This is a genomic window from Amycolatopsis sp. A133 (assembly GCF_031082405.1).
Classification (GTDB): Bacteria; Actinomycetota; Actinomycetes; order Mycobacteriales; family Pseudonocardiaceae; genus Amycolatopsis.
Genome location: NZ_JAVHJU010000076.1, coordinates 283,371 through 337,550 on the forward strand (window position 1 = coordinate 283,371; position 54,180 = coordinate 337,550).

Sequence of the window (54,180 nt, forward strand, 5' to 3'; positions counted from 1 at the left end):
GAGCTGTACTTCGACCTGCTGGACAACCGGATGTTCACCCTGCGCAACCTCGACCGGCTGGCCGAGGCGGAGCAGGCCCTGCACGCCGCCCGGCGCGCGGCCGCGCGCCTTCCGCGGCCGCCCGGGCTGCAGGTGTCCGCGGCCGTCCACGGTTACTGGACCGGTGCTTGGGACGACGCGCTGGCGCAGCTGGACAGCCTGGGCGAAGACGGCCTCGCCACCACGGTCCACGGGCTGCGGGAGCCGCGCAGCGCGGCCCTGCTCCGGCACGGCATCGCCGGGGTCATCCACGGCCGCCGCGGAGACGCCGAGCGCGCGGCCGCGCACGTCCACGCCGTCGAGGACCGCGTCCCGGTCACCGACGTGGAGCACGCGGGCGGCGACTTCCTGCTGGTCGCCCGTTCCCTGCGGGCCGAGCAGCAAGGGGATCCGCAGCGCGCGATCGACGTACTGGCGCCGCTGACGAAGCCGGCTCACGCGCCGATGATGCTGCGCCACCAGTGGCTGCCCCGCCTGGTCCGCCTGGCGCGGGAGCACGACCGGGCCGACGTCGCGGCCGAGGCGCTGGCGGTGTGCCGGGAAGAGGCGGCCAAGGAGGTCGTCCCGGCCCGGGCGGCCGCCGCGGCACGGTGGTGCGAAGCGCTGGTGACGGGCGACCCGGAACCGCTGCTGCGGACGATCACCCGCTACGGCGAGGTGGGCCGCACGGTGGAACGGGCGACGGCGCTGGGCGACGCGGCTGTCCTGCTGGTGGCCGCGGGCCGTGCGGAGGACGCGCGGAAAGCGGCGGCCGAAGCCGTCCGCGGACTGACCGCACTCGGCGCAGCGTGGGACGTGCGGCGGATCAGGACGCGCCTGCGGAATTCCGGCATCACGGCCGAGCCGGCCACCGGCAAGTCGCCCTCGCGCTGACCCCGGGAGTCCGAAAAGGACCGTCGGAAGAATAATTCGACGGTCTACAGTGGACCCGGGAGGGCTAGATCACGCCCGCCCGCATGGCGTAGGCCACCGCGTGCGGCCGGTTGCGCAGGTTCAGGCGGTTGGTCAGGCCGTAGACGGTGTTCTTCACCGTGCGCTCCGAGTAGCACAGTTTGTCCGCGATCTCCGCGGTGTCGCAGCCTTCGGCCATCAGCCGCAGCACGTCCACCTCGCGGGCGGTCAGCCCGGCGGCGCCGACGCCGGGAGCGGGCGGGACCGCGTGCTCGAGCTGCCGCACCGTGTCGAGCAGCCGGCCGAGCAGGTCGGCCGGCAGGAGGCCGCGGCCGGGCACCACCGACAGCACCGCCTCGACGAGGTGCTCCCCCGACGTCCGGGCCCGGGGAAGCACGGCCACCACCCGGCATTCGACGGCGGTCAGGATGTCGTTCTCGCGCACTTCGCCGGCCAGCAGCACCTTCGGCACGCGGGTCTGGGCGCCGTCGCCCCGCAGCTCCGCGACGACCTGCGGGGTCATCCGCTCGGCGTGGACCACCAGGACGTCCCGCTCGGTCAGTTCGCCCGGCTCGACGACGACCAGTTCGGGGCGGGTCCGCAGGAAGCTCGTGAGCCCCGCGTGCATGATCGGGTCGGCTGTCCGCACCGCGACGCGTACCGGTTCCACTGTGCGTCCTCCCTGCCTCGGGTGTCCCCGGGGACAAGCATCCGCGCACCGGCTTCACGATCTCTCAACGCCGGCTCGGGCAACCCCGGGAAATCACCGCGGGCTACGGCCGCAGCAGCAGGCGGAGCAGGTTGCCGTCGTACTCCCGCATCCGCTGCAGCCCCTCGGCGACGCGGGCCAGCGGCAGGATGGCGCTGATCGACGCGGACACGTCGAGGCGGCCGCGGTCCACCAGCTCGACCACGTCCTCCAGGTGCTTGACCCGGTAACCGGTGTGCGCCACGACGGTCTGGTTGTTGCGGGTCAAGGCGAACTCCGGGCCGGCCTCGTCCACGTCGAGCGACGTGCCCACGACGACCAGCCGCCCCCGGTCGCCGAGCACGGCGCGGGCCTGGGCGAAGGAACGGGCCCGGCCGACGAAGTCGAAGGCCACGTCGAGGCCACGGCCCTTGGTGACGCCCCGGATGTAGGACTCCAGCCGCGTGTTGGCCGGGTCGAGCGCGATGTCCGCGCCCCGCCCGAGCGCCAGTTCGCGGGCCGCCGGCCGGGTGTCGAGCGCGATGATCGGCGACGCACCGCACACGCGGGCGAGCTGCACCAGGTGCGTCCCGAGCCCGCCGAGGCCCCAGACACCGACGGCTTCGGCCGGACGCAGCCGGGCGGTGTCGATCGCCCCGTACGGGGTGGACACCGCGCCGGAAAGCACCGTGGCCTGCTCCAGCGGGATGGAGTCGGGCACGGGAACCAGCGACGTCTCGGACGTGACGGCGTACTCCGCCCACGCCCCGTCGTGGTGGATCGCCATCATCCGCAGGTCGGTGCAGCCGTCGGAACCGGCCCCGACCCGGCAGGCGGCACACTCGCCGCACTGGCGGCCCGCGGCCATGACAACGCGGTCGCCCGGGGCCCAGCGCTGCACGCGCGCTCCGACGGCCGCGACCACACCGGCCGCTTCGTGCCCGGGTGTGTAGACCGGCAACCGGGGCTCGATCTCACCGTCGATGCGGCGCACGTCGGACTTGCAGATGCCGCAGGCCGCGACCTTGACCACCACTTCGTCGACGTCCGCCGCCGGGGTCGGCACCTCGTCGAGCCGCAGCGTGCCGGCCGCCCGGTCGAACCGGATCGCCCGCATCGTCGCGGGTAGCCGGCCCGCCGTCGTCGCCATGCCGCGGCTCACCCGTGCGAGCGGGAGCGCCCCGCCGGAGCCCGGCGCCGGTCAGGAAGTCGCATCTCCACCGCTCCCCAGTCGCGCTCGTCGGACGGGCCGCGCCCACCCTGCCGCACGGGCGCACCCCGATTCCGGAGCCAGCGTACGAGCCTCCCGCGCCGGGCGGTAGCGGCCGCGCGGCCCGGGCTGTCGCTTCAGCTAACGAGGCTGCCCGAAAGTACCGGGCCGGGCGTCGTACTCGGCGAACGGGACCGCCTCGGCCAGCGCGAAGTCCCGGTAGGCCCGGAACCGCGCGACATCGGCGTGCACGAGCGGTTGCCGGTCGAGCACCCGCCCGTCCTCCGGGGCGTGCAGCAGCTTGATCACGACTTCGTCGTCGAGGAGGACGAAGTCGTGCTCGGGCAACCCGCCGGCCGGGACCGCCGAGGCGTCGAGGACGCGGATGTCCTCCCCGGCTTCGGCGAACCGGCGGTAGTAGGCGAAGGCGAACCGCAGGTAGTCCGACACCGGCGGGACGACCACCTGGACCCGCTGCAGCACGCGGCCGCCCGAGAGCTGCTGCCGCTGCCGGACCAGCCGGGGGTCGTCGGCCGGGATCTCGCAGGCGCCGATCTCCCGGAACCGCGCGAACGCGGCGCGCTCGGCCCGGATCCGGTAGGTCTGGTGCACCTGGAGGCGGAAACTGGTGCGCTTGAACGACATCAGGTCCAGGTACTCGGTGGACGACGACACGTCGGTGCCGGCCTCGTGGGTTCCGTGCTGCATCGGTTTCCTCCGGGGTGGGTCGAAGGCGGGCGCCGGCTCCCGCCTTCCTTTCCCCGATCGTGGCAGCGCCGCACCCGCGCGCAGAAGGGCCGGACGGGCCAAGCGGGCCGAGCATCGGGCAAACCTCGGTACCGTCCACAAGGGACCAGTGGCTCGGTCGGCCAAGGGTGCGGCCCGGAAGTCGGCTCCCGGGCCGCGGTGATCACCCGGCGTCGAGAGCGTCTTCGGCGTCCAAGGCGGTGAGGAACGCCTGCGCCGCAGCGGCTTCTTCGGCGTCGAGGCGGACGAACGCCTCCAGCGCGCGCCTCGCGTGCTGCCGGGCCTCGGGGTAGCGGCCGTCCCGCCGGTGCAGTTCCGCCACGCCGAAGCTGGCCAGGGCTTCGTGGTAGCGGTTGCCCAGCCGCGCGCAGAGTTCCAGGGCCGCTTCGTAGTCGCGCAGCGCGGCCGCCGGGTCGCCCAGGTCGCGGTGCGCGTGCCCGACGTTGATCAGCAGGTTGACTTCCAACAGCTCGTTCTTCGCCGCGCGCGCCGCCGTCAGTCCCGCCGTGCCGCACTCCAGGGCTTCCGCCGGGCGCCCCGCCTCGACGTACAGCTCGCACAGCGCGTCGAGCGCACCCGCGTCCTCGTAGTGCCCGCCCACTTCGTCGGCCAGCTGCACGGCTTCGCGCGCGTAGGTGATCCCCCGCTCGTAGTGCTTCATCTCCCGCAACGTCGAAGCCAAGTTGACCAGGAAGCGGATCCGGAAGTGGTGGTCACCCGTTTCCCGGGTCACTTCCAGGGCGTGCTCCAGGTGCCGCACGGCGACGTCGTTGCGGCCCAGCCGGGAATTCGCGATGCCGATCTGGTTCAGCACCTGCAGCTGCGGCGCGAGGTCGTCCTGCTGCTGCGCGGAGTGGTAGGCGACGTCGAGGATGTCCACCCACTCGGTGAGCAGGCCGGCCGAGTAGTAGTAGTTGTACATGTACCAGGGCATCTGCCAGGCGACCGCGTGGTCGCCCAGCTCCGCCGCGCACCTCGTCAGCGCCCGGATGTTCGCCGCTTCGACGTGGCACCAGGCGAAGGCGTCGTCGCTGGTGGCGAAGTCCGGGACCTCGTACGGTGTCGGGGGCAGGCCGGTCTCGAACAGCGAGTCGACCGGCATGATGCGGCGGTAGGCCGCCCGCAGGGCGTAGAGGTACCAGTGGATCAGGCGGCGCAGCGCCGCGGTGCGGTCCTCGGGGCTCTCTTGCTGCTCGGCCAGTTCCGCGGCGTAGACGCTCACGAGGTCGTGGAAGCCGAAGCGGTCACCGGCGCGTTCCAGCAGGTTCTGCTCGTGCAGCCGGTCGAGCAGCCCGCTCGCGGCGGCGGCCCGGCTGTCGATCAGGGCGGCGGTGGCCCGGGCACCGATGGTCTGGCTGGGCAGGGTCCCCAGGTACCGGAACGCGCGGGCGACTTCGGGGTCGAGTGAGTGGTAGGACCACGAGAACACCGCCCGCACCGACGACATCTCGTCGTCACCGGCCTCGAGGGTGTCGAGCCGGTCCTGCTCGGCGGTCAGGTTGGCGACCAGATCGCGCAGGCTCGTCCCGGCATTCGCGGAAATCTTCTCCGCGGCGATCCGCAACGCCAGCGGCAGATAACCGCACAACCGCGCCAGCTGCGCCGCCGCGCCGGGCTCGCCGTCGATGCGCGCCCGCCCCACCGACGCGCGCAGCAGGTCCAGGGCTTCGTCTTCGGTCAGCACCCCGAGGTTGAGGCGGTGGGCGCCGTCCCGGACGACCAGGCCGCTGAGCCGGTTGCGGCTGGTGATCAGGACCAGGCTGTTCGAGGGGCCGGGCAGCAGTTCCCGCACCTGTTCGGTGGATTCGGCGTTGTCGAGCAGGATCAGCATGCGCTTGTCCGACAGCAGGGTGCGGTAGATCGCCACCTGCGCGTCGTGGTCCTCGCGCTGGCCGCCCGCCCCGAGCGACCACAGCAGCTGGCTGAGCGCCTCGGTCGCCGAGAGCGGTGGCCGGATCGGGTCGAACCCGCGCAGGTTCAGGTACAGCTGCCCGTCCGGGTATTCGCCGGCGATCCGGCGCGCGAACCGCACCGCCAGGGCCGTCTTGCCGACGCCCCCGACGCCGTCCACCGCCGAGATGACCAGCGCCCCGGAGCCCTGCCCGACCGTCGCTCGCCACCGGTTCAGCTGCGCGAGCTCGTCGGCCCGGCCGACGAAGTCGAGGATTTCGTGCGGCAGCTGCGCCGGCATCGACGCGACCGCCGGCGCGGCCGGCGCCGCGGTGGGAGCGTCGAGCCCCGGGTCCGCACGCAACACCCGCGCCTGCAATTCGGTCAGCTCCGGCCCCGGATCCAGGCCCAGCTCCGCCACGAACAACCGCCGCGTCGCCTCGAACTCCGCCAACGCGTCCGCCCGCCGCCCACCGCGATAAAGCGCCAGCATCAACAGCGCCCGCAACCGCTCACGGAACGGCTCCGCCTGCACCGCCTCGCCCAGCTCGCCGATGGCTTCGCGGTGGCGGCCCAGTTCCAGCAGCAGCTCCGCCCGCTCTTCCACGAGCTGGAACCGCAGCTCCGTCAACCGCACCCGCTCGGCTTCCGCCAGCGGTCCGGGCACGCCGGACAGCGGGACCCCGCGCCACAGCCGCAGGCACTCTTCCAGCGCCTCGGCCGCCGCCGCGGCATTTCCGGCCGCGGCCAGTTCCCGGGCCCGCCGCGCGTGCGAGTCGGCCGCCACCGCGTCGACGGCGTCCGGTGCGAGCGCGAGCCGGTAGCCCGGCCCCGTCCGCGTCAGCACGTCGCCGGCCGCGACCAGCACCCGGCGCAGCCCGTGGATGTAGGTGTGCACGCTGCCCTCGACCGACGCCGGGGGCGTCTCGCCCCACACGCCGTCGATCAGCTCGGCGCGCGAGACCGTCTCACCGGCCCGCAACGCCAGGATCGCCAGCACCGCCCGCTGCCGCGGCGGCCCGACGACGACTTCCCCGTCCGCCACGCGAACCCGCAGCTCACCCAGCAGATCGACCCGCACCGCGCTTTCAGGGCCGGTCACGCCGCTTCAACCTCCACCCGATCCCCAGACGGGGATTCCCGGACCACCACCTTAACAAGGCGGTGCACGGCCCGGTCCGGCCGACGCTTCCGGCGCGGCGGCGGGGGAAGCGCCGAGCTCGCCGGTCACCCGGACGGACGAAGGGGGCGGCGCTCAGGCTCCCGACGTGGTCCAGACCGGTTCGTCGGCTGCGGACGGCCGCAGCGCGTCCAGCGCCCGCCCGAGCAGGACCGTGTCCAGGGGCGGCGGCGGCCCCTCGGCGTCGCGCAGGTGCCGGAGCAGGCCGGGCTCGGGCGCGAGGTGGTGGTGGCGGAGGTAGTAGGTGACCGTGTCGGTCCACACCCAGTGGCCGTCGGTGCGGAAGTTCATCGGCACGACCGAGCCCTGCTCCGGGTCGACGACGTCGGCCATCGTGCCGGTGGTGACGAGGAGTTCCGTGCCCGCATCGAGGTAGCCGACGAGCGACGCGCGCTCGCCGGCGTCGGTGATCTTGACGTGGTCCGGCGAAAACCGCGGCCCCGCTTGGGGATCGACCTCGTCGAAGACCCGGGCGACGCCGACCTCCACGTCCTCGTGGGGCGACCACAGCAGCTTCCCGCCCTGCTGCGCGGCCCGCTGGTACCGGGGCCGGACGCCGTGCATCGACACGACCTCGACCTGCGGGTCCCGCTCCCCCGCCGCGGTCAGCGTTTCCTGGAAGCGCCCGGCCAGCTCGGCGGGTTCGGCGGCGGCGTCGTCGGCGTCGTCGACCTCCGCCACGTAGACCACCCGGGGCTCCGGGTGGGGCACGTCCCCGGCGGGCCGGCGCACCGCGCTCCAGAACCCCCGGATCCCGGGCACCGCCGTCACCTCGGCGAGCAGGTCCTGCTCCGCGAGCGCGGCGATCAGCATCGCGCTGTCGGCGCCGTCATCGCCGTCATTGCCGTCCGCCGTCCCCCAGTCCGGCGAAAACCGCCACAGCAGCGGCGGATTCTCGGCGATGAGCTCCATCGCGTCCAGGACGGCCGGATCGGCACCTTCGGATTCCAGCAGCTCGGCCAGCGCGTCGAGGTCGTCTTCGTCCAGGGGCAGCACCGTGCGCCGCGCGGCGAAGGCCAGCAGCTGGGCCACCTCGGCACACCGGTCGGCGGCGAGCGCGCCGCGAGCACGGGTGAGCGTGTCGTCCGGCAGCCAGCCGGCCACCCGGAGCAGGATCTCGTGCAGCTGCGGGGTAAAGGGGTGGCTCATCCATCGCTCCCTGGGGTTCGCCGGCCTACCGGCCCATTTTCACCACGCGCACCCGCTCCCGCCCCGGCCGGGGACGATGACTGCCCGAAGACGCAGGCTTCGCTGGCTTAACTTCCCCAAGCCCGCTCACCAGGTGTGCGCGTCACCTCCGCCTGCTCACGATCGCCGGCGCAGCACCCAGAAGCCGCCCCCACGGGCGACCAGGTCGTAGCCGGCGCCGGGGTGAGGCTGCGCCGCTCACCGGAATCCCCGCCACGGTGATCATCACCGAAGCCGACGCGCTCTGCCCGCCGCGACGGCAACACCAGCTCGCCGGCCGACTCGATGCGAAGACCGTCCCTCAGCCCGGTCGGTCCTCGAACCGGTTGCATCGGTTTGTCATCGGTTTGTCCTCGGTTTGCCGGGGTAGTCGAAGATCCAGCTGCCCGACTCCGATGCGAAGGAAGTGCCCGATGCCCGCGTTGACCCGCGTACTCGGAGCGGCGACCGCCGCCTACAGCGCGACCATCATCGCCGCCCCGAAGGTCTTGGCGAAGCCGTGCGGCCTGACCACTCCGGCCGGGGAGGTCACCCGGGACGTCCGGACGTTGATCGGCGGCATCGGCGCCCGCGACGCCGCTATCGGCCTGGCCATGATGTTCGCCCCGCCCGGCCGGCCCCTGCACGTGGCCCTCGCCGCGCGGGTGGCCTCGGACACCGCGGACGCCCTCGTCTTCGGCACCGGCCTGCCCGACCGCTCGGCCCGGAAGAAGGTCGCGGTGTTCGCCGCGGCGTGGGCAGCGCTCTGTGCCGCCTCCGCCCTTCTTCCCTGACCCGTGTCTCGCCGCGCGCCTGAGTCACTGCAGGCGCGTCGCCCGCGAAGCCGTGCGGGCGCGGAGCCCACGAATCCCCGCGCCCGCACGGCGAACCCGCACCGACCCCGCACCGACGTCGCCGCGGCCCAGGAGGTACTCCCTTGCTCACCGCCGCTCGCCGCACCCCGGCCCCGCGTCCCGCGGTCACCGGCCGGAGCTCCGCCCAGCCACCGGTGGTGCGCACGGTCCCCGTCGCCCGCGCACTATTGGGCCGGATCCTGATCGGAGCGTCATGCGCAGTCGCCTGAAACCCCGGCGTGCCCGGGCCGCGACCGGGCGGGTCGTGCTGATCGTCGGCGCCACCAGCGGGATCGGGTTGGCCACGGCGGTCGCGTTCGCGGGCCGGGCCGACAAGCTCGTCCTCGTCTCACGCAGCGCCGAAGCGCTCGATGCCGCCGAAACGGCCTGCCGACGTGCGGGAGCCGCCGAAGTGGACACCCTGGCCGCAGACATCGCCGCCCCCGAGGCGGCCGCCCGGCTCGTCGCGCGGACCGTGGCGCGGCACGGCCGGATCGACGTCGTCGTGCACACCGCGGCGGTGATGGGCTACGGCAGTGTGGAGGCGATGCCGGCCGAGGTGTTCACCGCGGTCGTCGACACCGCCGTCCACGGCACCGTCCACCTGGCCCGCGCGGTTCTCCCGGTCATGCGCAGCCGGCACGCGGGCACGTTCATCGGCGTCAACTCGCTGCTGGGGTCGATCACCGTTCCGCAGATGGGCGCCTACGCGGTGTCGAAGTGGGGCCAGCGAGCCGTGCTGCGCACCCTGCAGCAGGAAACGCGGGACGAGCCCGGGGTGTCGGTCTGCATCGTCAGCCCCGGCAGCATCAACACCCCCATCTACTACCAGGCGGCCAACTACACCGGACACGCCGTCCGGCCCCCGAGGCCGGTCCTCGCCCCGGAACGGGTGGCCGCCGCGATCACGCGGCTCGCCGACCGGCCCCGCCGGCACGTGTCGGTGCCGGTCGGCCCGGGCAACCCGCTGGTCATCACCGGATTCCGGCTCCTGCCCCGGCTCTACGACCGGCTGGTCGGTCCCCTGCTGCAGCTGGCCGTGCTCACCCCCGGACGGTGGCGGCGCACCCCCGGAACCGTGCACCACCCGGCGCCCGTTCGAGAACGCATCCACGGCCGCTGGCCGGCCCCTCCCGAGGAACAGGTGCTGACAATGCCGACCGACCCCGCCACCGACACCCCGGCGGCGCGCTCATGACCGCGCCCGGACCGGAACCCGACGACGTACCCGGCCTGGAGCCCGGCGGTTCGGTCACCCCCGGCGACACCTCGCCCGACGCCGGTCAGACCTCCGGCCTGTCGCACCCCCAGCCGATGCCGTCGAGGAAGGGACCCGTGCTCGCGCTCGTCGTCATCGGGATCATGGTGGCCGGGATGGCCGCGTTCTTCCTGCTGCGGGCCTTCGACTTCCTGGACTGACCCCGGATCGAGCCGATTCAGCCCGCCTGACCGGGTCACCGCCAGGGCAGGACCTTCCCGTCCCGGACCAGTTCGCCGTACTGGGCCGGATCGACGGGGCGGAACACGAGGTCCAGCAGTGCCTGCGCCGCCCAGGCGGGGCTCGGCGCGGCGCGCACGTCCCACCACAGCGCCGACGTCGGGGTGTTCATCATCCCGGGACAGACGGCGGCGAGCAGGATCCCGCGGGCCAGGTCGTCGTCACGGCGGGGACCGGCGAGGGCGCGCACGGCCGCGACCTGGGCGATCTTGGACGGGATGTTGACGAAGCCCGGCCAGTCGCCGCCACGGGCGCTGCCGTCCTTCACCGCGTCGCGCCAGGCCGCGACCTGCTTGTCCACCTCGGCCAAGGACGACAGCCCGTCGAACCGGTCGTGCAGGGCGGGGGCCAGGTGGTTCAACGTGCCGAAGGAGCTGGCCACGACGAGGAACCGGCCGTTGTCGCGCAGCAGCGGGGCGAAAGCCCGCAGCAGGCGGGTGGTGCCGAAGTTGTTGACCTCGGCGTAGTCCTCGACGATCGCCCGGGGGTCGTCGTCCGGCCCGACGCGCATGACGGCGTTGCCGAACACGATGTCGACGCCGCCGTGCCGCTCCGCCACCCGCGCCGCGAGACGGCCGGCACCGTCGGGTTCGGCGACGTCGAGAACCTCACCGCGGACCCGGGCACCCCCGGCGGGCAGAGCTTCGACGGCCCGGGCGACGCGGCCCGCGTCGCGACCGGTGAGGTAAACGGTGTCCTCGGCAGACATTCTCCGGGCGAGCCCTTCGACCAGGGCGAGGCCCAGGCCGTGGGTGGCGCCGGTGACGAGGGCGGCTTTGCCGGTCATGCGATTCCTTTCGCGGACAGGGTTCCGATCGGTTCACGACTGCACGCTAGAGCCACCTCCGCCATGCGAACAGCGAAAGAAACTCATCCCTGGTATGCGTTGGAGTCATGGCCTTCTCCGATGCGTCGCTCACCGCGCTCAGGGTGTTCCGCGAAGTGGCCGAGCGCGGCACGCTCACCGCGGCGGCCACAGCGCTCGGCTACACCCAGTCCGCGGTCTCGCGGCAGATCGCGTCCCTGGAACGCGCGGCGGGCACGTTGTTGCTCGAACGGCGCCACGACGGGGTCCGGCTCACCCCGGCCGGGCAGATCGTGGTGCGCCGCGCCGCCGGCGTCCTCGACCAGCTCGACGCCACCGCCCGCGAACTCGCCGGGCTGCCCGGCGAAGCGGGCACCGTCCGGCTGGGCTGGTTTCCCACCGCCGGAGCCGACCTGCTCCCCCGCGCCCTGGCCGCCCTGCGGCGCACCCACCCGGCCATCACCGTGCTCAGCCGCGAAGGCCGCACTCCGGCCCTGATCCGCGCTCTGCGCGCCGGGACGGTCGACCTCGCGCTGCTGGCCTCGGCCCCGCCGTTCCGGCCGCCCGACACCGAAACCCCCGCGCTGACGCTGCACACCCTCGCCGAGCGCAGCCTGCACGTCGCCGTGCCTGCGAACCACCCGCTCGCCCGCCGTGAGTACATCGACGTGGCCGACCTGCGCGGGCAGCGCTGGATCGCCGACTCGGGCGACGACCGGGCCATGGGCGTGTGGCCCGGGCTCGACGAGCGGCCCGAGATCGCCCACACCGCCCGCGACTGGCTGGCCAAGCTGCACCTCGTGGCGGCCGGCTGCGGCATCACGACGGTGCCCGGCGCACTCGAACCCGTCGTCCCGCCCGGGGTGCGGGTGCTGGCGGTCCGCGGCGGCCCGGGCGAGCAACGCCGCATCCTGCTCGCCCACCTCCCGCGGCCCCTTCCGGAACCGGCCGCCCGCGTCGCCGCGGCGCTGCGCACCGCCGCCCTCGAACCGGGCACCCGGCCGTAGGGTCGGGTCAGCCTCTCGCTCTACGGCGGCTGCTCACCACGCCAGCCGGAAGACGGGCCAGCCGATCTCGGTCCGCCAGGTCGCCGGATCCGGGTCGTCGCGCGGGCCGGCGAGGTACGCCTCGTGGACCGGACCGTCCACGGTGAGGGCGTGGTCGACCACCCAGGCACCGAGCCTGCCGTAGGTGACGTCGATGTCGTCATGGGATCCGGAATGGACGACGACGGCGAGCTCGGCGGCCGGCAGCTCCACGGGCCGCACCCGTCCCCCGGGCGGGCGGGTCGGCGACCGGCCGGTAGACCAGGACGGCACCCCGGCCGCCGGTGAACAGCTCGTTGGCGTAGCGGCCCCCCGGCGGCCCCAGCGGCGGCAGACCGGCGACCGCGGCGTCGAGTTCGGCCATCGCCTCGCCGTACCGGGCCAGCACGTCGTCGTGGTCGACCACACCCTCGACCGCGGCGACCGTCTTCGCGGCCACCGCGCGGAGCTCGACGTCCAAGCCGTCGTCGCCGGGACGCAGCACCCGCCGCAGCGAAACCACCGCGGCCCGGGTCCGGTCCAGTTCCTCTTCCAGCCGCCGCAGGTGCCCCCCGGCCAGGTCCGCGCGCTCCGCCGCGTCCTCGGTCGCGAGGATCTTGGCCACGTCGTTCAGTGGCACGCCCAGCTCCCGCAACCGGTGGATGACCTGGGCGGCCGGTATCTGGTCGGCGGTGTAGTACCGGTAGCCGCTGGCGGGGTCGACCGACGCGGGTTCCAGCAGCCCGGACTCGTGGTAGCGGCGCAGGGTCCGCACGCTCAGGTGCGTCAGCTGCGCGAACTCGCCGATCGTCAATCCACGGAACACCCCTCCACTGTGCACCGCCTTGACCCTCTCCCCGGGAGAGGGCCCACGGTGGTCAGCATGAGTGAAGCGATCGACACCCGCGAGCTGCCCGCGGTGATCACCGGCTACCTGTCCGCCCACCAGGCCCGCGACCTGGACCGGGAGCTGGCGTACTACACCGAGGACGCCGTCGTCACCGACGAGGGCAAGACCCACCGCGGCAAGAAGGAGATCCGCGGCTGGCTCACCCGGGCCGCGAGCGAGTACACGTACACGACGACGCTCGTCGCGGCCCACCGAGTCGACGACGAGCACTACGTGGCGGTCCACCACCTCGAGGGCGACTTCCCCGGCGGGGTCGTCGACCTGCGGTTCCGGTTCACCCTGGCCGGGGATCGCATCACCGGGCTGGTGATCGAACCCTGATGCACGGCAACACGGTCGACGTTCGAAGCAGGCCGCACCGACGTCGGCTCCTCCCCTAGCGAAACCGGCGGGGGTTGAACGGCGCCAGCATCGGGTGCGGGGTGCCCGTGGTGATCTCGTACGTCAGCAGCTCGCCCGCGATCAGCGCGAGCGTGGCGCCGCTGTGGGTGAAGGCGAGGTACAGACCGCCGATCTCGTCCGTCCGGCCGAGGACGGGCTCGCCGTCGCCGGGGACCGGCTTCGGGCCGATCCCGTGATGGGCGGCCGTCAGGGGCGGATGGCCCGCCAGCAGCCGGGACGCCTCCCCCAGCAGCTCGGCCACGATTTCGGCGGGGACGTCGAAGCCGTCGCCGGTGGGCCGGATGCTCGCGGTGGTCCAGTCCGCGTCGACGGCGAGGCCGCCGTGCGGCGTCGGACGGAGGGAGACCCGTGGCGTGTTGAGGACGGCGCGCAGCGGCGTGTCCACCGGCGTGGTCGTCACCAGCAGGGAGACGGGCGTCGCGTCCGGGACCGGGACACCGAGCCGGGACGCCATCGCGGGTACGGCGGGTCCGGTCGCCAGCACGACCGATCGGGCCGGGTGCAGCTCGCCCGCGGCGGTGCGGACGCCGGCCACCGCGCCGTCCGCGGTCACCACCTCGGCGGGACCCGCGTTGGTCAGGATGTGCCCGCCGTGCCCGGCGAAGTCCTCGATCAGGAACACGGCGAGGCTGGGCAGGTCCACCCACCCCTCGCCGGGGTTCCAGACGGCGCCGGTCGGCGGGATCGCGCCCGGATCGACGCCGGGGACGGTCGCGGCGACCCGGCCGGGGTCGAGGAGGTGGCTTTCGTAGCCGTGGGCGAGTTCGTGCTCGTGCTGCTGCCGCAGTTCAGGTGCGCGGTCACCGGGGAGCCAGGCGAGGCCCCCGTCGAACCGCAACCAGTCCACGCTCGGCTGCCGGGCCGCGAGCGTGCGGTAGCGATCGATCCCGGCGATCCGCAGCCGGTGGTAATCCTCGCTGCGCGGGCCCGCGGAGTTCAGCCACGACAGCGAACGCCCGGAAGCGTTGCTCGTCAGCTCCCCCTCGGTGATCAACGTGACCGGGGCCCCGGCCCGGGCGAGGTGGCGGGCGGTGGAGATGCCGACGATGCCGCCGCCGACGACGACAACGGGAGCCTGGGTACTGCGCATCGGAAGAATGAGACCTTTCGGGAGGGTCGCGGTTTTCAGCGGCCGCGGTCGCGACCCTCCGCTCGAGTTCGCCCCTGACCGCCGCCGCCTTCCGGGCCCCGAGGGGATCACCGCCGGGACACGACCCGGCCGGCCGCGACCAGGAGCCTGCGAAGCTCGCGCCGGTCCTGTTCGCCGAGCTCGGCCAGGACGCGGTCCTCGGCCTCGGCCACCTCGGGGTCGAGGCGCGCGAGCACGGTCACGCCCTCGCGCGTCAGCGTGGCGGGCAACGACCTCCCGGACGGCACCGTGGCGGGTCGCGTCACCAGGCCGCGATCCTGCAGCTCGCGAACCACCTTGTTCATCGCCTGCGGCGACACGCGGGCCTCGCGGGCCAGCTGGGCGTTGGACTTCGGGGACTGCGACAGCATCCGCAGGCAGAGGTATTCCGGCGCCGCCAGCCGCGACGGCTCCAGCACGGTAGCGGCCACCTCGGCGCGCAAGGCCGCGGTGATCCGATGCAGCAGGTAGCCGAGCGGCTCGTCCCGAACACCTTCCATATCAACCATGTTGACATATATCAACTTGGTTGACACCCTGGGGTGCATGACGAACTCATCCGGCGACGCGTTGTTCGAATCCGCCTACCGTGGCCAGGCTCCCGAGATGGGGCCGGGTTTCCGGCCGCCGTGGAGCATCGGCGAACCGCAACCCGAGATCGCCGCGCTCATCAACGCGGGCGCATTCCACGGCGAGGTCCTCGACGCCGGCTGCGGCGAGGGCGCGACGTCGCTCCACCTCGCCGAGCGGGGCTTCACGACCGTCGGCCTGGACCAGTCGCCGACCGCGATCAGGCTCGCCCGCACGGAAGCCGCCCGCCGCGGCTTGGCCAACACCAGTTTCGCGGTCGCCGACATCAGCACGTTCACCGGCTACGACCGCCGTTTCGGCACCATCGTCGACAGCACCCTGTTCCACTCGATGCCGGTCGAACTGCGGCGGGGGTACCAGGAATCGATCGTGCGCGCCGCGTCACCCGGCGCGTCCTACTTCGTGCTGGTGTTCGACAGCGCGACCGTGCCCTCGGACAAAGTCAACCCGGTCTCCCCAGCGGAACTACGCGAAGTGGTGGGCGCACACTGGACGATCGACGAGATCCGGCCGGCCCGCATCCACGCCAACGTCCCCGAGAACTTCCCGGATTTCGCGGCCTTCGCCGGCAGCGACGTCCGAAACGAGGGCAACGGCCGCAAGTCGGCACCCGCCTGGCTGCTGTCGGCGCACCTGTCCTGACCGGGAGGTCGTGCCGGGCACCGTCACCCGGATCCCCCACGGCGTGACGCACCGTCGCCGGCCTCGCTCCGCGTGTTTCCGGGGCGGAACCGCGCGAGCACGCCGTGGCGCGGAGCGAACACCCAGCACACCAGGAACACCGCCGTGGTGACCAGCACGATCAGACCGCCGGCAGCGAGGTTGAGCGCGTAGGACAGGTACAACCCGGTCGCCGCCGAAACCATCCCGATCGCCGGGGCCAGCGCCATCATGATGCCGAGGCGGTCGGTCAGCAGCCGCGCGCAGGCGGCCGGGGTGATCAGCAGTGCGAGCACCAGGATGTTGCCCACCGCCTGCAGCGAGATCACGATCGCGACCGTCACCATCGTGTAGAGCGCGATGTCGAGCCGGAACACGCGGATGCCCAGCGCCCGCGCGGTTTCCCGGTCGAGGCTGACCGTGACGAGTTCCTTGTGCACGGCCGCCGCGGCGAGTAGCAGGACCGCGCCCGCGATCGCGACGACGCGGACGTCGCCGTCGCTGATACCGAGGATCTGGCCGAACAGGAACGACTCCAGCGAACCGGAATAGCCGGGCGCGCTGGAGAGGATCACGATGCCCAGGCCGAATGCGGCCGCGAAGAACACCCCGATCACGGTGTCCTCCTTGAGCCGTTTGTTCTGGGCGAACACCGCGACGCTCAACGCGGTCAGCAGCCCGGCGATCGCGCCGCCGATCGCCAGGTCGAACCGGAACACGAACGCGAGCGCGACGCCGGGGAACACCGAATGGGAGACGGCGTCGCCGATGAAGGCCATGCCGCGCAACACGACGTGGCTGCCGATCACGCCGCAGACCACGCCCGACATCATCGCGACGAGGAACGCGCGGCGCATGAACTCGTGTTCCCACGGCGCCAGGAGAAAGCCGGTGACGGCGGTCATCGGGTGATCCCCAGGGAGTGGATGAGCTGGTCGGACCGGGTGACGCCGAACGCGCGCAGCCACACTTCCGGGTCCCGCAGCCGCTCGGGTGGTCCGTCGGCGACGATGCTGCGGTTGAGCAGGCACAGCCGGTCGCACAGCGCCGCGGCGGCAGGCAGGTCGTGGGTGGTCATCAACACCGCGTCGCCCTCGTCCTTCAGGGCCCGGAACAGCCCGGTGAGCAGTTCCTGGGTGGGCACGTCGAGCCCGGTGAACGGCTCGTCCAGCAGCAGCAGCCGCGGCCGGACGGCCAGCGCGCGGGCGACGAGCACCCGCTGCCGCTGCCCGCCGGACAGCTCACCGATCGGGCGCCGGGCGAGGCCGGTCAGGTCCACCCGGCGCAGGGCGTCCCGGACCGCCTCCCGGTCGTCGCGGCCGGGACGGCGGAGGAAGCCGATGGCCGGCGCGCGGCCGGTCAGCACGGCCTTCTCCACCGAGATCGGGAAGTCCCAGGCGAACTCGTGGCGCTGCGGGACGTACCCGACCGTGCCGTCGAGCCGGATCGCCCCGGCCGCGGCCGGGAGCAGGCCGAGGACGGCGCGCAGCAGGGTGGTCTTGCCCGCACCGTTGGGCCCGATCAGACCGACCAGTTCACCGCCGGCCACGCTCAAGTCCACTTCGGACAGTGCGTCGCGGCCGCCCAGCCGGACGCTCAGCCCGGTGATCTCCAGCGCGGTCACGAGCCGCTCCGGCCGCGCCGCGCCTTCAGCGCGACCGCCAGTGCACCCGCGACGACCACCCCGCCCGCCAGGTACCACCAGCCGTGGTTCGCCGCGTCGTCTTCACGCGGAGCGACGACCGCCCGGGGCGCAGCCGGCGTCCCGGACGTCGGCGGGGGCAGGAACGCTCCGGCCGGGTCGCCGTCGCCGACGTGGATCCGGAGCTGCTGCCGGTCGCTCAAGGTCGTCCCGCCGGCCGCGGCGGTGCGCATCTCGACGTCCAGCGTGTAGCCGCCGGGCGCGGAGAAGGCCCAGTTCCCGTGGACGTGGGACGCCGCCTCGATCCCGGTTTCCTGCGGGAAGGGCCTGCCGCTGTCGAAGACCTCCTCGGGTTTGCCGAAGCTGCCGTTGAGGAACAGGGAAAACCGGCCCGGTCCGCCGACGGCGTGCAGCCGCCAGGTGACTTCGCGGGTGACCAGCGCGGCGATGGACGGATCCTGGGTGTTCCACCCCGGCCACAGCACCCCGGGCCGCTGGACTTGCGGCAGGAGCCAGACCGGCGCACCGGGGGCGCCGAGGAACGCGTACTCCGGTCCCGGCGGCACCGCCATCTTCGACGCCGAGCCGGCCTGCAGGACGACGTCGGACAGCGGCCGCCAGGTCGCCGGCCGGGTGGTGTCGTCGCGGAGCTGGATCGTCCAGGCGCCGCCGACCATCCGGGGGCCCATGTCGACGTGCCCGTCGGCGATGACCGTCGGCGCCGCAGCGGCGGCCGCGGCCGGTGCCGCGGCGAGCACGGCCGCGAGCACCAGTGCGGCGAGTTTCCCGGTCACGCGCCACCGCCGAGGCAGGTGCGCAGCTCGTCGGCGTTGTGCCGCATCATGGCCAGGTAGTCGCGCGCGTGCTCGTCGAAGGCGTCGCCGTAGAGCAGGCACACCTCGACGTGCTGGTCGGTCGCGACCTGGGTGAGGACCGTCGCGCGCTGGGCCAGGTTGGGTTCCATGAACACGGCCGGCACGTGCAGGTTGCGGATCGTCTCGGTGAGTTTGCGGACCTGTTCGGCGCTCGGTTCCGACGCCGGGTTCGGCACCACAAAACCGGCGACGGTCAGGTCGTAGGCCTTGGCGAGGTAGCCGAACGCGTCATGGGTGGTGATCAACTGGCGGCGGTCCTTCGGGATCCCGGCGATGCGCTGCCGGAGGTAGGTGTCCAGCTCGTCGAGCTGGACCGAGTAGGTGCGGGCGTTCTCGTCGTAGGTGGCCGCGCCCCGGGGGTCACGCTGTTTGAGGGTGTCGCGGATCAGCTGGACGTAGGCCTTGGCGTTGCGGGCGTCCTGCCACAGGTGCGGATCGATCTCGCCGTGGACGTGCTTGCCCAGCACCGCCTGGGGCAGCTGGTGGATCGAGGCATCCGGCCGGCCGAGGAAGGCGAACCGCGGGTCGCCGGGGACCGTTTCCAGCGCCCGGTTCGGCACGTCGACCACAACGTCGGCCGCGGGCACCGGGTGCTGCTGCCCGGTGCTCGCGTCGGTGTAGGCGTAGACGCCGCCGGTGTCGAGGTCGACGGCCAGGTCGGTGTGCCCGACCCCGATGATCGTGGACTTGCCGGGCACGGTGTGCGGGTCGACGCCGACGGCGAAGGTGAACGTGCCCTCGCCGATCGGCGCCGGGGCGGCCGCACCGGTCACCAGCTGCGCCGACAACGTCAGCCGGTAGACCCCGGGTGCGCTGAACGCCCAGTTCAGATGGGTGTGGGCGGCCGGTGGCAGGGTCGTCGTGTCCTTGGCGTCCAAGCCGTCGGCGGAGTCGAAGTAGACATCGGGCTGCCCGAGGGCCTCGGTCAGGTAGACCGCGACCGTGCCGGGCCCGTCGACCTTCGTCGCGGCCAGCCGGACATCGGAGGTGCGCGTCGCGCCCCGGGCCTTGCCCTCCCCGCGGACGGCGAGGCCGAGCCACGCGACGTCCAGCCCGATGTCCTCGACCAGCGGCAGGACCGTGGCGCCGTAGGTCTCGGCCGCTTCGGCCAGCGACACGTTCGGCGTGCCCGGGCGGGCGTTCGAGTCGATCGTCTTGATCAAGGCGTGCTCTTCGAGCAGCAGGTGGTTGGTGAACGTGACGTCGGCCTTCGCCACGTTCGCCGCGTCCCGGGGCGTCGGCTCGTAGGAGTGCGGATCGCCGCCCGGGGGGACGATCGAGGTGACCGACACGCGGTCGCCGCCGACGTTGCGCACCAGGTCGGCCAGGATCTCGGTGGTGGTGACCACCTGCAGTCCCCCGCCGGCCGCCGCGCCGGTCGAGCACGCGGTGGCCAGCACGCCCGCGGCCAGCAGCACCGGAAGCCGCATCACCGTTCACCGTCCACAAGCGACTTCCGGCGGCGGGCCACGAGCAGGCACACCGCACCACCGAGCAGCGCCAGCCCGGCCAGCGAAAGCGGGACGGCCACGGAGAACCCGGTCGACGCCAAACCGGCCGCGCGGGCGCGGGCGGCGACGTCACCGGCGCAGGTACCGGTGGGCGGGGTCGAGGTGGTGACCGGCAGCGCCTGCTTCGGGTCCACCGGCCCGACGGCGAAGGTCACCGTCTGCCGGTCGCTCGACTGGGCTCCGGAGGCGAGCTTCGCGGTGTGGGTGAAGGTGACGTGGTAGATGCCCGGCTTGGTGAAGGCCCAGTTGCCGTGGGCGTGCGTGCCGAGCCGGACGGCGTAGCTGTCCGGGACACCGTCGCCGCTGTCGAAAGCGAGCACCGGCTTGCCGAAGGGATCGAACTCGAACACCGCGAGCGCACCGGGACCGGTCACTTCGTCCAGCCGCCAGGTGACGTCTCCGCTGACCTCGGTGCTCTTGAGCTCCTCGGTGTTCCAGCCGAGCCACAGCACGCCGGCCTGCTGCGTCTGCGGGATCTGCCAGATCCGGTCGCCCGGCTTGCCGAGGAAGGCGAACTGCGTCCCGCCGGGCACGGTCGTGGCCGCCTTGTCGACGACGTGGAAGACGACACTGCCCGGTGCCCGCCAGGTCGCGGCGCCGTCCTTGACCTGCGAGACGAGCTTCCCGCCGACGAGCCGCACGGCGTAGTCGGCGTGGCCGTCGGCCAGCACGACCCCGGCGCTCGAGGTCACCGGACCGGCGGGCACACACGGCTTCGTCGTCGCGCCGGGTCCGGGACTGCCGCCGGACGGAGACGAGGGAGCAGCCGGCGGGGTGGTCGGCGGGGTGGTCGGCGGGGACGACGAGGCCGCTGTCGGTGCCACTGTCGGTGCCACTGTCGGTGCCGACGTGGGCGGTGGCGGCGTACCGTCGCCGGTCACGACGTGCTCGACCGCGGCCGAGCGCGCTTCGGTGAAGTCGGTCGAGTACCGCGGGACGAACCTTGCGGTGAGGGAATGAGTGCCGGAAGCCAGCGAGGTGGTGTCCATTGTGGCCTGTCCACCGGTGACGGCGGCGTGGCCGAGCAGGGTCGCTCCGTCGGCGAACTCCACCCAGCCGGATGCGTTCGCCGGGGTGACCGCGCCGGTCAGCCTGAGGTTCTCCCCCACGGCGGTGGTCGCCGGGGCCGCGGTGAGCGTGGTGGTCGTGGCGGCAGCCGGGATGTCGGCGGCCGACGTGCCGCCGACGTACCAGGTGTAGTCCACGAGCCCCGAACTCAGCCGGTGCCCGGCCGGGTCGGTCGCGGTGGCTTCGAACGTCACCGTGTACCGGCCGGGCGCGGTGAACGCCCAGTTCGCGTGGACGTGGCTGCCGACGGCCTGGCGCCAGGACCGGGGGCCCTCGTCACGGGAGCTGAACACCCGCAGCGGCAAGCCGAAGGAGTCGGTCTGGAACACCTCGAGCGCGCCCGGACCGGCGACGCCCGCGAGCCGGAGGTCGATCGTGTCCCCCGCGAACGTCCCGGTGGGCAGGCTTTCGGTGTCCCAGCCCGCGAACAGCAGCGAGAAGTCCTGGACCTGGGGCGCGACCCAGACCGGGGTGCCGGGGGCGCCGAGGAACGAGTACTCCGGGACGTCGGGAACGGCGATGCGGGAGACGTCGTTGTCCCGCAACTGGAAGAGCACGTCTTCGGGCGCGAAGTACTGGTGGGGTTCGGTGCCGACGCGGGTTCGCAGCGCCAGGCGCCCGTCGGTGTACTGCACGTCGACGGTGTCGGTGTGCACGTCGTTGAGCACCGTCCGCAAGCGGGCCGCCGGCGCCGGCCCGGCCTCGGCGTGCGCCGCCGGCGCCAGCAGCGGGAGCGACGCCGCCACGACGCACACGGCCAGCAACGTGCGCACCGGTCTTGACCTACCCAGCATGGATCTTGCCCCCATCAGCGTGAAAACACATGCGCGAACCCTGTCTTGTTAATGAATATCATTGTCGTTAATGTTCTGTCCAGTCCGTCCCCTCCCGCACCAAGGAGTTCTCGTGCGTCGTCGTCCTGCCCTGCTGGCCTGCAGCGCCGCCACCGCGGCCCTGTTCGCCGGGCTCGTCGCCACCCCGGCCCACGCCGCGTCCCCCGTCGTCCTCGACCACGGCCACGTCGACGCGGTCGACGTCGAATACGAAGACGGGGCTCTCGAACTGCACGTCCACGACGAGTCGGTCGAGCCGTCCGTCGAATACGACCCCCGTGAGGTGGTCCTCAAGGCGCTGCCCGGCGCCCGCACCACCGTCCCCGCCGACGCTTCGTACCGGTTCCTCGGCCCGGCAGGCGCCCCGGTCTCGATCCTCCCGCAGACCCAGGACCCGGACCTGCTCTGGCCCGGCTTCAGCACCGAAGAGCTGGCCACCGGTGTCTTCGCCGGCGACTCCCTCGAGGTCGCCCTCAAGTCCGTGCGCGGTCCCGGCACGGCGAGCGTGTTCACCACCGGCCCGTTCGGCGCGGCGACCGTTCTGCTCGACAGCAGCGACGGCCTGCCCGACGCCTTGACCTTGCCGGCGGGGCTGCACGAGCACGTCGGCTGGGGCTTCACCAAGCCCGGCGTCTACCAGCTGACCTTCCAGGTCAGCGCGAAGCTCACCACCGGCGCGAAGGTGTCCTCGGCCCCGGCCGTGCTCACCTTCTGCATCGACTGATCCCGCCCGACCCCGAAGGAGGCACTGCCATGCGCTCGAAAACCCGTTCCCTGGCCGTCGCGGCCCTCGCCGCCGCGCTGACCCTCGGCACCGCCCTGCCCGCCGGCGCGGCGACGACGGTGCTCACCACCGGGCACGTCGACGTCCTCGACGTCGACTACACCGCCGGCGCCCTCACCGTGCAGCTGCTCGACGGCACCGGGAGCCCGAGCGTGAGACGGGCGCCGTCCACTGTGGAACTGGACGTGCTCGCCGCCGCGAAGACGACGGTCCCGAACAACTCCGCCTACGGTTTCCTCGGCACACCCGGCTCGACGGTGTGGATCCTGCCGCAGACGCAGAACGCGAACCTGCTGTGGCCGGGCTGGAACAGCACCGACGTTCCCGCCGGCACCTTCCAGGGCAACACGCTGACGATGAGCTTGCTCGGCGTCAGCGGCGGGAACCTCAGCGTCTACACGCAGTCGCTGGGCACGCCGACGGTGCTGTACAACAGCGGCGACGGGCTGCCCGACGCAAAACCGCTGACGACCGGCGGGCACACGCACGCCAACTGGGCGTTCAGCGCCGCCGGCACCTACACGGTGACCTTCCGCGTCAGCGGGACACTGGCGGCCACGGGCGCGACCGTCTCGGCGGACGCGACTTACACCTTCAAGGTCCTGCCCTGAGCCGTGGCCGGGCGTGCCGGCTCGGCCTCGGCACGCCCGGCCCTCGCGGTCACCGGCCGGCCGCGCCGCGCACGCGGTCGATCCGGTCGAGGAGGTCGCGGGCACCGGCGTGGCCGGGGTGCCGGGCGGCGGCCGCGGCGAGTGGGGACATCCGCTGCCTCGTCCGCTCGGACCGGAGCCCGGCGGCGACCTCGATCGCCTCCGCGCCGATCCGGGCGGCTTCGTCGAGGTCGCCGGCCAGCGCGTGCCCGGTGGCGAGCCAGATCTGCGTCAGGGACCGGCTCCGCGTCATCGCCGGCCCGTACCCGTTGACGGCGACGGTGAGCGCGTCGATCGCCGGGCCGGCGAACCGGACGTCCGAGCTCTGGGTCAGTTCGACGTGCACGGTCCCGATCATCGCCGCCAGATCCGTTTCGCCGAAGAACGCCGACCACGGTGCCGAAGCCGGTCCGGCGGCGGCGAACTCGTCCCTGGCCGCGTGGAGCAGGGCCAGCGCCGCTGTCGCGTCACCGCGTTTTGCCCGCGCCCACGCCAGGTTGGCCGACAGGATCGCCCGGGCGAGCAGGGAGCTGTCCCGGCAGGCCGCCTGCCCGCGTTCGAACTGGTCCGCCGCCTCTTCGACGGCACCGTGGTGGAGGTACAGCCGGCCGATCCGGTAGCGGACGTTGGCCACCAGCTCGTCGTTGCCGGCGAGCCCGGCCAGTTCCAGCGCCCGCCGGAAAGCCGCGAGCGCCGCCTTCGGCTTGCCCTCGTCGAAACTCGCCCAACCGGACAGGTTGTGCAGGTCGGCGACTGCGGTGCACAACCGGGACACCACCTTCTCCGGCACGGCACCGAGCAACATCAGCTCCGCGTAGGACAGCAGCACCTGCACGGCGTGGCGGCACGATCCGCCGCCGTACCGGTAGTCCACGGCCCGGAACGCCCGGGTGGCGGCCTCGAGCCTGCCGACGTCGGCCGCGCCGATCCGGACGCCGCGCGGATGTCCGGCCGGTGGCGGGACGACCACGGCCGCCTGCTCACTCTCCACCGGGCGCGGCCGCGTGCTTCGCCGGGGTCTTCGCACCGCTCAGCACACCGGCCGCGGAGAGCACGACCCCCGTCGCGGTCTCCGCGATCCTGGTGGCGGCGAGGAAGCCGGCCAGGGCCACGGCACTGCCCAGCCCGGGTTCGCCGCTGTGCGCGGCCTCTCGCCCCCGATCCCCCGGCCCCGGGAGCCGCGGCTCCCGGGCGCTCATCCCGCGCTCTTCGCCGGCCGGCCGGCGCCCGAACGCCCATTGCAGGCGCACACCCATGATGCGTCCTCCCGAAATCCTCCGAAGGATCGTGCACCGCCGGGGTCCGGGACGAGACACATTCTCACGGAAAGGCCAGCGAGCGCGCACAGAGGGTTGTTCCGCTGAACGGTTGAATTGAAACCGTTGCCCCACAACGATTACGACACGCGCCCGGTTCTTGCACGTGCGCATGCAGAACCGTGTCCGGGCGCCCGTGGTCCGGGTCTTCGTCGTCGTCCTCCGCCGGCGTGGACGGCGGCCGGGCGTCGATGATGTCCATCGCCCGCACCAGCTTCGGCGGCGTGTGCGGAGCCGCGCAGAACGGCCGGACCACCACCCAGGTGGTGCCGGTGTGCTCGTCACGCAGAGTGGGTCCCGCGATCGTGCCGATCCGTTCCTGTCCCGCCCGCGGTCCGGCCCCGCCGAAAGCGGTCCGCTCCCGCCTGCCGCGGCAGGCGGACCTGCCAGCCCGCCGGGTAACCGCCGCCGTGCCTCGACGGCCAGGTCCGTTCCGCGCCGGATCCGGTGCCTTCGCCCATGTCGCCACCCCGTTCAGCCGGGTTCGGGACCGGCACCCCGGCCTGAGCTCGGCCGGATTCGCCGGCCGGGCGGGTGATCTTCCCCGCGAGCGTCCGTTGTGGACACACGGAAGGGCGCGGCCCGCCGTCGGGGACCCGGCGGGGCTCGATGCCGATCACGTCCCGGTCCGGCACCCAGACCGTGGGGCCGTCGCCGAGCGAGGCGAGCGGATGGATTCGAGGCCGGTGCACGCGTCCCGCACGGGCGGGCCGAGGACCACCCCGGCCGCGCAACCGCCGAACGGCGGACCGGGCGTCCGGCGGCGCCGGTAGGTGAGGACCCAGCCCACCGGGTACTCGTCACGGAGATCGTCCAGCGGTGGTTCCACGGCACACCCCGGTTCGGTCGGTGGACGGGCACTCGCCGGGGTCCGGGGCGGGATATCCCACCGTACGCGGCGGTCTCGCGGACCGGCAGCACTGACCGGGTGGTTCGGCCGGCGGGGTGGGCCCGGGCCGCGACGTCGGCGGTAACCGGGACCCGGCCCCGGACCTCGGCGTTCACGATCCCGGCCGCGCACCGCGATCCTGCGGGCGGTCCTGCCGGATCAGCACGAGTGCGGGGTCGAGTTCCCGCGCCGCGAGCGCTCGGGCGACTTCGCCGAGCATGAGGCTGTTGCTGCGGGCGTAGCCGCGCAACACGGCGAAGGCGTCGTCCATGCTGAGCCGGCCGGTCACCGCGAGGACACCCTTCGCCTGCTCGATCGTCACCCGGCTGTTCAGGGCCGTCTGCAGCTGCTCGGACATCGTCTCCCCGTGGCGGATCGCCCGCTCCTGGAGGATGCCGATCGTCGCCGTGTCGGCCAGCCCCTGCGCCAGGTGGACGTCGTCGGGGCGGAGCTCACCGGACCGGGTGCCGAACAGGTTGAGCGCGCCGATGATCTGCTTGCGCAACCGCATCGGCAGCGCGTGCACCGACGCGAACCCCTGCCGGGACGCCTCCGCCGCGAACCGCGGCCACCGCGGGGCGTCCGCGGTGACGTCCGCGACCAGGACCGGGGCCCGGGTCGCGAAGCACTCCACGCACGGGCCTTCGTCGATGCCGAGCTGGAAGAGTTCCAGCAGGCGGGCCTGCTCGCTGGAGGACGCGAGCACCTGCAGGCTCCCCCGCTCGTCGGCCAGCGTCAGGCCGGCCGCGGCGACGTCGAGCAGCTCCACGCAGCGCAGCACCAGCGTGTGCAGGAGGTCGGCGACGTCGTAGTCGTCGACGAGGGTGTCGGCCAGCGCGACGAACGTCCGGGTCACCTGTTGTTCACGGTCGGCCATCGCCACCATCTCCTGGTTGCTCGTCGGAAGTCTTCATGGTGGTCCTCACCAGGCCCCCCGGTCCAATTCGAGCCGGCCGGCGACGAGGTCGGCGGCGACGTCCCGCAACGCGCGGTCGTGCCCGAAGGCGTACGCGCGCAGCCGGGCCAGCGCCTCCGCCGCCGGCACGTCCAGGTGCGCGATCAGCATCCCGGTGGCCTGGTGCACCACGCGGTGCCGCATCCCGGCCCCCTCCATCCACCGCCCGTCCCCGTCGAGCCACCGGTCTCCGCCGAGCAGCCCGGACAGGGCCAGCGCGGCGATGTCCGCCACCTGCAGGGCGATCGCCAGCTCGTCGCCGGCGAGGGAGCCCGGGGTCGCCCGGTAGGTGTCCAGGGTCGCCACCCGCACCACCCCGATCTGCAGCGGGAAGGTGAACAACGCCGCCACCGGGTACTCGGCGGCTTGCGCCGCGAACACCGGCCAAGCGGTGGTGAGCCTGGCGCCGAGATCGGCGACCAGGACCGGACCGCCGTGGGCGAAAGCCTCGAAGCACGGTCCTTCCCCGAGGGCGAACTGCAGTTCGGCCAGCGCCGCGCTCACCGCGTCACTGGTGTAGACGGCTTCCCGGTGTCCGGCGTCGGCCATCACCGACACCGCGGCGCCGTCGACCGGGAGCAACCGCACGCACGCACGGCACACCCGGCCGACCACGTCGACCCCGCTGCCGGACGGACCGCCGGCGAGCTCGGCCAGCACGCTCTCCCGCAGTACCTCGATCTCAGCCACCGGCCACCCGCCCCTGCATCCTGGTCTCCTCCGAGCCGGTGCCCTCACAGCACACCGGCTCGGGAACAGCAGGTCCGGATCAGCTCCGCCACGGCGGGTGCGTTTCCCGCACCCTACCGCGCGAGGTCGTCACGTGCGGTTCCGTTCACCGCGCCGCGGCGGGGCTACCATGGAGAGTCCGGCCGCACAGCCGACACCGGCGGAGAACCGATGACCACTGAGACGTCGCGACACTTCAGCTGTCCCTGCCCGTACCCGCGCCGATGAGGCGCGCCACGCCACGACCGGTCGAAGAGACCGGGTTCGACCTCACCCGCGACCAGCGCTACCACGGTGCCCGCGTGGTGGCCTCGGCGGCGATCGACGCGGACGACTGCGCGTTGCTGCTCGCCGTTCTCGGGCTCGAACCCGCCGACGGCATCACGGATCCGCCTCCACCCGCCCCTCCCGGACACCCAGTCGGGTGAGCACCGCGGGGCCGGAGAGTCCGAAGTAGACGGATGGCCTACGGCAGGGCGGGCAGCAGGGCGTCGAGGGTGATCGGCAGTTCCCGCACCCGCACCCCGGTCGCGTGGTACACCGCGTTCGCGACCGCCGCCGCGGTGCCGACGATGCCGATCTCGCCGATGCCCTTGGTGCCCATGGGGTTGACGTGCGGGTCGTGCTCGTCGAGCCAGTCCGCGCGCAGGTCGCCCACGTCGGCGTTGGTGGCGATGTGGTACTCGGCCAGGTCGTGGTTGACCACGTGCCCGGTGCGGGGGTCCATGACGCTGCCCTCGAACAACGCCATCGACAGCCCCATCGTCATCCCGCCGAGGAACTGGGAGCGGGCGGTCACCGGGTTGACGATCCGGCCGGCCGCGAACGTTCCGTACAGCCGCGGGACGCGGATCTCGCCGGTGTCGGCGTCGACCCGCACCTCGGCGAACTGCGCGCCGAACGCGTACATCGAATAGTGCTCCTCGGCCGGGTTTTCCGGCGTGTCCGCGCTCGCTTCGGCGCCTTCGGCCGGATCGGTGCCGAACTTGTCGCGGAACGCCTGCGCGGCCGCGATCACCGCCGTTCCCCACGAGGCGGTGCCGGACGAGCCACCGGCCACGGTCGCGTTCGGGTAGCCGGTGTCGCCGATGCGGGCCTCGACGTCCGGCGCGGGCACGCCGAGCGCGTCGGCGGCGATCTGCGGCAGGATCGTCCAGGCCCCGGTGCCGAGGTCGGCGGCGCCGATCTCCACGACGTACCGGCCGTCTTCGAACCGGATCAGCGCCGTGGACCCGGGTGACCGCTGCGCCGGGTACACCGACGCGGCGACCCCGGTTCCGGTGAGCCACCGGCCGTCCCGGCGGACGCCGGGCCGCGGGTCCCGCTCCGCCCAGCCGAAGCGCTCGGCCCCGGTGCGCAGGCAGGCGATCAGGTTGCGGCTGGAGAACGGCTTCCCGTTCTCGGGATCGCGATCCGGCTCGTTGCGCACCCGCAGCTCGATCGGGTCGATTCCGAGCGCCACGGCGAGCTCGTCCATCGCGACCTCGGGGCCGAACATCCCCGGGCACTCCCCCGGTGCCCGCATCCACGACGGCACCGGCACGTCCAGCGCGGCGAGCCGGTGGCTGGTGGCCCGGTTCGGCACCGCGTACATCATCCGCGCGGGCACCGCGGTCTGCTCGGCGTACTCCTTGATCCGCGACGTCTGCTCGACGACGTCGACCCGCAGCGCGCGCAGCCGCCCGTCGCGGTCCGCGCCGAGCCGGACGCGCTGGATCGTCGGCGTGCGGTACCCGGCCAGGGCGAACATCTGCTGCCGGGTCAGCGCGAGCTTCACCGCGCGGCCCGGCACCGCACGGGCGGCCAGTGCGGCGAGCACGACGTTCGCGTGCGGTGTGCCCTTCGAGCCGAAGCCGCCGCCGACGTAGGGGCAGCGGACCCGGATCTTCTCCTCGGGCAGCCCGAACACCTCGGCGAGGGCCGAGCGCACCGAGTGGACGCCCTGGGTGGAGTCCCAGAGGGAGAGCACCCCGTTGTCCCACAACGCGGTCGTCGCGTGCGGCTCCAGCGGGTTGTTGTGCTGCATCGCCGTCGTGTACGTCTCCCCGACGGTCACCTCCGCCCGCTCGAGCTCGGCGTCGGCGTCACCCTGCGCGGTGTCGGTCGGGAAGTCCGGGTTCACCGAATCCGGCGCGTACAGGTCGGCGCGATCGGCGCTGAGCTCGACGTCGTGCGGCTCGGCGTCGTACTCGACCGTGACCAGCTCCGCGGCGTGGCGGGCCGTCTCCGGGGTCTCGGCCAGCACCAGTGCGACCACGTGGCCGCGGAAGGGCACGTCACGGTCCTGCAGCACGGCGAGTTCGGCGTCGTCGGTGCCGGCCAGCCGCTCGGCGGTGAACGGCGTGATCACCTGCACGACGCCGTCGACGGTTTCGGCGGCCACGGTGGCGATCCGGCGGCAGCGCCCGCGGGCGATCGTGGCCTGCACCGGGTGGCAGTACAGCGGCCGGTCGGCCGGCGCTTCGAAGGCGTACGGCGCGGTGCCGGTGACCTTGGCCGGGCCGTCGCGGCGGGTGGCCGCGGTCCCGATGGCGTGGGGTTCGAGCAGCTCGGTCACCGGTTCGGCTCCTCGGTCGTCAGGTCGCGCAAGACCGCAACCAGGGTGCGGCGGGCGAGCGGGATCTTGAAGGCGTTCCCGCCGTCGACGCCCTCGAGCGCACGGGCACCGGCCAGCTCGGCGTCCGCGGCGGCCCGGAACACGTCTTCGCCCGGCCGGGCGCCGCGCAACACGGCTTCCGCTTCGGTGGCCCGCCAGGGTTTGTGGGCCACGCCGCCGAGCGCGACGCGGACATCGCCGATCTTGCCGTCCGCCAGCGACACGCCGGCGGCGACCGAAACCAGCGCGAACGCGTACGACGCCCGGTCCCGCACCTTGCGGTAGGCCGACCGCCGCGACCACGGCCCGGCGGGCAGCGTGAAGCCGGTGATCAGCTCGCCGTGCTCGAGCACCGTGTCGCGCTCAGGGGTGTCGCCGGGCAGCCGGTGCAGGTCTTCGAAGGCGATTTCGCGCTCACCGCCGGTCCCGGCGACGTGCACCCGCGCATCGAGGGCCGCCAGCGCGACCGCCATGTCCGACGGGTGGGTGGCCACGCACGCCTCGGACGCGCCGAGGATCGCGTGCTGGCGCGTGGCCCCGCCGATGGCGGAGCACCCCGAACCGGGAGCGCGCTTGCTGCACGGCGTCGTCACGTCCTGGAAGTACAGGCACCGGGTGCGCTGCAACGGGTTACCGCCGGCCGTGGCCATGTTGCGCAGCTGGGCCGACGCACCGGACAGCAGCGCTTCGGCCAGGACGGGGTAGCGTTCGCGGACCGCGGTGTTCGCCGCCAGGTCGCTGTTGCGCACTCCGGCGCCGAAGAACAGCGTGCCGTCTTCGTCCTCGCGGATTTCCCCCGACGTCACGCCGGTGACGTCGACGACCCGGTCCGGCCGGGCCACGCCCAGCTTGAGGTGGTCGACGAGGTTCGTGCCGCCGCCCAGGAACACCGCGTCCGGCTCCGCGGCCACGGCGCCCACGGCCTCGGCCACGGTGGCGGGCTTGGCGAAAGCGAAGGTCTTCATCGCGACTCCCGGACGGCGGCGACGATCCCGGCGTAGGCCCCGCAGCGGCAGAGGTTTCCGCTCATCCGTTCGGCGATCTCCTCGTCGGACCACCGCGGGGCAGCACTGACCGGCGAGGTGACGTGGCTCGGGGCACCGTCGGCGAACTCGGCCAGCAGCCCGGCCGCCGAGCAGATCTGCCCCGGCGTGCAGTACCCGCACTGGAAGGCGTCGTGGTCGAGGAAGGCCTGCTGGACGGGGTGCAGTTCCCCGTCGGCGGCCAGCCCGGAAGCGGTCGTGACCTCCGCGCCGTCGCAGGTCACGGCCAGGGTCAGGCAGGCGAGCACGCGGCGGCCGCCGAGCAGCACCGTGCACGCGCCGCACTGGCCGTGGTCACACCCCTTCTTCGCGCCCGTCAAGCCCAGCTGGTCGCGGATCAGGTCGAGCAGGGTGCGCCGCGGGTCCACCGCCAGCCGGTGCTCGGTGCCGTCGATCAGTACCCCGATCGTGTGATCCGTGTCAGCGTCTTCGGTCGTCGCCATCGGGTCTGCCCCCTCTCCGGGTGATCGCTGGGGCGTACCCGCTCGAGCCGGCCCGAAACCGGCGGCGGTGCGATGTCGTGATCGGCCGTTTGGCGGAGCCTCCGACGGGCTACCCGGCGTACGCCCCCGGGTGAAAGTTCGGAGGCATCGGCGTCCCTGCCGGTCAAGCAGCGGCCGGTGGGGACGCCCGGCTCAGGAGCGCGCCCGACAAGCACATCCCGACGGCGACCGCGATCATCGTGACCACCCCACGCGGCCAGAAGATGTGACTGTCCAGGAAGGACACGCTCGCCGTCAGGAGCAGCACCGCCCCCGGCGCCGCCCTCCACCAGCCCGCGCGGACGACGACCGCGGCGACGATCAGGACATTGGCGGCCAGGAAGCAGGCCGAACCGAGGTGACCGAGCCGGTCGCCGGCCGCGAACACGGCCCCGACGACCGGCGTGGCGCCGTGCTGGGCGTGCACCACGGTGCCCGCGGCGATCCCCGCGACGGCGTCGAGACCGCCGTAGAAGGCGGCAAAACCGAACGCGGCCAGCCGCCCGGGCCACCGAAGCCAGCGTGGCGCCGAGGTCAGCAGAAGCCACTGCGCCACGGCCGGCAGGGGGAAGACCAGGAGCAGGACCACGTGCAACGAGGCCCACCACGCCGCGGTGGCCGCGTCGAGCCGGGCGGGGTGCACCACGCCGATCCCGGCGAGCAGCAGTCCCGGTACGGCGAAGAAGGCACCGCGCAGCCATCGCGATTCGAGCACCGGGCGACCCTAGCCGGGGCCGGCCGGAGATCGAGCGGATCGGTCGATTAGGAAATCCTTACGCGGGAGTTCAGCGGTCCGGGACCACCGCGTTCACGCGAAGACGAAGTAGCGCAGCCAGAGGTAGGGCGCGGCCACCAGCACGGTGATCACGGTGATGACGGCGCCCTTCTTCGTGAATTCCCAGAAGGTGATGGGTGATCCGGAGCGGGCGGCGATGCCGAGCATGACGACGTTGGCGCTGGCGCCGACGGCGGTCATGTTGCCGCCGAAGTCGGCGCCGATCGCCAGTGCCCACCACAGTGCTTCGGAGTGCGCCGGGTCCGGGATGTCGTTGGTCAGCGCCAAGACGAGCGGGCTCATCGTCGCCACGTACGGGATGTTGTCGATGACACCGGACAACAGGGCCGAGACACCGAGGATCAGCATGACCGCGAGGAGGGCGTTGCCGCCGGTGGCGTCGGCGGCCAGCCGGGCGAGCGTCCCGATGACACCCGTCTTGACCAAAGCGCCGATCATGATGAACAGCCCGGCGAAGAACAGCAGCGTCTCCCACTCCACGCCGGCGAGGTACTGCTTCGGCTCCGTTCCCGAGAGCAGCACGAGAACACCGGCACCGAGCAGCGCCACGACCGACGGCTCGATGTGGATCACCGAATGCAGCACGAACCCGGCGAACACCGCCAGCAGCACGACACCGCATTGGATCAGCAGTTTCGGTTTCCGGATCGCTTCCCGCTCGTTGAGCGCCATCACATCGGCGACCCGGGCCGGGTCGACGGTGAAGGAGCCGCGGAACAACCGGGGCAGCACGAGGGTGAACACGACGAGCTCGATCGCGACGATCGGCGTCAGGTTGATCAGGAAGTCGTTGAACGTCAGCCCGGCGCGGCTGCCGATGATGATGTTCGGCGGGTCGCCGATCAACGTCGCCGTGCCGCCGATGTTGGAGGCGAGCACCTCCGCGATGAGGAACGGCGCCGGTTTGATGTCCAGGCGGTCGCAGACCAGCAGCGTCACCGGGGCGATCAGGAGGACCGTCGTCACGTTGTCCAGGAACGCCGAGGCGACCGCGGTGATCAGCGACAGCAGGATCATCACCCGCAGCGGGGATCCCTTGGCCCGTTTCGCCGCCCAGATCGCGACGAACTCGAAGACACCGGTCCGCCGCAGGATCCCGACGATGATCATCATACCGAGCAGCAGGAAGACGACGTTCCAGTCGATGCCGGTGTCTTCGGAGAAGAACGCGTCGTCCGCGCCGCTGATCCCGAGGGCCAGCACCACCCCGGCACCGGCCAGCGCGGCGACCATCTTCGGGATCTTCTCGGTGGCGATGAAGAGGTAGGCGACCACGAACACCGTGACCGCGATCGCGGTGCTCATGCCGCCACCGCCGCGATGGTCAGTGCGGCATCAACGCCAGCTCCAGCAACCGGGACGCGGAAATGACCCCGATCAACGTCCGGTCCTCCATGACCGCGACCAGCGGGCAACGCAGCCGGGCCATCACCGCGGCGACCTCGACGATCGTGTCGTCGGCGTTCACCCGCGGCAGTTCGGAGGTCTCCTCCGGCAGCAGCGACCGCACGGACTTGCCACCCAGCTTGTCCGCGACCCGGTCGGCCATCGACTCGTCGAGCACCCCCGCCAGCGACGGGTCGTCGCGCACGTAACTGGGCACCAGGAACCGCACCACCTGCGACGCGGGCAGCACCGACTGCGGGCAACCCGACTTGTCCGTCACGACCAGCCCGGGCAACCGTCGCTCGGCCAGCAGCCGGGCGGCCTCCAGCGCGTCGGAGTCCAGCTCCACGACCGGGTATTCCTCGGCCATCTCGACGGCGTGCATCGTCCCAGCGTACGACGTCCCAACCGGCTACACCGGACGGCGAGATGAGCGCCATCGGACTCCCACGGGTCGGTCCAACCGCCCGCCGCCCGGGCCGGGCGCGGGCAGGCCGACCAGACTTCCCGGCACTCCTCGCGTAAAGATGCCGCAAGTGCGGCCCCGGGGCAAATCGGCCGCCCTCCCGGCGGGCCGTCCCCGCCGAGCGGTCAGCCGGCCACCACGGCCACCAGGGACACCACCTCGTCGAGGTCGGCGGGGGTGGTCAGGTGGCCGACGCCCGGAAGGACCCGGACGTCGAGGTCCATGGTCCGGCGCACCACCGGCACGAGCCGGCGGGGCGGCAGGAACCGGTCGTGCTCGCCCACGCCCACGACACAGGGCCGTTCGGCGCTCCGCGCCGGTATTTCGGGCGGCAGTGGCGGCGGCGCCAGCGTCGTGCGGCACCAGCGGGCCAGCAACACCATCCACGCCACCTCGGTTTCCGGTGGCGGCACGCCGGGCGCGACGAACAACCGCAGCATCCCGCGAGTGTGTCCGGGCGTCGGCCGCAGCAGCCACACCGCCGACGCCACGGCCAGCTGCGGGTCGACGCTCAGCCGGATGAACCCGGCGGGCGAGAGCAACGCCCGGGCGGCGATCCGGGGCGAGCGGGCCGCCAGGGCCACCGCGGCGCCCAGCGAGTTGCCGAGCACCACGACACCGTCGGCACCCATCGCCGCGAGGGTCTCGTCCAGCACCCGGGCGTACCAGCCCGGCTTCGCCCGGCGTGGCCGGCGCGGATCGCTGAGCCCCGGCTGCCCCGGCAGATCCACCACCGTCGTGCCCCAGCGGGCCGGCAACGCCCGCAGCCACGGCAAACCACCGCGGCATTGAAGCCCGTCCCGGGCACCACGACCACCCGCGCCGGCCCGGCGCCGGCGGAGGTGAGGTGCACCGGGCCCGCGCCGGTGGCCAAAGTGGTGGTCGTCAGCGGGAAATCCGCCTGCGCCAGCGCGGCCGAACACCACTGCCGCACCGCCTCTCGACCACGGGGGCTCCGGTACGCGGTCGGCATCGAACCAGTGTGTCCGGCCGCGCGCGCCCGGTCCAGGAGCCGCTAGGGGCCGTCCTCGCCGGCGAGGGCCTGGTACACCGGGCGGAGCAGCTCGGCGACGTCCTCGCCGCCCACCGTGATCGGGAACGGCGGGGCCTGGTCCAAGAGCGCGTCGGACGGCGTCCGCGGCCGGTGCAGCGGCGCCGCGCCGCCCAGGCCCGGCGCCGCACCGCTGTCGAAGAACGTGTCCATGACTTCGGTCAAGGCCGGAGACCGGTCGCCGGGATCGAGTGGCCCGGCGGACATGAGCCGGTTCTTCAGCTCCTCGAGCAGCGTTTCGCGGTTGCGGCCACGCAGCGCGAGAACGGTGAACGGGTCGTCGCCGACCCGCGCCACGAGCGCGGAGAACACCGCGTTCAGGTGGCCGCACGGCACCTCGGCGGACGGGCACGTGCAGTCCAGTGACACCTCCCGTGCCGACGACGGGAACAACGGCAGCCGGACCGCCTTGAAGGTCTCTTCGACGTCGCGGGGCAGCTCGCCGCGGAGCAGGAGGACCGTGGTCGACGCTTTCGCCGCGAGGGCGTGGGTGATCGCCGCCCAGTCCGTCTTCCCGAACGCCGTCAGCCCGATTCGCACCTGGTACTGGCGGCTGTCCTGCACCTCGGCCTCGACGCGCCCGGCGCCGACCGCCAAGGACACGACCCTTCCCTGGCCCTGCGCGGGCAGGAGGACGCCGATCGCCGTCAACGCCCGGATGAACCGGGCCGGCCACCACGGGAGCGGGTCAGTCATCGATCGCCTCCTCCCCCAGCGCGAGCACCCCGCGCAGCGCGTCCGTGGACAGTTCGGTGAGCCAGCTTTCGCCTTCGCCGACGACCATGCCCGCGAGCGCGCGTTTCTTGGTGATGAGGGTGTCGATGCGTTCCTCGATGGTGCCCGGGCAGACGAACTTCCGGACCTGGACGGTGCGTCCCTGCCCGATCCGGAACGCCCGGTCGGTGGCCTGGTTCTCCACCGCCGGGTTCCACCAGCGGTCCAGGTGCAGGACCTGGCTGGCGGCGGTCAGCGTGAGGCCGGAGCCGCCTGCCTTGAGCGAGAGCAGGAGGATCCGCGGCCCGTCGCCGGACTGGAAGCGTTCCACGATCGCGTCTCGCGCCCCTTTGGCCAGGCCGCCGTGCAGGAACGCGACTTCGGTGCCGAGCCGGCCGGACAGGTGGGGCACGAGCAGGTGGCCGAATTCGGTGTACTGGGTGAAGCACAGCACCCGATCGCCCGACGCCAGGATTTCCGCCAGGACCTCTTCGAGGCGGCTGACCTTGCCGGACCGGTTTCCGATCGGGGAGCCGTCGTGCAGCAGGTGCGCGGGGTGGTTGCAGACCTGCTTGAGCTTCGTGATCGCGGCGAGGATGTTGCCGCGGCGCTTGATGCCGTGGCTGTTCTCGATCTTCTTCATCATCTCGTCGACGATCGCGCTGTACAGCGTGCCCTGTTCGCGGGTGAGCCGGTATTCCTGCCGGATCTCGAGCTTTTCCGGGAGCTCGGGGACGATCGCGGGGTCGGTCTTCACCCGGCGCAGCAGGTACGGCTGCGTGAGCCGGCGCAGCGCGGCGGCCGCGGCGGTGTCACCGCTGCGCTCGATCGGGGCCGCGAACCGCTGCCGGAACTCGAACCGGCTGCCGAGCAGCCCCGGGTTGAGCAGGTCCAGGACCGACCAGAGGTCCGCCAGCCGGTTTTCCACCGGGGTGCCGGTCAGCGCGAGCCGGTGCCCGGCGGTGAACCGCCGGACCGCCTTGGCCGTCGCGGTGTCGGCGTTCTTGATGGCGTGCGCTTCGTCGAGCACCAGGCGCCGCCAGGCGAACGTCTCGAGTTCGGCGGCGTCACGGGCTGCGGTGGTGTAGGTCGTGACGACGAGGTCGGCCGCGGCGACCTGCTCGGCGAGCACGTCCCCGTGCGCGCGGGCGCTGCCGTGGTGGGCGTGGACACGCAGGCCCGGCGCGAAGTTCGCCGCCTCCCGCTGCCACATGCCGACCAGCGACATCGGGCACAGCACCAACGTCGGCCGGCTGTCGTTGTCGTCCGCCCGCTCGACGGCCTCGAGCGCCAGCGTCTGGACGGTTTTGCCGAGGCCCATGTCGTCGGCGAGGCACGCACCGAGCCCCAGTGCCGACATGAAAGCCAGCCAGGCCACGCCCCGCTGCTGGTAGGGGCGCAGCGTGGCCCGGAACGACGGCGGCAACGCGACCGGCCGCAGGGCCTGGTGGACCCGCCCGGCCAGGACGTCCCCGACCCAGCCGCCGGCGCTGACGTCGGTGACCGGGAGCGGCGTCTCCCGCGCGAGGTGGACGAGTTCCAGCAGCTCGGCCGCGGTGGGCCGGCCGGCGTGCCGGTGCGGGTCGCGGCGCAGGAACTCGAGACCGGCGCGGAGCCGGTCGGCGTCGACGCTGATCCACCGGCCGCGCAGCCGCACCAGCGGCGTCTTCGCCGCGACGAGCCTGGCCAGTTCTTCTTGGCCGATCTCGTCGTCGCCGACCGCGATCGTCCAGCGGAACCCGCCCAGCTCGTCGCGGCCGACCCGGCTGCGGGCGACGACCTGTTCGGAGGGCGTGCTGCGGACCGACAGGCGCAGCCCGAGCCGGCGCCTGCCGTCCCAGGTGGCCGGGAGCTGCACTTCGAACCCGGCCTCGACCAGCCGGGTCGCGCCCGAGGTGAGGAACCGTTCCGCTTCCTCGACAGTCAGGTCGTACTCGGACGGCCGGGTCCGGCGCAAGGCCGGCGCCAGCATCGGTTCCACCAGCGCGGCCCGGCCCAGTTCGGCGACGAACAGCCCGTTCGGATCTCTGACCAGCCCGTTCGCCTCGCCTGACCAGATCTGCCCCGCCGACAGCAGCAAGCTCGGATCGGCCGTCGCGCGCAGGAGGAACTGCAGCTGCCACTTGGTGCCGTCCCCGGTCTGGTCGTCGGGGTCGTCCGCGTCCGGCTGCCGCAGGGTGCCGACTTCGGCCAGCCGGAAACACGCCCGGCCGTCGACGACGTCGGTGTCGGCGACCTCGTCCCACTTCGCGACGGCGCCGGCCAGGACACCGAGCTCACCCAGCGGCAGCTCGACGCGGGGAAGGCCGCCCTGCAGAGCGGACAGCCACACGCCGGCCGCGCCCCGGCCCCCGCGCAGGTCGACGGGCGGATCCGCCCGCGCCAGCCGGTCCCGGACCGCGGCGTCGACCAGGGCGTGAAGGGCATCGGTCACGAGCGCGCGCGGCGAGGCACCGGTGAGCGGCGCGACCTGCTCGGCCCGCCCGACCGGCGGCATGGCCGCGACCAGCGCGTCGAACGCGACGAAGTCCACACCCTGGAGCACCGGGCGCCACCGCGCTTCCGCCGCATCACCCTGGCGGACCAGCGTCGGCAGCACCCGCCCGCGCCGCACCAGATCCGCGGCCAGGCGGGCCACCGCCCGCAGGTGGGTGACCGACGAGCCGTAGGAGGCCGAGTCGTCGAGGTCGTCCAGTTCGGTCGCGTCCACGATCAACGCCGGCACCGACCACGCCCGCAACGACGGCGCCGGGCCACGTCGCTTGCCGCCCGCGGCCGGCTCGGAAGAGCTGAGCGGCCGGTTCGCCCGCGACGGGAGCAGCAACGTCGCCGAGGTGGGCTTTCCGGGGTGCAGGGCGGTCAGTTTCGCGCTGGAGACGGCGAACGGATGCGGAAGCGCGATCCGCGCCGAACGACTCGACGTGCCGGCCGGGCCGCCGTCGTGCTCCGCCCAGAGCAGCAGACCCCGGCCCGGAGACCACAGCGCGTGCACCACGGGCAAGGTCTGGGGCTCCTTCGTCCGGGTTCGGGTTCCCGCAGATCGTCGCACGGCGGGCGTGGCGCCGGCGCGGGCCGTCTCCGGTTCGGCCGGGTCGCCGGTTCGAAATTCACGGCACCCGGCCTCCTCTTCGGCCGATCTTCGCGGTAGCCTAAGTCAAGCAGTTGATTTAATCGAGTGTTCGCTCCGGACGACCACGCCCTGCCCCGGCAGGCGGAAGGGATCACATGTCCTCGCAGCCGGCAGGCCTGGACCGCACCCGCCTCACCCCCGAGCAGCTCGGCTTCGACCCCGAGGCCCTGCGCGAGAAGTACCGCGCGGAGCGGGATCGCCGGATCCGTCCCGACGGAGCCGCCCAGTACCGGCGGGCGGCCGGCGAATTCGGTTACTACGCCACCGATCCCTACACCGAGCGCAGCGAACGGGCGCCGGTGGGCGATCGCGTCGAGGCCAAGCGGGAGCACCCGGCCGACGACCTGCTCTCCGGCCTCATCCACGGTGACGCGGAGCCGCCCTTGACCGGCACCGAGCTGATCGACATCGCCACCGTGCTGCTGGGCGCCGGCCACGAAACGACGGCGAACATGCTGGCGCTGGCCACTTTCGCCCTGCTGGAGCACCCGGACCAGCTGGCCGCCGTCCGCGCCGACCCCACGGTGCTCGACGACGGCGTCGACGAGCTGCTCCGCTACCTTTCGATCATCCACATCGGACCGACCCGCATCGCGACGGAGGCCACCACGATCGCCGGCACCCCGATCGCGGCCGGCGACACGGTGCTGCTGTCCGTCCCGCAGGCCAACCGCGCGCAGGACCAGTGGCCGGAACCCGAACGCCTCGACCTCACCCGCCCCCGGAACCCCCACCTGGCCTTCGGCCACGGCGTGCACCAATGCCTCGGCCAGCAACTGGCCAGGTCCGAGCTCCGGGTCGGCCTGGCCGAACTGATCCAGCGGCTCCCGGACCTGCGGCTCGCGGCCCCGGCGGACGAGATTCCCGTGCGCAGCGACATGCTGATCTTCGGCGTGCATTCCCTGCCCATCACCTGGTCCTGACGCGGGCACCGGGTTCGCCGGCGCCCGCCGCTCAGCAGTTGGTGCGCGCCGGCTTGCCCGCGAACCGGTCGGCCAAGTACGTCACGACGTCGCCCGCGGAGAACGCCAGCGTCGTCACGTGCTCGCCGAGGTAGGTGCCCCACGTGACGTCGGCCCCGGCCGCGCAGTACTCGCGCCGCAGGGTCTGGGCCTGCGACAGCGGGATGATCTCGTCGAGGCTGCCGTGGAACAGGAAGATCGGCGCCTTCGGCGGGCGGGCGCCCAGTTCGTTCTCGGCCAGCCGCGCCTGCCACTTCGCCGTGGTGAGCGGGTTCGAAGTCGTGTAGTCGGCGATGTGCCCGAACGCGTAGCCGAACACCGCGTCGACGCACGCCTCCTGCTGCGTTGCGTACAGTGTGCGGCCGCGGTCGTTGAGGTAGCCCGGCAGGTCCAGCTCGGGGTACGCCGCGTCCAGGCCGAGCGCCGAAAGCAGCAGGAACCCGAACCCGATGCCGCCGTCGAGGCCCTTGGCCACCGCGTTCAGGTCCGCGGGCGTGCCGCCGGCCGTGATCCCGGCGACGTGCAGCTCCGGCGCGTACGACGGCGCCAGCTCGCCCGCCCAGGCCGCTCCCCCGCCGCCTTGGGAGTACCCGGAGAACGCGACCGGTCCGCCGGTGGCCAGGCCGGTGGCCGGGAGCCGGGTGGCCGCGCGGACGGCGTCGATCACCGTGTGGCCCTCCGAACGGCCGACGACGTAGGTGTGCCGGCCCGGCGTGCCGAGGCCCTCGTAGTCGGTGATCGCGACGGCCCAGCCGCGGCTCAGCATCGCGTCGACGAACAGCGGCTTCTCGTAGTCCGGCTGGAACTTCGAGGGCGCGCAGCGGTCGCCGATGCCGCGGGTGCCGCTGGCCACCGAGACGATCGGGCGCGGGCCGGCGCCGGTCCAGGGCGCGGCCGGCACCAGGACCCGGCCCGACACCGCGATCGGCGTGTCCGTCGCGGACCTCGACCGGTACAGCACGAGATAGCCCTTGGCCGTGCCGGAATCCGGCAGCGGCCGCCACCAGACGACGGCGCCGTCGGCGCCGTCCGGCAGCGGGCTCGGTGGTGTGTAGAAGGCGTCGCCGTCGGGGCCGCGCGGCGGATCGGCGGCCGCGGCGCTCGCGGACACCGTGGAGGGCAGGGTGAGCAGGGTGACGACGACGGCCAGCAGGACCGTCCAGACGGGGCTTCGGCGCACGGGAACTCCTCGTTGAGTCCGACTCGGGGTCAGAAGACGCGGTCGGCGTCTTCGGCGATCAGGTGGTCCAGCGCGCGCTCGGCGAGCGCGGCGATGGTCATCGACGGGTTGCAGGCGGCGGTCGTGCCGGGCATCAACGCGCCGTCGAGCACGTAGAGCCCGCGGTGGCCGAGCACGCGGCCGTCCAGGTCGCAGACCGAGCCCATCGCGGCGCCGCCGAGCGGGTGCCAGGTGCTCGGCACGACGGCGGTGGTGTCGAGCAGCACCCCGAGCGGGCCGGCGATGCGGGTGATCCGCTCGCGGATGCGGGCGCTCAGCTTCGCGTCGCCGCCGGAGGGCCAGTGCAGGACGGCGTCGTCCTTCGCCGCGTCGTAGACGAACCGGCCGCGGCCTTCGCTGATGCCGTACCCGACGAGCATCGTGGTCCGCAGGTCCGGCAGCGGCGGCAGCGACGCCTGGATGACGGTGTTGGCCGTCGCGGGGTCGTCCCACTCCTTGCTGCCGTAGACGACCGGGCCGCCCTGCGGGGCGCCGAAGTCGTCGGCGAGGTTCGTCCACGTGTAGATGCGGTCGCCGTTGGTGCCCCAGCCGGCGCCGAGCCCGTCGGGCAGGTCGGGGATGTCGCCCCTCGCACCCGCCCGCATCAGCAGCCGGGTGGTGTTCGCCGTGCCGGCCGCCATGACGAGCGCCTTCGCCGTCAGGACCTTCTTCTCCAGGACGGTCCCGCCGGTGTTGATGCGGTCGGCCCGGATCTCCCAGCGGCCGTCCGGGGCCAGCGCGACGCCGGTGACGTTGTGCAGGGGCGCGACGGTGCAGCGGCCGGTGGCCTCGGCGGCCGCGAGGTAGGTGACGTCGACCGAGTGCTTGCCGCCGTTGTTCACCCCGAGGGCGCAGTCGCCGTTGGTGTAGGACGGTTTCAGCTCGCCGTCGAGCTCGCGCAGCGCGTAGTCCCAGTCGATCGGCATCGGGATCTTCTCGACGGCGTAGCCGGCGTTGCGCGCGTTGCGGGCGAAGATCCGGGACGCCTTGTACGGCCTGCTTTCGACGAGGGTGTCCGGTGCGGTGGCGATGCGGAGCATGGCGGCGACGCGCGGGTAGTACTCGGCGGCCAGCCGCGCGTAGTCGAGCTGCTCGGGGAAGCAGGCGTGGAACAGCTCGGCCGTCGGCTGCAGCGTCATGCCCTGGTAGACCAGCGAGCCGCCGCCGACACCGGCCGCGCACATCATGCTCATCCCCTGGCCGGCGACCTGCTCCAGCAGCCCGGTGTAGCGCTCGAACGGCGGCAGCGACGGCAGGCCCGGCAACGCGGGCGCCGAGCCCAGCCAGAAGATCCGCTTGTCGGGCGCCGACGTCGGGTGCGGGAACGTCTCGGCGTCCGGTCCGGTCGGCCAGCGCCGTCCGCGTTCGAGCACCAGCACCGGCACCCCGGCCTGGGCGAGCCGCAGCGCGGTGACCCCGCCGCCGAACCCGGACCCGATGATCACGACCCGGTGTTCCTCCCGGGTGACCGGCACGCGGCCCGCTCCGAGTGCGGCGACGCCGGCGACGGCGGCGGTGCCCCGCAGGACGGTACGGCGGTTCAGGGTGCGCATGGGCGGGCTCCTCCGGGGGCGATCATGACCCTCCGGTGACTGTAGGAACCCGAAACGAGAGATGGAACGGATTGCCGGTCTCACTACTCGCGAGTAGGGTGCCGTTCCATGCGCGCAGTGCGACCGTCCGCGGCCGTGCCCCGGCGCGTCGACGCCCGGCGCAACCGCGAGGCGATCCTGCGCGCGGCCGACGAAGCGTTCAGCGAAGACGCCGACGTCGCGCTGGACGAGGTGGCCCGCCGCACCGGCCTCGGCCGCGCGACCGTCTACCGGCACTTCCCCGACCGGACGGCGCTGGCCCTCGCCGTCGCCGCGCACCACCTCGCCGCGCTCAAGAACCAGGTGCGCGGCCGGGAGCCGTTCCGCGAGCTGCTGCGGGCGGTGCTCGCCATGCAGGCCCGGCGGCGCCCGCTCGTCCGGCTGTTCCGCGAGCTGCCGGAGCGCAGCCAGCGCCAGTACACCCACGCCCTGATTTCGTTGCTGCGCCCGGCTTTCGAGCAGGCACAGCGCGAAGGCACCGTGCGGCCGGACCTCGAACCGGCGGACCTGGCGCTGCTGTTCGAGATGCACGAGGCGGCACTGGTGTCGGGGCTGGCCCCGCGGCAGCCCGCGGAACCGGCGGAGCGGCTGGTGCGGGTGTTCCTCGACGGCCTCGCCGGCGCGCGGGACCGGACCGCGGACGCCGGCTAATCCTGGGCGGCTTCGGCGGAGCGCTCCGGCGGGGCCTGCAGATCGTGGGCGCGGAACAGGACGGCGTGCTCGACGCCCATGGCCTGGCCGCTCATCGCGGCGAACTGCGGGATGAAGTCGGCGGGCGCCGGGTGGTCCGGGAGCGCGGCCAGGTACGCCGCGTGCGCCTCCAGCGAAGCGACTCCGCGGCGCAGCGGCTCGCCGGTGACGTCGACGCCGTGGGTCGCGTCCGTCATGCCCGGGGTGAGGTACCAGCGCGCGGAGTGCGGCTCGAGGCCCTCGTCGTCGATCTGCTCCGGGAAGACCCACCGGTTGCCCGCGTCCCGGATCGCGTCCAGCGTCGCGAGCCCGGCCGCGCGGTGGTCGGCCTGGTCGAAGCCCCAGGGCGTCTCGACCTCGAAGCCGGTGCCGTAGACGACGTCGGGCTTGAACCGGCGGATCTCCCGGCAGATGTCCCGGCGCAGGTCGAGGCCGTAGACGAGCACGCCGTCCGGGTGCTCGAGGACGGTCAGGTGCTCAACGCCGACGACGGCGCAGGCGGCCTGCTGCTCGGCGACGCGCAGGCGGGCCGTCTCCTCGGGCGGGTTCGGCATGCCGGCCTCGCCGCGGGTGAGCAGGAGGTAGCCGACCTCGATGCCGCGCGCGGTCCAGCGGGCGACGGCCGCGGACGTGCCGTACTCCATGTCGTCGGGGTGCGCGACGACGCAGAGCACGCGCCGGAAGGACTCCTCGGGCAGAGCTGGCAACGTCATGCCCGCCATCCTGCCGCATTCCGGGGCCGCCGCGCCCCGCGTTCACGAAGTCACGGCGAGCCCCTCCGGTTCGCTGCCGACGGGCACCGTCTCGATGACGGTGTTCGTCGCGATGTCGATGACCGACATCGACCCCGAAGCGGAGTTCGTGACGAACACGTAGCTGCTGTCGGGAGCCGCCGCCAGGCCCTCGGGCTCGTCCTGCACCGGGATCGGCCCCGGCGGGTTCCGGCCGAGCAGCGACACCGTGTCGGAACCGGCGTTGGCGACGTAGACCTGGCCGCGCGGGGTGACCGCGACGCCGATCGGCGTTTGCCCGACCTCGTGCGTCGCCCGCAACGGGGGCGCGCTGAGGGTGATCGCATCCACGCTGTTCGCCCCGGTGGTCGCCACGTAGGCGTGGTCGCCGCCCGTGTTGATCGCGATCCCGGCCGGGAACCGGCCCACGGGCAGCGTCCCGACGACCCGGTCCGACCCGGTGTCGATGACCGACACGCTGGCCGCACCGTTGTTGGTCACGTACACCCGGCGCCCGTCCGGGCTGGCGACCGGGCTGTGCGGGAACCGGCCGACCGGGATCTGCCGCGTCACGGTGTTCGTCTCGGTGTCGATCACGGTGACGTTGTCGGCGCCGAAGTTGGTCACGTAGGCGTGCGAGCCGGTGACGGCGACGCCGAACGGGTGAACACCGACCGGCACGGTCGCCAGGGTCGCGTACGTCCGGGCGTCGATCACCGTCACGGTGTCGGAGAGTTCATTGGTGACGTAGACCCGGTCCCCGTCGGGGGCCGCGCCCACCCCGACCGGCGACCGTCCAACCCGGACGGTCGCCACCACCTCCCTCATCCGGGTGTCGTACACGGTGACGGTGTCGGAACCGCTGTTCGCCACGAATACCTGAATACGCGCGGGATAAGCGTGCGCGTCGGGGCAGAGGAGACCGAATGAGAGCAGCACTGCCGCCACCACCCGGTTCACCCGCCGGCGCAAAAACCGTCCGGCGGGCGTGCGCGAACGAGGAATCCTCGTCGCACCATTGCCTGATGACATTGCCTTCTCCCAAATAAGCTGCCTGGCGAGTCTTCCACGGGGAATTGAAGGCTTTTCAGATTTGCTGATCGGACGCCTTCCGGGGCCGCCGGTGGGCGAGGCGCTTGTGGCGCGCCGATTTCGCCGGCCGGTTCCACGCTAACCGACGGCTCGGTGAGCCTGCCACCGGAACATGATCATGATCGCCTCGACGGGTGAAGACACCACCGCGGCAAGCGGATCACCGCAGAATCCGGCCCCCCATTCGAGTCACCGACCGGCAATATACAGGAATGGGCGACCACGACGGTGCACTCGTCCACCCGAATCCGCAGGAATACCGGCACGGAACCGGTGCCCGAGCGATCCGGGGCCGCGGTAACGCTTGTTTGATCGCCGAGGAGTGCGGGTATCCCGGCGCCCCGAAGCGAGCCACCACCACCACTTCGTGAGCCGGACCGGGCCGGCCGTCTTCAGCGGCGCGCGGTTCTGATGTCGTCCATGCGGGTCGAGCTGACCGTGAGGTCGCGGTACGGATACCCCTCGCGTTCCAGCAGATCCATCACCAGCAGCTCGGCCTCGTCGTGAGCCCGTTGTTCGGCGTCGTCGCCCGCGGGGACCTCGATCAGGACCCGGAAGCTGAACCCACCCAGGTGCCGGCTGTAGGTCAGCGTTCCCGCTTCGCTGAACGACAGGCCGGAAAGGTCGTCGTCGCTCGCGTTGGCCAAGAGCCTTTCGCGGACGGCCCCGGCCGGTCGGTCGAACTTGCCCCGGACGAGGACGCGGTAGGTCGGCATGCGCGTCAGGGTAGCGAAACGCTTTCCGGAAGCGGACGGATTTTCTTCCCCCCGGCTGCGACCGCCGGCGACGGCGGGTCCGTCTGTGGCACCCAGTGCCACAGCCGCTAGGACGCGGGCCGGTCACCGTCGGCGCCGAGCGCGGCCCGGACTTCGGCGACGACCTGCTGCAGCGGAGTCGCCGTGGTCATCACCGCGACCACCGTGGCCAAGTCTTCGCCCGCGGGCCGGAAAGCGTCGCCGACCAGCGCGAAAGCCTCGGCCGCACCGGTTTTGATGTCACCCTTCCCGCCGCTGCGCAGCCACCGGCGGAGCACGTGGTTGTTGGCCGCGGCGATCGCCGCCGCGATCACCGCCGCACGCAAGCTCGCCGCCTCGTCGCCGCGGTCCTCGAACCGCGCCTGCAGGTAACGCGCGAGGACGCGCTGGTAGCGGTCGACGGTCGCGACTTCCTTGTCCCGCAACGCAGGCACCGCGCGAGTCAACGCGAACCGCTTGAGCGACACGTCGAGGTCGGCGGCGTAGGAGTCGAGGACCAGCCCGACCGCGGCGCACGCCACCTCGACCGGGTCGCGCCCGGGGTCCGCGGCCGCGAACACCGCTTCCATCTCGGCCACGATTTCGTCGTGGTTGGCGAAGAGCACGTCGTCCTTCGTTTCGAAGTACCGGAAGAACGTGCGGCGGCCGACTCCGGCCGCGGCCGCGATCTCGTCCACCGTCGTGGCCTCGTAGCCGTTCGCCGCGAACAGGTCCACCGCCGCGGAGGCGAGCGCGCGACGCAGCCGCCGCCGGCCCGCCGGGGTCGCTCCGGCCCGGGCGGCCGGCATGCGGCGTGGTGCATCGGTCATGACGGGAAAGTTAGCAGCCGGGTTGCTAGTGGCACTGAGTGCCGTTAACCTGGGAGTCTCGCCCGCACGATCCCCCGGAAGGCGTCGACGATGTCGTTGCAGCCGATCGAGCCCGTCACGCCGTCCGACGCCGTGTACCGGCGCCTCTTCGGCTGGCCGGTGAAGTGGCGCGGAGATCAGCCGTTCCTGGTTCTCGAGCACGGGATCTGCGCGGTGACGCTGCCCAAGATGAACGCCGCACCGGTACTGGGCCGGCTCGCCGCCACCGGGTGCCAAGGCCCGGCCGTCGTCGTGCCGACGCCACACGGGCAGCGGGTCGCGGTCCTGGCCGAAACCGACGGTCTCATCCCGCCGCAGTCGGCCCTCCCCCGGGCCGTCGAGGTGCTCGCGTGGGGAGCGCTGCTCCCCCTCCCGCCGGCTCCGCGACGCGGCGACTTCGGAACCGAGTGGCTGGTCGCGCCGGATCCGCAGCGGCGGTGGCTCCCGAGCCTCGACGCCGTCCTGGCCGGCATCCACCGGCAGTAGCGCCCGGCCGGCACTCCGGCGGCGACCGGGTCAGCCGGCATGCAGGTGCTGCAGGCCGTTGATGATCAGCTCCACGCCGAAGGTGAATTCTTCTTCGAGGCGCACCGGCAAGGAGCCGGCAACGGCCAGGGTGGCCGGATACCGGTCCGGCGGCACGCGGTGGAAATGGGCCGCCGTCCGCTCCTGCTCCACGTGGTCCTGGGCGCCGGTCAGCTGGATCGCGAAGCCGAGGACGTAGCGGGCAAGGGTGGCGTAAGCGCGCGCGGCGAGGTGCGGCGGGAGTCCTCCGTCGAGCAGGACGGCGATGCCGCGTTCTCGCAGGACCATGGCGTTCGGGCCGTCCTGATCGTCCGTCCCGACGGCAACATCGGACACGTCGCGACCCGCGGCTTCCTCGGCTCGGCCCGCGCCGCCGTCCGCGCCATGACGCCGGGGGCCGGCCGATGGCCGCAAGGATCTTCAAGACGCGCGGAGCGGCCGTGGGCCAGGCTGGCCACCCAGCCCATGAAGGACAGGGGAGAAATGGCTTCCATCAGCAAGGAAATCGTCATCGAGGCCGGCGCCGACGACGTGTGGGAGGTGATCGGCGACTTCGCCGCCGGCCCCTCACGCATGGCCCCGGGGTTCGTGGTGGACACCCGGGCCGAAGCCGGCTTCCGGGTGGTGACCTTCGCCGACGGCACGGTGGTCCGCGAGCGATGTGTCGATGTCGACGACGCCACCCGCCGGATCGTCTACTCGGTCGTCGACGGCACCGTGCGACCGGAACACGACAACGCCTCCATGCAGGTCGTCGCCGACGGCGAGCGGCGGTGCCGGCTGCGGTGGACCCGCGATTTGCTGCCGGAGGAGCTCGCCGCACCGATGGCGCGGGCGATGTCGCGCGGCCTGGAAGCCGTCAAGCGGACCCTGGACGGAACCGGCGATCCGCACCCTCGCGAAACGTCGTCGTCAGCTCGCCCAAGCCGTCGATTCGGCTGATCAGCACATCGTCCGGGGTCAGGTAGCGCGGTGGGTCCATCCGGTTGCCCACCCCGCCCGGGGTGCCGGTGAAGATGAGATCGCCGGGCAGCAGCGCGCAAATCGCCGACAGCCGGGACACCAGTTCCGGGACGCCGAAGATCATGTCTTCTATGGACGCACTCTGCACCACGGACCCGTTGAGCAGGCACGTGATCGCGGCACCGCCGGGCAGTTCGTCCACGGTCGTCAGGTGGGGTCCGGTCGGCCCGAAGCCGGGGAACGACTTGGCGAGCGAAAACTGCGGTGGCTTGCCGAGCAGCTGCACCCGCCGCTCCGAAAGGTCCTGGCCGACCAAGAAGCCGGCGACGTGGTCGAGCGCGCGTTCCTCGGGGATCCGGTGCCCGCCCCGGCCGATCGCCGCCACCAGCTCGACTTCCCAGTCGACCCGGTCGCCCGGCAGCTCGACCGTTTCCCGCGGGCCCGCGATGCAGGTCGGGAACTTGGTGAACACCAGCGGGTCGGCCGGCGGTTCGAAGCCGGCCTCGGCCGCGTGCGGCGGGTAGTTGAGCGCCACCGCGAACACCTGCCGCGGCCGCGGGACGGGCGGCCCGAGCCGATCCGGGTCGACCGGGACCGAACCAGGCGGTGCGGAGCGGGCCCACTCGGTGAACGCCGTCCAGTCCGCCAGGACGGCCATCGGGTCGGGGCCGAAGCCGCCGGCGTCGAAGACGTCGAGGGCGCGGTCGCCGGTGATCAGGGCGGCCCGGCCACCGACGTTCGCCAGCCTCACCGCCACTGGCCGGCGGCCGGCGGCGGGGTGCCGTGGGCTTCTTCCCACGAGACGATCCGGTTGCGGAGCACGCCGAGCTTCTCGATCTCGGCCTCCACCACGTCGCCGGGCTTGAGGTAGTTGTCCATGGGGCTCCCGGTGCTCGCGGCCACCCCCGCGACCGTGCCGGTCGTGATGAGGTCGCCCGCGCTGTAGACCTGCGGCGAGTGGTAGGCGACCAGCTGCGGGAGCGAAACCGACATCCGCGCGGTGTTCGACTTCTGCCGCACCTGGCCGTTCACCCGCAGCTCCATGTCGAGGTCGTGCGGGTCGCCGACCTCGTCGGCGGTGACGATGTACGGGCCGATCGGGCAGAACGTGTCGATCGCCTTGGAGAACGAGAACACCCCGGACTCCATCTCGCGGCGCTGGATGTCGCGGGCGGTGATGTCGTTGAACACCAGGTACCCGGCGATGTGCTCGGCCGCCTGCTCGGCGGTGAAGAACTTGCCGGGCTTGCCGATCACGACGGCCATCTCGAGCTCGTAGTCCAGCTCGTTCGTCAGGTGCGACGGGTACACGACCGGGTCGCCGGGGCCGATGATCGCGTCGACGTTCTGGAAGAACACGATGCCCTTGTTGACCGGGTGCGACCAGTTGACGCGGGCGAGGTCTTCGTGGTGCTCGCGGAAGTTCCCGGCCGTGTGGAAGAACTTCTTCGGCACGATCGGGGCCCGTAGGCGCACCTCCGACGCGCGGAAGCGGCGCCCGGTTTCGGGCACGCTCCCGCCGCGTTCGAAGAACTCGCGTGTCGAGGCGGTGTCGAGTTCCAGGACCAGGTCGTCGGCGAGGCGGCCGACCAGGCCGTCGTCGAAGGTCACGAGCTTCACGGGCGCTCCACGGGGACGGTGACTCGGAAGACGCGCAGCTGCAACGCCAGCGTCGCGTAGTAGCCCACCAGCGTGGTCAGCTCGACGGCCACGCGATTGCCAATGGCCGGCACGGTCTCGGCGTAGGTCACGTCGTCGGCGTCGTCCTCGGTCAGCAGCGCCAGCACGAACCGCAGGGCGGCGCGCTCGACGTCGCCGAGGTCTTCCGGCACGGTCAGCGCGGCGATCGCGGCGAGCTGGGCGTCCGTCGCCCCGGCGGCGCGGGCGGCCGGTTCGTGCGCGTACCGCTCGAACGCGGCGTCCCAGCGCGCCGCCACCGCCAGGATCGCCAGCTCCCGCACGCGGGCCGGGAGCGCGGTTTCGTAGCGCACGGCCGCACCGAGCCGCTGCAGGGCCTGGCCGATCGGCGGCGCGAACAGCATGGCGTTGAACGGCCCGGTCAGCGCGCCCTCGGCGTCGGTGAGCGGAAACGGGCCGCCCGCCCGCGGTCCGGCCGCGATGGCGTTGTGGAGGGCGCGCTGGTCGTCGTCCAGCCCTGCCGGGGTGAGCCGCGGGAGTCTCGTCATGCGCCGATCCCAGCACCACGTCCGGCGCGCGGACGACGAGCTGCCGTTCAATGGCACGACCGTTCCTTCCCGGCGAGCCGCGCGCCTACCGTCGCCGCCAGATCGGGAGCGAGGAGCGCAAGGTGGAGTGGCTGGGTCTGCGGGGCAAGGGCGCGCTGGTCGCCGGCGCGGGCGGGATCGGCGGCGCGGCCGCCCTCGCGCTCGCCGAGGCCGGGGCCGACGTGGTCGTCGCCGACATCGACGAGGAGCGCCTCGGCGAACTGGCCCGGCCGGGGGTCCGCACGCTCGTCGCCGACCTCAGCGACGCCACCGGCGCCCGCGACTGCGTCACCCGCGCCGACGCGCTGCTGGGCCGCCTCGACGTGTTCGTCCACGCGATCGGCGTCAACGACCGGCGACCGGTCCTCGACACCCCGGACGACGTCTGGCGGGCGATCACCGCGGTCAACGTCGACAGCGCGTTCCGGACCGGGAAGGCGGCGGGCGAGCTGATGGTCGCCCGCGGCTACGGCCGGATCGTCTTCCTCTCCTCGGTGTCCGGCCTGCTCGCCCACCCGCACCACGCGCCCTACGCGGCCGGCAAGGGCGCGGTCAACCAGCTCGCCCGGGTGATGGCGCGGGAGTGGGCCGCATCCGGTGTCACGGTCAACGCCGTCGCCCCCGGCTACACCGAAACCGGCCTCACCCACGCGCACCTGGAGAAGCCCGGCGTCCGCGACGGGCTCACCGCGCTCGTCCCCGCCGGGCGGCTAGGCACCCCCGAAGACCTCACCGGCCCGATCTTGTTCCTCTGCTCCGACCAAGCCGCGTTCGTCACCGGGCACGTCCTGTACGCCGACGGCGGCCGCACCCTCGTCTGAAGGAGTTCCCCCTTGCGATTCACCGGCAAGACCGTCCTCGTCACCGGCGCCGGCACCGGGTTCGGCGCCGAGATCGCCGTCCGGGCGGCGGCCGAGGGCGCCGACGTCGCCGTGCACTACCGCGGCTCCCGCGCCGGCGCCGAGCGCACCGCCGCCCGGGTCGAAGAGCAGGGCCGCAAGGCCTTCCTCGTCCGGGCCGACATCGCCGAGCACGCCCAGATCCGGCGGATGGCCGACGAGGTGTGGAGCCACTTCGGCCGGGTCGACGTCGCCGTGAACAACGTCGGCGACGTCGCCCGCGACCAGATGTCCTGGCGGGACCTCACCGAGGAATCGGTGGACCACGTCCTCGCCGTGGACATCAAGGGCACGCTGCTGTGCACGCACGAGTTCGGCGACCGGATGCTCGCCCAGGGCGGCGGCGCGATCGTGAACATCGGCTCGACGGTCGTCGCGCGCGGCAGCGCCCGCGCCCCGCAGTACGCGGCGGCGAAGGCCGGGATCATCGGCCTGACCAAGTCGTACGCGCACGCGTTTGCGCCCACCGTCCGGGTGAACGTGTTCGCCCCCGGCTTCATCGAGACCGAAGCCACCCTCGGCCGTGAGGACTGGCGAACCGGCCGCGCGGACAAGCTGCGGAACGCGACCCCGATGGGGCGGATCCCGAAGCCCGAAGAGCTCGCCGGGGCCGCGTTGTTCCTCGCCACCGAGGACGCCGGGCACATCACCGGCGGTTTCCTGGTCGCCGACGGCGGCTACACCATGATCGGCGCATGATCTCGTCAAGGAGGACGCAGATGGCACCCAGGGTGGTCTTCACCGGCGGCCGGGTCTTCGACGGCACCGGCTCCCCCGCTGTCCCGGGCGACGTGATCGTCCGCGGCGACCGGATCGAGGCCGTCCGGCCCGGCGGCGGTACCGAGCTCGCGCCGGACGACCGGGTGGTCGACTGCCGCGGCGCCACGGTCATGCCGGGGCTCGTCGAGTCGCACTGCCACCTGACGTTCCCCTCGGCGGTCGGGCACCTCGACCCGTCGTTCAACCCGCCGCTCGACGTGAGCTTCTTCCGCAGCATGCCGAGCCCGGACGAGCACCTGGCGCTCGCCGAGCGCAACGCCCGGATCCTGCTCGACCACGGGTTCACCAGCGCCTACTCCGCCGGCTCGCTGACGCCGGTGCCGACCGAGGTGCGGCTGCGCGACCGGATCGCCGCCGGGTTGACGGCCGGGCCCCGGCTGCGGGCGGCGTCGTTCGAGCGGGACAACAACCCGGTCCGGATGGGCCCGGACGGCCCGGTCCGGCAGGAGACCGGCCCCGGCGCCGTGCGCGCGTTCATCCGCGAGCAGGCGGACCTCGGCTTCGACAGCGTGAAGCTCTTGATGAGCAACGACGACGTCTTCTTCGAGGGCGGCTCGATGGTCACCCAGTACAGCGCCGAGGAGGCGAACGCGGCCGGCGAGCAGGCGCGGGAGTCCGGGGTGTGGCTCAACTGCCACGCCCAGTCCCCCGAGTCGATCAAGCTCGCGGTGCGGGCCGGGTTCCGCTCGATCTACCACTGCTCCTACGCCGACCCCGAGGCCGTCGACCTGCTGGAGGAGCACAAGGACTCGATCTTCCTCTCCCCCGCCGTCGGCATCGTGTGGGCGAACGTCCACGAGGGCGCCGAATTCGGCATCGACGCCGCGATGGCCGAAAAGATGGGCTCGGTCAAGTCCCTGGAGGCGATGGAGCAGCTGTACCCCGAGCTGCGCAAGCGCGGGCTGCGGGTGCTGCCCGGCGGGGACTACGGGTTCCCGAACAACCCGATCGGGCGCAACGCCCGCGACCTCGAGCTGTTCGTCCGGCTGTTCGGCTACTCGCCCGCGGAGGCGTTGCGGGCGACGACGTTCCACGGCGGCCAGGTGATGGACCTGCCGGTCGGGCTGCTCACCGAGGGCTACTTCGCCGACGTCCTCGTGGTCCGCGGCGACCCGACGTCGGACGTCACGCTGCTGCAGGACCCGGCGAACCTCGTGGTCGTGATGCAGGGCGGCCGGTTCCACCGGGCGGGCGCGTGATCTACCGGGAGGTGCCGGGCTTCCGCCCGCTGGAGCTGGACCTGACCGGGCCGGCCGACCCGGTGGCGACGATCGTCTACCTCCACGGCGGCGGCTGGCGGCGGGGTTCCCGCCAGGTGTTCCTCCCCGGCTTCGAGAAGCTGCCCGCCGAACTGGCGGCCGCGGGGTTCCGCGTCGCCGCGGCCGACTACCGGCTCAGCGGCGAGGCGGTGTTCCCGGCGCCCCTGGAGGACGTCCGCGCGGCAATCGAGTTCGTGCGCGACGACCGGCCGCTGTTCGTCTGGGGCGAGTCGGCGGGCGCGCACCTCGGCCTGCTGGCGGCCCTCGGCGGGTCCGCTGTGGACGGTGCGGTGGCGTGGTTCCCGCCCACCGACCTGCTCGGCCTGCGCGGCGACCTCTCCCGCGAGGCATCGCTGCTGGGCGCGGAACCCGGGTCGGTACCGGACCTTGCGCGGGAGGCGAGCCCGCTGACGCACGCCCACGCCGGCGCACCACCGGTCCTGCTGATGCACGGCGAGGACGACGACCTGGTGCCCGCCGCGCAGAGCGTCCGGCTGGCCGAGGCCCTGCGAGCCGCGGGCGCGCCGGTGGAGCTGCACCTGGTGCCCGGCGCCCGCCACCGCTGGACGGGCGCCGATCCCGCGGCCGTGGTGGCCACGTCCGTCAAGTTCCTCCGCACAACGCTCTTCCGCGCCCGGTCGTGAGTGGTGAGGCGGGTTAGAACCCGCCTTACCACTCACGACCGCCTCGGCCAGCTGCCCGGCGAACGCCTGCCCGGTTCTCGGTCGTCGCCCGCACCTCAGCCGGCGGAGAGTGCAGCATCGCGGCACCTCGGCCATCCGCGCCACCAGCGACGCCGGCGCGCGGCTGCTGCGGGTGCAGCACCGGGTAGACCAGGGCCAGCGCCGCGGGCAGCCAGCCGTCGTCGTCGCGCAGGCGCAGGGTGGCTCCCGCCGACAGGTTGCCGCCCGCGCTCGTGCCGCCCGCGCCGATCCGGCCGACCACGAGCCGATAGCCCACGCTCATCACGACGATCCCGGCCCGGTGCGCCGGCTCGCGGGCCACCCGGTCGGCTTCCCGCATGTCGAGGTCGCCCAT

At 72.9% G+C, this 54,180-nt stretch carries 58 protein-coding genes (2 of these 58 running past the window's edge); 18 read left to right on the forward strand and 40 right to left on the reverse strand.

Features of this window, described 5'->3' with window-relative positions:
- A protein-coding gene (locus tag Q5425_RS44895) for a BTAD domain-containing putative transcriptional regulator (RefSeq protein ID WP_308678575.1) crosses the window boundary here: on the forward strand, positions 1-912 show its 3' end. Its footprint begins 2,502 nt before the window's first position; only the last 912 of its 3,414 coding nucleotides appear in the window; the start codon falls outside the window, past its left edge; it ends in the stop codon at positions 910-912.
- A gap of 64 nt (positions 913-976) precedes the next feature.
- Here Q5425_RS44895 and Q5425_RS44900 read toward each other — a convergent pair whose 3' ends face one another.
- The 5 genes from Q5425_RS44900 to Q5425_RS44920 form a co-directional block, all read right to left on the reverse strand.
- Positions 977-1,600: a response regulator transcription factor gene (locus Q5425_RS44900; RefSeq protein WP_308678576.1), complete on the reverse strand. Its 624-nt coding sequence runs from the start codon at positions 1,598-1,600 to the stop codon at positions 977-979.
- A 103-nt stretch (positions 1,601-1,703) separates the two neighbouring features.
- Positions 1,704-2,768: an alcohol dehydrogenase catalytic domain-containing protein gene (locus Q5425_RS44905; protein ID WP_308678577.1), complete on the reverse strand. Its 1,065-nt coding sequence runs from the start codon at positions 2,766-2,768 to the stop codon at positions 1,704-1,706.
- 201 nt (positions 2,769-2,969) lie between these two features.
- The gene (locus Q5425_RS44910; protein WP_308678578.1) at positions 2,970-3,536 is read right to left on the reverse strand and encodes a DUF6879 family protein; all 567 of its coding nucleotides are present in this window, start codon (positions 3,534-3,536) and stop codon (positions 2,970-2,972) included.
- Between the two features lie 202 nt (positions 3,537-3,738).
- Positions 3,739-6,567, reverse strand: coding sequence for a BTAD domain-containing putative transcriptional regulator (locus tag Q5425_RS44915; protein ID WP_308678579.1), 2,829 nt, complete (start codon positions 6,565-6,567; stop codon positions 3,739-3,741).
- 153 nt (positions 6,568-6,720) lie between these two features.
- Entirely contained in the window at positions 6,721-7,794 is a 1,074-nt protein-coding gene (locus Q5425_RS44920; RefSeq protein WP_308678580.1) for a hypothetical protein, read from the reverse strand.
- Between the two features lie 452 nt (positions 7,795-8,246).
- Between Q5425_RS44920 and Q5425_RS44925 the strand changes: the two genes are divergently transcribed.
- The 3 genes from Q5425_RS44925 (at position 8,247) to Q5425_RS44935 (ending at position 10,085) form a co-directional block, all read left to right on the forward strand.
- A complete protein-coding gene (locus tag Q5425_RS44925; protein ID WP_308678582.1) occupies positions 8,247-8,606 on the forward strand; it encodes a hypothetical protein in 360 nt (119 codons plus the stop codon).
- Positions 8,607-8,880: 274 nt separating this feature from the next.
- Positions 8,881-9,864, forward strand: coding sequence for an SDR family NAD(P)-dependent oxidoreductase (locus Q5425_RS44930; protein ID WP_308678583.1), 984 nt, complete (start codon positions 8,881-8,883; stop codon positions 9,862-9,864).
- Positions 9,861-10,085: a DUF6480 family protein gene (locus tag Q5425_RS44935; RefSeq protein ID WP_308678584.1), complete on the forward strand. Its 225-nt coding sequence runs from the start codon at positions 9,861-9,863 to the stop codon at positions 10,083-10,085. Before Q5425_RS44930 ends, Q5425_RS44935 begins: the two co-directional genes overlap by 4 nt.
- 35 nt (positions 10,086-10,120) lie before the next feature.
- On the opposite strand, the gene Q5425_RS44940 is transcribed toward Q5425_RS44935, so the two are convergent.
- Entirely contained in the window at positions 10,121-10,951 is an 831-nt protein-coding gene (locus tag Q5425_RS44940; protein WP_308678585.1) for an SDR family NAD(P)-dependent oxidoreductase, read from the reverse strand.
- A gap of 107 nt (positions 10,952-11,058) precedes the next feature.
- Here Q5425_RS44940 and Q5425_RS44945 point away from each other — a divergent pair, with 107 nt between their 5' ends.
- Positions 11,059-11,976 carry a LysR family transcriptional regulator gene (locus Q5425_RS44945; RefSeq protein ID WP_308678586.1) on the forward strand — a complete coding sequence of 306 codons (918 nt, stop codon included), beginning with the start codon at positions 11,059-11,061 and terminating at the stop codon, positions 11,974-11,976.
- Positions 11,977-12,009: 33 nt separating this feature from the next.
- Here the strand turns inward: Q5425_RS44945 and Q5425_RS44950 are convergent, their stop codons facing one another.
- Together Q5425_RS44950 and Q5425_RS44955 are read right to left on the reverse strand one after the other, a co-directional pair.
- Entirely contained in the window at positions 12,010-12,228 is a 219-nt protein-coding gene (locus Q5425_RS44950) for a GyrI-like domain-containing protein (RefSeq protein WP_308678587.1), read from the reverse strand.
- Positions 12,176-12,820, reverse strand: a complete 645-nt coding sequence (locus Q5425_RS44955; RefSeq protein WP_308678588.1) for a helix-turn-helix domain-containing protein — start codon at positions 12,818-12,820, stop codon at positions 12,176-12,178. The genes Q5425_RS44950 and Q5425_RS44955 overlap by 53 nt, the downstream gene beginning before the upstream one ends.
- A 57-nt stretch (positions 12,821-12,877) precedes the next feature.
- Here Q5425_RS44955 and Q5425_RS44960 point away from each other — a divergent pair, with 57 nt between their 5' ends.
- Positions 12,878-13,225, forward strand: a complete 348-nt coding sequence (locus Q5425_RS44960; protein WP_308678589.1) for a nuclear transport factor 2 family protein — start codon at positions 12,878-12,880, stop codon at positions 13,223-13,225.
- A gap of 55 nt (positions 13,226-13,280) precedes the next feature.
- Here Q5425_RS44960 and Q5425_RS44965 read toward each other — a convergent pair whose 3' ends face one another.
- Together Q5425_RS44965 and Q5425_RS44970 are read right to left on the reverse strand one after the other, a co-directional pair.
- A complete protein-coding gene (locus tag Q5425_RS44965) occupies positions 13,281-14,396 on the reverse strand; it encodes an FAD-binding oxidoreductase (protein WP_308678590.1) in 1,116 nt (371 codons plus the stop codon).
- A gap of 107 nt (positions 14,397-14,503) precedes the next feature.
- Positions 14,504-14,935, reverse strand: coding sequence for a MarR family transcriptional regulator (locus Q5425_RS44970; protein ID WP_308678591.1), 432 nt, complete (start codon positions 14,933-14,935; stop codon positions 14,504-14,506).
- 46 nt (positions 14,936-14,981) lie between these two features.
- On the opposite strand from Q5425_RS44970, the gene Q5425_RS44975 reads away from it, so the two are divergent.
- Positions 14,982-15,668 carry a class I SAM-dependent methyltransferase gene (locus Q5425_RS44975; RefSeq protein WP_308678592.1) on the forward strand — a complete coding sequence of 229 codons (687 nt, stop codon included), beginning with the start codon at positions 14,982-14,984 and terminating at the stop codon, positions 15,666-15,668.
- 23 nt (positions 15,669-15,691) lie between these two features.
- On the opposite strand, the gene Q5425_RS44980 is transcribed toward Q5425_RS44975, so the two are convergent.
- The 5 genes from Q5425_RS44980 to Q5425_RS45000 are packed head-to-tail and all read right to left on the reverse strand — an operon-like array spanning position 15,692 to position 21,555.
- A complete protein-coding gene (locus Q5425_RS44980; RefSeq protein ID WP_308678593.1) occupies positions 15,692-16,591 on the reverse strand; it encodes an anchored repeat-type ABC transporter permease subunit in 900 nt (299 codons plus the stop codon).
- A complete protein-coding gene (locus Q5425_RS44985; RefSeq protein ID WP_308678594.1) occupies positions 16,588-17,310 on the reverse strand; it encodes an anchored repeat-type ABC transporter ATP-binding subunit in 723 nt (240 codons plus the stop codon). The genes Q5425_RS44980 and Q5425_RS44985 overlap by 4 nt, the downstream gene beginning before the upstream one ends.
- Positions 17,307-18,122 carry a TIGR03773 family transporter-associated surface protein gene (locus Q5425_RS44990; protein ID WP_308678595.1) on the reverse strand — a complete coding sequence of 272 codons (816 nt, stop codon included), beginning with the start codon at positions 18,120-18,122 and terminating at the stop codon, positions 17,307-17,309. The genes Q5425_RS44985 and Q5425_RS44990 overlap by 4 nt, the downstream gene beginning before the upstream one ends.
- Positions 18,119-19,633, reverse strand: a complete 1,515-nt coding sequence (locus Q5425_RS44995) for an anchored repeat ABC transporter, substrate-binding protein (RefSeq protein WP_308678596.1) — start codon at positions 19,631-19,633, stop codon at positions 18,119-18,121. The genes Q5425_RS44990 and Q5425_RS44995 overlap by 4 nt, the downstream gene beginning before the upstream one ends.
- A complete protein-coding gene (locus Q5425_RS45000) occupies positions 19,633-21,555 on the reverse strand; it encodes a TIGR03773 family transporter-associated surface protein (RefSeq protein ID WP_308678597.1) in 1,923 nt (640 codons plus the stop codon). The genes Q5425_RS44995 and Q5425_RS45000 overlap by 1 nt, the downstream gene beginning before the upstream one ends.
- 133 nt (positions 21,556-21,688) lie before the next feature.
- Here Q5425_RS45000 and Q5425_RS45005 point away from each other — a divergent pair, with 133 nt between their 5' ends.
- On the forward strand, positions 21,689-22,339 hold the full coding sequence (locus Q5425_RS45005; protein WP_308678598.1) for a choice-of-anchor M domain-containing protein: 651 nt from the start codon (positions 21,689-21,691) through the stop codon (positions 22,337-22,339).
- Positions 22,340-22,368: 29 nt separating this feature from the next.
- Positions 22,369-23,010 (forward strand): choice-of-anchor M domain-containing protein, encoded by a 642-nt coding sequence (locus tag Q5425_RS45010; RefSeq protein WP_308678599.1) that lies wholly within the window; start codon positions 22,369-22,371, stop codon positions 23,008-23,010.
- Between the two features lie 49 nt (positions 23,011-23,059).
- On the opposite strand, the gene Q5425_RS45015 is transcribed toward Q5425_RS45010, so the two are convergent.
- The 5 genes from Q5425_RS45015 to Q5425_RS45035 form a co-directional block, all read right to left on the reverse strand.
- Entirely contained in the window at positions 23,060-24,040 is a 981-nt protein-coding gene (locus tag Q5425_RS45015; RefSeq protein ID WP_308678600.1) for a hypothetical protein, read from the reverse strand.
- Positions 24,030-24,305, reverse strand: a complete 276-nt coding sequence (locus Q5425_RS45020) for a hypothetical protein (RefSeq protein ID WP_308678601.1) — start codon at positions 24,303-24,305, stop codon at positions 24,030-24,032. Before Q5425_RS45020 ends, Q5425_RS45015 begins: the two co-directional genes overlap by 11 nt.
- Before the next feature lie 64 nt (positions 24,306-24,369).
- Entirely contained in the window at positions 24,370-24,567 is a 198-nt protein-coding gene (locus Q5425_RS45025; RefSeq protein WP_308678602.1) for a hypothetical protein, read from the reverse strand.
- Positions 24,568-25,366: 799 nt separating this feature from the next.
- Positions 25,367-26,131: a GAF and ANTAR domain-containing protein gene (locus Q5425_RS45030; protein ID WP_308678603.1), complete on the reverse strand. Its 765-nt coding sequence runs from the start codon at positions 26,129-26,131 to the stop codon at positions 25,367-25,369.
- A 45-nt stretch (positions 26,132-26,176) separates the two neighbouring features.
- The gene (locus Q5425_RS45035) at positions 26,177-26,899 is read right to left on the reverse strand and encodes a GAF domain-containing protein (protein ID WP_308678604.1); all 723 of its coding nucleotides are present in this window, start codon (positions 26,897-26,899) and stop codon (positions 26,177-26,179) included.
- A 263-nt stretch (positions 26,900-27,162) separates the two neighbouring features.
- On the opposite strand from Q5425_RS45035, the gene Q5425_RS45040 reads away from it, so the two are divergent.
- Positions 27,163-27,366 (forward strand): hypothetical protein, encoded by a 204-nt coding sequence (locus tag Q5425_RS45040; protein WP_308678605.1) that lies wholly within the window; start codon positions 27,163-27,165, stop codon positions 27,364-27,366.
- 38 nt (positions 27,367-27,404) lie between these two features.
- On the opposite strand, the gene Q5425_RS45045 is transcribed toward Q5425_RS45040, so the two are convergent.
- The 9 genes from Q5425_RS45045 to Q5425_RS45085 form a co-directional block, all read right to left on the reverse strand.
- Positions 27,405-29,495: a xanthine dehydrogenase family protein molybdopterin-binding subunit gene (locus Q5425_RS45045; protein ID WP_308678606.1), complete on the reverse strand. Its 2,091-nt coding sequence runs from the start codon at positions 29,493-29,495 to the stop codon at positions 27,405-27,407.
- Positions 29,492-30,499 carry a xanthine dehydrogenase family protein subunit M gene (locus Q5425_RS45050; protein ID WP_308678607.1) on the reverse strand — a complete coding sequence of 336 codons (1,008 nt, stop codon included), beginning with the start codon at positions 30,497-30,499 and terminating at the stop codon, positions 29,492-29,494. The genes Q5425_RS45045 and Q5425_RS45050 overlap by 4 nt, the downstream gene beginning before the upstream one ends.
- Complete coding sequence (locus Q5425_RS45055; RefSeq protein WP_308678608.1) at positions 30,496-31,020, reverse strand: 2Fe-2S iron-sulfur cluster-binding protein; 525 nt, start codon at positions 31,018-31,020, stop codon at positions 30,496-30,498. Before Q5425_RS45055 ends, Q5425_RS45050 begins: the two co-directional genes overlap by 4 nt.
- Before the next feature lie 163 nt (positions 31,021-31,183).
- Positions 31,184-31,774 (reverse strand): hypothetical protein, encoded by a 591-nt coding sequence (locus Q5425_RS45060; RefSeq protein WP_308678609.1) that lies wholly within the window; start codon positions 31,772-31,774, stop codon positions 31,184-31,186.
- A 93-nt stretch (positions 31,775-31,867) separates the two neighbouring features.
- Positions 31,868-33,160, reverse strand: coding sequence for an ArsB/NhaD family transporter (locus Q5425_RS45065; protein WP_308678610.1), 1,293 nt, complete (start codon positions 33,158-33,160; stop codon positions 31,868-31,870).
- A gap of 19 nt (positions 33,161-33,179) precedes the next feature.
- On the reverse strand, positions 33,180-33,626 hold the full coding sequence (locus tag Q5425_RS45070; protein WP_308678611.1) for a CBS domain-containing protein: 447 nt from the start codon (positions 33,624-33,626) through the stop codon (positions 33,180-33,182).
- 206 nt (positions 33,627-33,832) lie between these two features.
- A complete protein-coding gene (locus Q5425_RS45075) occupies positions 33,833-34,483 on the reverse strand; it encodes an alpha/beta hydrolase (RefSeq protein ID WP_308678612.1) in 651 nt (216 codons plus the stop codon).
- A 239-nt stretch (positions 34,484-34,722) separates the two neighbouring features.
- The gene (locus Q5425_RS45080; RefSeq protein WP_308678613.1) at positions 34,723-35,454 is read right to left on the reverse strand and encodes a hypothetical protein; all 732 of its coding nucleotides are present in this window, start codon (positions 35,452-35,454) and stop codon (positions 34,723-34,725) included.
- Complete coding sequence (locus Q5425_RS45085; protein WP_308678614.1) at positions 35,447-38,473, reverse strand: DEAD/DEAH box helicase; 3,027 nt, start codon at positions 38,471-38,473, stop codon at positions 35,447-35,449. Before Q5425_RS45085 ends, Q5425_RS45080 begins: the two co-directional genes overlap by 8 nt.
- Positions 38,474-38,697: 224 nt before the next feature.
- Here Q5425_RS45085 and Q5425_RS45090 point away from each other — a divergent pair, with 224 nt between their 5' ends.
- On the forward strand, positions 38,698-39,525 hold the full coding sequence (locus Q5425_RS45090; protein WP_308678615.1) for a cytochrome P450: 828 nt from the start codon (positions 38,698-38,700) through the stop codon (positions 39,523-39,525).
- A 31-nt stretch (positions 39,526-39,556) separates the two neighbouring features.
- Here Q5425_RS45090 and Q5425_RS45095 read toward each other — a convergent pair whose 3' ends face one another.
- Both Q5425_RS45095 and Q5425_RS45100 read right to left on the reverse strand, forming a co-directional pair.
- The gene (locus Q5425_RS45095) at positions 39,557-40,744 is read right to left on the reverse strand and encodes a lipase family protein (protein WP_308678616.1); all 1,188 of its coding nucleotides are present in this window, start codon (positions 40,742-40,744) and stop codon (positions 39,557-39,559) included.
- A gap of 29 nt (positions 40,745-40,773) precedes the next feature.
- Entirely contained in the window at positions 40,774-42,336 is a 1,563-nt protein-coding gene (locus tag Q5425_RS45100; protein WP_308678617.1) for a GMC oxidoreductase, read from the reverse strand.
- A 108-nt stretch (positions 42,337-42,444) separates the two neighbouring features.
- On the opposite strand from Q5425_RS45100, the gene Q5425_RS45105 reads away from it, so the two are divergent.
- Positions 42,445-43,026, forward strand: coding sequence for a TetR family transcriptional regulator (locus tag Q5425_RS45105; protein WP_308678618.1), 582 nt, complete (start codon positions 42,445-42,447; stop codon positions 43,024-43,026).
- Here the strand turns inward: Q5425_RS45105 and Q5425_RS45110 are convergent.
- The 4 genes from Q5425_RS45110 to Q5425_RS45125 form a co-directional block, all read right to left on the reverse strand.
- Positions 43,023-43,787, reverse strand: coding sequence for a PIG-L deacetylase family protein (locus tag Q5425_RS45110; RefSeq protein ID WP_308678619.1), 765 nt, complete (start codon positions 43,785-43,787; stop codon positions 43,023-43,025). The two genes, Q5425_RS45105 and Q5425_RS45110, sit on opposite strands and share 4 nt — an antisense overlap.
- Positions 43,788-43,820: 33 nt before the next feature.
- Complete coding sequence (locus Q5425_RS45115; protein WP_308678620.1) at positions 43,821-44,828, reverse strand: YncE family protein; 1,008 nt, start codon at positions 44,826-44,828, stop codon at positions 43,821-43,823.
- Between the two features lie 452 nt (positions 44,829-45,280).
- Positions 45,281-45,604 (reverse strand): DUF6204 family protein, encoded by a 324-nt coding sequence (locus tag Q5425_RS45120; RefSeq protein ID WP_308678621.1) that lies wholly within the window; start codon positions 45,602-45,604, stop codon positions 45,281-45,283.
- 107 nt (positions 45,605-45,711) lie between these two features.
- Positions 45,712-46,452 (reverse strand): TetR family transcriptional regulator, encoded by a 741-nt coding sequence (locus Q5425_RS45125; RefSeq protein ID WP_308678622.1) that lies wholly within the window; start codon positions 46,450-46,452, stop codon positions 45,712-45,714.
- Positions 46,453-46,542: 90 nt separating this feature from the next.
- Between Q5425_RS45125 and Q5425_RS45130 the strand changes: the two genes are divergently transcribed.
- Positions 46,543-46,977 carry a glycogen operon protein GlgX gene (locus Q5425_RS45130; protein WP_308678623.1) on the forward strand — a complete coding sequence of 145 codons (435 nt, stop codon included), beginning with the start codon at positions 46,543-46,545 and terminating at the stop codon, positions 46,975-46,977.
- A gap of 30 nt (positions 46,978-47,007) precedes the next feature.
- On the opposite strand, the gene Q5425_RS45990 is transcribed toward Q5425_RS45130, so the two are convergent.
- Positions 47,008-47,304 carry a TetR/AcrR family transcriptional regulator C-terminal domain-containing protein gene (locus Q5425_RS45990; protein WP_396135381.1) on the reverse strand — a complete coding sequence of 99 codons (297 nt, stop codon included), beginning with the start codon at positions 47,302-47,304 and terminating at the stop codon, positions 47,008-47,010.
- 195 nt (positions 47,305-47,499) lie between these two features.
- Here Q5425_RS45990 and Q5425_RS45995 point away from each other — a divergent pair, with 195 nt between their 5' ends.
- Positions 47,500-47,958 (forward strand): SRPBCC family protein, encoded by a 459-nt coding sequence (locus Q5425_RS45995; RefSeq protein WP_396135378.1) that lies wholly within the window; start codon positions 47,500-47,502, stop codon positions 47,956-47,958.
- Here the strand turns inward: Q5425_RS45995 and Q5425_RS45140 are convergent.
- The 3 genes from Q5425_RS45140 to Q5425_RS45150 are packed head-to-tail and all read right to left on the reverse strand — an operon-like array spanning position 47,876 to position 50,165.
- Positions 47,876-48,730, reverse strand: a complete 855-nt coding sequence (locus Q5425_RS45140) for a fumarylacetoacetate hydrolase family protein (protein WP_308678625.1) — start codon at positions 48,728-48,730, stop codon at positions 47,876-47,878. The two genes, Q5425_RS45995 and Q5425_RS45140, sit on opposite strands and share 83 nt — an antisense overlap.
- Positions 48,727-49,599: a fumarylacetoacetate hydrolase family protein gene (locus tag Q5425_RS45145; RefSeq protein WP_308678626.1), complete on the reverse strand. Its 873-nt coding sequence runs from the start codon at positions 49,597-49,599 to the stop codon at positions 48,727-48,729. The genes Q5425_RS45140 and Q5425_RS45145 overlap by 4 nt, the downstream gene beginning before the upstream one ends.
- Complete coding sequence (locus Q5425_RS45150; RefSeq protein WP_308678627.1) at positions 49,596-50,165, reverse strand: carboxymuconolactone decarboxylase family protein; 570 nt, start codon at positions 50,163-50,165, stop codon at positions 49,596-49,598. The genes Q5425_RS45145 and Q5425_RS45150 overlap by 4 nt, the downstream gene beginning before the upstream one ends.
- A 50-nt stretch (positions 50,166-50,215) precedes the next feature.
- Here Q5425_RS45150 and Q5425_RS45155 point away from each other — a divergent pair, with 50 nt between their 5' ends.
- The 4 genes from Q5425_RS45155 to Q5425_RS45170 are packed head-to-tail and all read left to right on the forward strand — an operon-like array spanning position 50,216 to position 53,786.
- A complete protein-coding gene (locus Q5425_RS45155; RefSeq protein WP_308678628.1) occupies positions 50,216-51,025 on the forward strand; it encodes an SDR family oxidoreductase in 810 nt (269 codons plus the stop codon).
- 12 nt (positions 51,026-51,037) lie between these two features.
- On the forward strand, positions 51,038-51,802 hold the full coding sequence (locus Q5425_RS45160; protein ID WP_308678629.1) for an SDR family oxidoreductase: 765 nt from the start codon (positions 51,038-51,040) through the stop codon (positions 51,800-51,802).
- A 20-nt stretch (positions 51,803-51,822) separates the two neighbouring features.
- On the forward strand, positions 51,823-53,082 hold the full coding sequence (locus Q5425_RS45165; RefSeq protein WP_308678630.1) for an amidohydrolase family protein: 1,260 nt from the start codon (positions 51,823-51,825) through the stop codon (positions 53,080-53,082).
- The gene (locus Q5425_RS45170) at positions 53,079-53,786 is read left to right on the forward strand and encodes an alpha/beta hydrolase (RefSeq protein WP_308678631.1); all 708 of its coding nucleotides are present in this window, start codon (positions 53,079-53,081) and stop codon (positions 53,784-53,786) included. The genes Q5425_RS45165 and Q5425_RS45170 overlap by 4 nt, the downstream gene beginning before the upstream one ends.
- 25 nt (positions 53,787-53,811) lie before the next feature.
- Here Q5425_RS45170 and Q5425_RS45175 read toward each other — a convergent pair whose 3' ends face one another.
- A protein-coding gene (locus Q5425_RS45175) for an alpha/beta hydrolase fold domain-containing protein (RefSeq protein ID WP_308678632.1) crosses the window boundary here: on the reverse strand, positions 53,812-54,180 show its 3' portion. 141 nt of this gene lie beyond the right edge of the window; only the last 369 of its 510 coding nucleotides appear in the window; its start codon lies beyond the right edge, outside the window; it ends in the stop codon at positions 53,812-53,814.

What these genes read in the sequence shown, in the direction of transcription:
- Q5425_RS44905 (WP_308678577.1), bottom strand. Translation starts at nt 2,768, where the DNA reads ATGGCGACGACGGCGGGCCGGCTACCCGCGACGATGCGGGCGATCCGG.
- Q5425_RS44910 (WP_308678578.1), bottom strand. Translation starts at nt 3,536, where the DNA reads ATGCAGCACGGAACCCACGAGGCCGGCACCGACGTGTCGTCGTCCACC.
- Q5425_RS44920 (WP_308678580.1), bottom strand. Translation starts at nt 7,794, where the DNA reads ATGAGCCACCCCTTTACCCCGCAGCTGCACGAGATCCTGCTCCGGGTG.
- Q5425_RS44925 (WP_308678582.1), top strand. Translation starts at nt 8,247, where the DNA reads ATGCCCGCGTTGACCCGCGTACTCGGAGCGGCGACCGCCGCCTACAGC.
- Q5425_RS44930 (WP_308678583.1), top strand. Translation starts at nt 8,881, where the DNA reads ATGCGCAGTCGCCTGAAACCCCGGCGTGCCCGGGCCGCGACCGGGCGG.
- Q5425_RS44935 (WP_308678584.1), top strand. Translation starts at nt 9,861, where the DNA reads ATGACCGCGCCCGGACCGGAACCCGACGACGTACCCGGCCTGGAGCCC.
- Q5425_RS44940 (WP_308678585.1), bottom strand. Translation starts at nt 10,951, where the DNA reads ATGACCGGCAAAGCCGCCCTCGTCACCGGCGCCACCCACGGCCTGGGC.
- Q5425_RS44945 (WP_308678586.1), top strand. Translation starts at nt 11,059, where the DNA reads ATGGCCTTCTCCGATGCGTCGCTCACCGCGCTCAGGGTGTTCCGCGAA.
- Q5425_RS44960 (WP_308678589.1), top strand. Translation starts at nt 12,878, where the DNA reads ATGAGTGAAGCGATCGACACCCGCGAGCTGCCCGCGGTGATCACCGGC.
- Q5425_RS44965 (WP_308678590.1), bottom strand. Translation starts at nt 14,396, where the DNA reads ATGCGCAGTACCCAGGCTCCCGTTGTCGTCGTCGGCGGCGGCATCGTC.
- Q5425_RS44970 (WP_308678591.1), bottom strand. Translation starts at nt 14,935, where the DNA reads ATGGAAGGTGTTCGGGACGAGCCGCTCGGCTACCTGCTGCATCGGATC.
- Q5425_RS44975 (WP_308678592.1), top strand. Translation starts at nt 14,982, where the DNA reads ATGACGAACTCATCCGGCGACGCGTTGTTCGAATCCGCCTACCGTGGC.
- Q5425_RS44980 (WP_308678593.1), bottom strand. Translation starts at nt 16,591, where the DNA reads ATGACCGCCGTCACCGGCTTTCTCCTGGCGCCGTGGGAACACGAGTTC.
- Q5425_RS44995 (WP_308678596.1), bottom strand. Translation starts at nt 19,633, where the DNA reads ATGCGGCTTCCGGTGCTGCTGGCCGCGGGCGTGCTGGCCACCGCGTGC.
- Q5425_RS45010 (WP_308678599.1), top strand. Translation starts at nt 22,369, where the DNA reads ATGCGCTCGAAAACCCGTTCCCTGGCCGTCGCGGCCCTCGCCGCCGCG.
- Q5425_RS45020 (WP_308678601.1), bottom strand. Translation starts at nt 24,305, where the DNA reads ATGGGTGTGCGCCTGCAATGGGCGTTCGGGCGCCGGCCGGCCGGCGAA.
- Q5425_RS45025 (WP_308678602.1), bottom strand. Translation starts at nt 24,567, where the DNA reads ATGGACATCATCGACGCCCGGCCGCCGTCCACGCCGGCGGAGGACGAC.
- Q5425_RS45030 (WP_308678603.1), bottom strand. Translation starts at nt 26,131, where the DNA reads ATGGCCGACCGTGAACAACAGGTGACCCGGACGTTCGTCGCGCTGGCC.
- Q5425_RS45040 (WP_308678605.1), top strand. Translation starts at nt 27,163, where the DNA reads ATGAGGCGCGCCACGCCACGACCGGTCGAAGAGACCGGGTTCGACCTC.
- Q5425_RS45050 (WP_308678607.1), bottom strand. Translation starts at nt 30,499, where the DNA reads ATGAAGACCTTCGCTTTCGCCAAGCCCGCCACCGTGGCCGAGGCCGTG.
- Q5425_RS45055 (WP_308678608.1), bottom strand. Translation starts at nt 31,020, where the DNA reads ATGGCGACGACCGAAGACGCTGACACGGATCACACGATCGGGGTACTG.
- Q5425_RS45065 (WP_308678610.1), bottom strand. Translation starts at nt 33,160, where the DNA reads ATGAGCACCGCGATCGCGGTCACGGTGTTCGTGGTCGCCTACCTCTTC.
- Q5425_RS45070 (WP_308678611.1), bottom strand. Translation starts at nt 33,626, where the DNA reads ATGCACGCCGTCGAGATGGCCGAGGAATACCCGGTCGTGGAGCTGGAC.
- Q5425_RS45080 (WP_308678613.1), bottom strand. Translation starts at nt 35,454, where the DNA reads ATGACTGACCCGCTCCCGTGGTGGCCGGCCCGGTTCATCCGGGCGTTG.
- Q5425_RS45090 (WP_308678615.1), top strand. Translation starts at nt 38,698, where the DNA reads ATGTCCTCGCAGCCGGCAGGCCTGGACCGCACCCGCCTCACCCCCGAG.
- Q5425_RS45100 (WP_308678617.1), bottom strand. Translation starts at nt 42,336, where the DNA reads ATGCGCACCCTGAACCGCCGTACCGTCCTGCGGGGCACCGCCGCCGTC.
- Q5425_RS45105 (WP_308678618.1), top strand. Translation starts at nt 42,445, where the DNA reads ATGCGCGCAGTGCGACCGTCCGCGGCCGTGCCCCGGCGCGTCGACGCC.
- Q5425_RS45110 (WP_308678619.1), bottom strand. Translation starts at nt 43,787, where the DNA reads ATGGCGGGCATGACGTTGCCAGCTCTGCCCGAGGAGTCCTTCCGGCGC.
- Q5425_RS45115 (WP_308678620.1), bottom strand. Translation starts at nt 44,828, where the DNA reads ATGTCATCAGGCAATGGTGCGACGAGGATTCCTCGTTCGCGCACGCCC.
- Q5425_RS45120 (WP_308678621.1), bottom strand. Translation starts at nt 45,604, where the DNA reads ATGCCGACCTACCGCGTCCTCGTCCGGGGCAAGTTCGACCGACCGGCC.
- Q5425_RS45125 (WP_308678622.1), bottom strand. Translation starts at nt 46,452, where the DNA reads ATGACCGATGCACCACGCCGCATGCCGGCCGCCCGGGCCGGAGCGACC.
- Q5425_RS45130 (WP_308678623.1), top strand. Translation starts at nt 46,543, where the DNA reads ATGTCGTTGCAGCCGATCGAGCCCGTCACGCCGTCCGACGCCGTGTAC.
- Q5425_RS45990 (WP_396135381.1), bottom strand. Translation starts at nt 47,304, where the DNA reads ATGGTCCTGCGAGAACGCGGCATCGCCGTCCTGCTCGACGGAGGACTC.
- Q5425_RS45995 (WP_396135378.1), top strand. Translation starts at nt 47,500, where the DNA reads ATGGCTTCCATCAGCAAGGAAATCGTCATCGAGGCCGGCGCCGACGAC.
- Q5425_RS45150 (WP_308678627.1), bottom strand. Translation starts at nt 50,165, where the DNA reads ATGACGAGACTCCCGCGGCTCACCCCGGCAGGGCTGGACGACGACCAG.
- Q5425_RS45155 (WP_308678628.1), top strand. Translation starts at nt 50,216, where the DNA reads ATGGCACGACCGTTCCTTCCCGGCGAGCCGCGCGCCTACCGTCGCCGC.
- Q5425_RS45165 (WP_308678630.1), top strand. Translation starts at nt 51,823, where the DNA reads ATGGCACCCAGGGTGGTCTTCACCGGCGGCCGGGTCTTCGACGGCACC.